The sequence below is a fragment of the Alteromonas sp. CI.11.F.A3 genome (genome assembly GCF_032925565.1).
Classification (GTDB): Bacteria; Pseudomonadota; Gammaproteobacteria; order Enterobacterales; family Alteromonadaceae; genus Alteromonas.
On sequence record NZ_CP136708.1, the window covers coordinates 2,650,816 to 2,708,486 of the forward strand.

The 57,671-nt window shown below is 43.5% G+C and carries 51 protein-coding genes (2 of these 51 only partly in view); 29 read left to right on the plus strand and 22 right to left on the minus strand.

Translation table 11 applies throughout. The annotated features are described in order from the left end of the window. The 3 genes in view from R1T43_RS11440 to R1T43_RS11450 are tightly spaced (at most 2 nt apart) and all read left to right on the plus strand, a layout consistent with a single transcriptional unit that may run on beyond the window. Positions 1 to 83, plus strand: partial view of an NAD(P)H-dependent oxidoreductase gene (locus tag R1T43_RS11440; protein WP_317348975.1) — the 3' end only. The gene continues 640 nt to the left of window position 1, outside the view; the window shows 83 of its 723 coding nt (coding positions 641–723); its start codon lies off the left edge, out of view; its stop codon occupies positions 81 to 83. After that, positions 73 to 492, plus strand: a complete 420-nt coding sequence (locus R1T43_RS11445) for a DUF2069 domain-containing protein (protein WP_057792045.1) — start codon at positions 73 to 75, stop codon at positions 490 to 492. The genes R1T43_RS11440 and R1T43_RS11445 overlap by 11 nt, the downstream gene beginning before the upstream one ends. Positions 493 to 494: 2 nt before the next feature. After that, the gene (locus tag R1T43_RS11450; RefSeq protein WP_317348978.1) at positions 495 to 2,393 is read left to right on the plus strand and encodes a hypothetical protein; all 1,899 of its coding nucleotides are present in this window, start codon (positions 495 to 497) and stop codon (positions 2,391 to 2,393) included. An 8-nt stretch (positions 2,394 to 2,401) separates the two neighbouring features. Here R1T43_RS11450 and hda read toward each other — a convergent pair whose 3' ends face one another. Further along, positions 2,402 to 3,136: a DnaA regulatory inactivator Hda gene (gene hda, locus R1T43_RS11455; protein WP_317355786.1), complete on the minus strand. Its 735-nt coding sequence runs from the start codon at positions 3,134 to 3,136 to the stop codon at positions 2,402 to 2,404. Between the two features lie 10 nt (positions 3,137 to 3,146). Next, a complete protein-coding gene (locus R1T43_RS11460; RefSeq protein ID WP_317348979.1) occupies positions 3,147 to 4,460 on the minus strand; it encodes a DUF2066 domain-containing protein in 1,314 nt (437 codons plus the stop codon). Between the two features lie 277 nt (positions 4,461 to 4,737). Here R1T43_RS11460 and purM point away from each other — a divergent pair, with 277 nt between their 5' ends. The 5 genes from purM to R1T43_RS11485 all read left to right on the plus strand — a co-directional run bounded on the left by purM (position 4,738) and on the right by R1T43_RS11485 (position 10,566). After that, a complete protein-coding gene (gene purM, locus R1T43_RS11465) occupies positions 4,738 to 5,778 on the plus strand; it encodes a phosphoribosylformylglycinamidine cyclo-ligase (protein WP_211070857.1) in 1,041 nt (346 codons plus the stop codon). Further along, entirely contained in the window at positions 5,775 to 6,425 is a 651-nt protein-coding gene (gene purN, locus R1T43_RS11470; protein WP_211070856.1) for a phosphoribosylglycinamide formyltransferase, read from the plus strand. The genes purM and purN overlap by 4 nt, the downstream gene beginning before the upstream one ends. Further along, positions 6,385 to 7,128, plus strand: a complete 744-nt coding sequence (locus R1T43_RS11475) for a DUF3108 domain-containing protein (protein ID WP_317348981.1) — start codon at positions 6,385 to 6,387, stop codon at positions 7,126 to 7,128. Before purN ends, R1T43_RS11475 begins: the two co-directional genes overlap by 41 nt. Positions 7,129 to 7,433: 305 nt before the next feature. Then, positions 7,434 to 9,896: an acyl-CoA dehydrogenase FadE gene (fadE, locus tag R1T43_RS11480; RefSeq protein ID WP_211070855.1), complete on the plus strand. Its 2,463-nt coding sequence runs from the start codon at positions 7,434 to 7,436 to the stop codon at positions 9,894 to 9,896. A gap of 118 nt (positions 9,897 to 10,014) precedes the next feature. Further along, positions 10,015 to 10,566, plus strand: coding sequence for a CAP domain-containing protein (locus R1T43_RS11485; protein ID WP_317348984.1), 552 nt, complete (start codon positions 10,015 to 10,017; stop codon positions 10,564 to 10,566). Positions 10,567 to 10,683: 117 nt separating this feature from the next. On the opposite strand, the gene R1T43_RS11490 is transcribed toward R1T43_RS11485, so the two are convergent. After that, positions 10,684 to 11,319: a response regulator transcription factor gene (locus R1T43_RS11490; protein WP_061997362.1), complete on the minus strand. Its 636-nt coding sequence runs from the start codon at positions 11,317 to 11,319 to the stop codon at positions 10,684 to 10,686. 176 nt (positions 11,320 to 11,495) lie between these two features. On the opposite strand from R1T43_RS11490, the gene cmoA reads away from it, so the two are divergent. The 8 genes from cmoA to R1T43_RS11530 all read left to right on the plus strand — a co-directional run bounded on the left by cmoA (position 11,496) and on the right by R1T43_RS11530 (position 20,892). Continuing rightward, positions 11,496 to 12,224 (plus strand): carboxy-S-adenosyl-L-methionine synthase CmoA, encoded by a 729-nt coding sequence (gene cmoA / locus R1T43_RS11495; protein ID WP_317348987.1) that lies wholly within the window; start codon positions 11,496 to 11,498, stop codon positions 12,222 to 12,224. A 132-nt stretch (positions 12,225 to 12,356) separates the two neighbouring features. Then, positions 12,357 to 13,340 carry a tRNA 5-methoxyuridine(34)/uridine 5-oxyacetic acid(34) synthase CmoB gene (gene cmoB, locus R1T43_RS11500; protein ID WP_317348988.1) on the plus strand — a complete coding sequence of 328 codons (984 nt, stop codon included), beginning with the start codon at positions 12,357 to 12,359 and terminating at the stop codon, positions 13,338 to 13,340. Positions 13,341 to 13,435: 95 nt separating this feature from the next. Next, entirely contained in the window at positions 13,436 to 14,317 is an 882-nt protein-coding gene (locus R1T43_RS11505) for a kinase (RefSeq protein ID WP_317348990.1), read from the plus strand. Then, positions 14,317 to 15,126, plus strand: coding sequence for an HAD-IIB family hydrolase (locus R1T43_RS11510; protein WP_317348993.1), 810 nt, complete (start codon positions 14,317 to 14,319; stop codon positions 15,124 to 15,126). Before R1T43_RS11505 ends, R1T43_RS11510 begins: the two co-directional genes overlap by 1 nt. 12 nt (positions 15,127 to 15,138) lie before the next feature. Further along, complete coding sequence (locus R1T43_RS11515; protein ID WP_013784255.1) at positions 15,139 to 16,362, plus strand: glycosyl transferase; 1,224 nt, start codon at positions 15,139 to 15,141, stop codon at positions 16,360 to 16,362. A gap of 6 nt (positions 16,363 to 16,368) precedes the next feature. Next, complete coding sequence (locus R1T43_RS11520) at positions 16,369 to 18,123, plus strand: sugar phosphorylase (protein ID WP_126873529.1); 1,755 nt, start codon at positions 16,369 to 16,371, stop codon at positions 18,121 to 18,123. A 166-nt stretch (positions 18,124 to 18,289) separates the two neighbouring features. Then, on the plus strand, positions 18,290 to 19,525 hold the full coding sequence (glp, locus tag R1T43_RS11525; protein ID WP_317348999.1) for a gephyrin-like molybdotransferase Glp: 1,236 nt from the start codon (positions 18,290 to 18,292) through the stop codon (positions 19,523 to 19,525). Between the two features lie 2 nt (positions 19,526 to 19,527). Continuing rightward, entirely contained in the window at positions 19,528 to 20,892 is a 1,365-nt protein-coding gene (locus R1T43_RS11530) for an MATE family efflux transporter (protein WP_317349000.1), read from the plus strand. 24 nt (positions 20,893 to 20,916) lie between these two features. Here R1T43_RS11530 and R1T43_RS11535 read toward each other — a convergent pair whose 3' ends face one another. The 3 genes from R1T43_RS11535 to R1T43_RS11545 all read right to left on the minus strand — a co-directional run bounded on the left by R1T43_RS11535 (position 20,917) and on the right by R1T43_RS11545 (position 23,679). Beyond that, the gene (locus tag R1T43_RS11535) at positions 20,917 to 21,558 is read right to left on the minus strand and encodes a nucleotidyltransferase family protein (RefSeq protein WP_317349003.1); all 642 of its coding nucleotides are present in this window, start codon (positions 21,556 to 21,558) and stop codon (positions 20,917 to 20,919) included. Positions 21,559 to 21,661: 103 nt separating this feature from the next. Continuing rightward, the gene (locus R1T43_RS11540) at positions 21,662 to 22,843 is read right to left on the minus strand and encodes a hypothetical protein (RefSeq protein WP_317349005.1); all 1,182 of its coding nucleotides are present in this window, start codon (positions 22,841 to 22,843) and stop codon (positions 21,662 to 21,664) included. Then, positions 22,843 to 23,679: an AAA family ATPase gene (locus R1T43_RS11545; RefSeq protein ID WP_211070845.1), complete on the minus strand. Its 837-nt coding sequence runs from the start codon at positions 23,677 to 23,679 to the stop codon at positions 22,843 to 22,845. The genes R1T43_RS11540 and R1T43_RS11545 overlap by 1 nt, the downstream gene beginning before the upstream one ends. A gap of 201 nt (positions 23,680 to 23,880) precedes the next feature. Between R1T43_RS11545 and cysK the strand changes: the two genes are divergently transcribed. Together cysK and R1T43_RS11555 are read left to right on the plus strand one after the other, a co-directional pair. Then, the gene (gene cysK, locus R1T43_RS11550) at positions 23,881 to 24,846 is read left to right on the plus strand and encodes a cysteine synthase A (RefSeq protein ID WP_013784262.1); all 966 of its coding nucleotides are present in this window, start codon (positions 23,881 to 23,883) and stop codon (positions 24,844 to 24,846) included. 309 nt (positions 24,847 to 25,155) lie between these two features. Next, positions 25,156 to 25,614: a hypothetical protein gene (locus R1T43_RS11555; protein WP_317349009.1), complete on the plus strand. Its 459-nt coding sequence runs from the start codon at positions 25,156 to 25,158 to the stop codon at positions 25,612 to 25,614. A gap of 134 nt (positions 25,615 to 25,748) precedes the next feature. On the opposite strand, the gene ggt is transcribed toward R1T43_RS11555, so the two are convergent. Together ggt and R1T43_RS11565 are read right to left on the minus strand one after the other, a co-directional pair. Beyond that, positions 25,749 to 27,506 carry a gamma-glutamyltransferase gene (gene ggt / locus R1T43_RS11560; RefSeq protein ID WP_317349010.1) on the minus strand — a complete coding sequence of 586 codons (1,758 nt, stop codon included), beginning with the start codon at positions 27,504 to 27,506 and terminating at the stop codon, positions 25,749 to 25,751. 15 nt (positions 27,507 to 27,521) lie between these two features. Continuing rightward, positions 27,522 to 28,286 (minus strand): enoyl-CoA hydratase, encoded by a 765-nt coding sequence (locus R1T43_RS11565; RefSeq protein ID WP_317349012.1) that lies wholly within the window; start codon positions 28,284 to 28,286, stop codon positions 27,522 to 27,524. Positions 28,287 to 28,428: 142 nt separating this feature from the next. Between R1T43_RS11565 and rrtA the strand changes: the two genes are divergently transcribed. Further along, positions 28,429 to 29,013, plus strand: coding sequence for a rhombosortase (gene rrtA / locus R1T43_RS11570; protein ID WP_317355789.1), 585 nt, complete (start codon positions 28,429 to 28,431; stop codon positions 29,011 to 29,013). Positions 29,014 to 29,102: 89 nt separating this feature from the next. Here rrtA and R1T43_RS11575 read toward each other — a convergent pair whose 3' ends face one another. The 4 genes from R1T43_RS11575 to R1T43_RS11590 all read right to left on the minus strand — a co-directional run bounded on the left by R1T43_RS11575 (position 29,103) and on the right by R1T43_RS11590 (position 34,794). Then, the gene (locus tag R1T43_RS11575) at positions 29,103 to 31,640 is read right to left on the minus strand and encodes a S9 family peptidase (protein WP_317349014.1); all 2,538 of its coding nucleotides are present in this window, start codon (positions 31,638 to 31,640) and stop codon (positions 29,103 to 29,105) included. Between the two features lie 251 nt (positions 31,641 to 31,891). Beyond that, complete coding sequence (locus R1T43_RS11580) at positions 31,892 to 32,500, minus strand: FMN-dependent NADH-azoreductase (RefSeq protein ID WP_211070840.1); 609 nt, start codon at positions 32,498 to 32,500, stop codon at positions 31,892 to 31,894. A 415-nt stretch (positions 32,501 to 32,915) separates the two neighbouring features. Further along, positions 32,916 to 34,169, minus strand: coding sequence for a cystathionine gamma-synthase family protein (locus R1T43_RS11585; RefSeq protein WP_317349019.1), 1,254 nt, complete (start codon positions 34,167 to 34,169; stop codon positions 32,916 to 32,918). A 19-nt stretch (positions 34,170 to 34,188) separates the two neighbouring features. Beyond that, a complete protein-coding gene (locus R1T43_RS11590; protein WP_317349021.1) occupies positions 34,189 to 34,794 on the minus strand; it encodes a 1-acyl-sn-glycerol-3-phosphate acyltransferase in 606 nt (201 codons plus the stop codon). A gap of 136 nt (positions 34,795 to 34,930) precedes the next feature. Here R1T43_RS11590 and R1T43_RS11595 point away from each other — a divergent pair, with 136 nt between their 5' ends. Together R1T43_RS11595 and R1T43_RS11600 are read left to right on the plus strand one after the other, a co-directional pair. After that, positions 34,931 to 35,695 carry an NRDE family protein gene (locus R1T43_RS11595; protein WP_317355791.1) on the plus strand — a complete coding sequence of 255 codons (765 nt, stop codon included), beginning with the start codon at positions 34,931 to 34,933 and terminating at the stop codon, positions 35,693 to 35,695. A gap of 207 nt (positions 35,696 to 35,902) precedes the next feature. After that, the gene (locus R1T43_RS11600; RefSeq protein WP_211070837.1) at positions 35,903 to 37,093 is read left to right on the plus strand and encodes an aromatic amino acid transaminase; all 1,191 of its coding nucleotides are present in this window, start codon (positions 35,903 to 35,905) and stop codon (positions 37,091 to 37,093) included. Positions 37,094 to 37,258: 165 nt separating this feature from the next. Here R1T43_RS11600 and R1T43_RS11605 read toward each other — a convergent pair whose 3' ends face one another. From R1T43_RS11605 to R1T43_RS11620, 4 genes are all read right to left on the minus strand, one after another. Further along, complete coding sequence (locus R1T43_RS11605; protein ID WP_013784278.1) at positions 37,259 to 37,708, minus strand: YaiI/YqxD family protein; 450 nt, start codon at positions 37,706 to 37,708, stop codon at positions 37,259 to 37,261. A 21-nt stretch (positions 37,709 to 37,729) separates the two neighbouring features. After that, positions 37,730 to 38,491 carry an SDR family oxidoreductase gene (locus tag R1T43_RS11610; RefSeq protein ID WP_317349025.1) on the minus strand — a complete coding sequence of 254 codons (762 nt, stop codon included), beginning with the start codon at positions 38,489 to 38,491 and terminating at the stop codon, positions 37,730 to 37,732. Positions 38,492 to 38,567: 76 nt separating this feature from the next. Further along, the gene (locus R1T43_RS11615) at positions 38,568 to 39,332 is read right to left on the minus strand and encodes a glucose 1-dehydrogenase (RefSeq protein WP_317349028.1); all 765 of its coding nucleotides are present in this window, start codon (positions 39,330 to 39,332) and stop codon (positions 38,568 to 38,570) included. 75 nt (positions 39,333 to 39,407) lie between these two features. Beyond that, entirely contained in the window at positions 39,408 to 41,210 is a 1,803-nt protein-coding gene (locus tag R1T43_RS11620; protein ID WP_317349029.1) for an acyl-CoA dehydrogenase, read from the minus strand. Positions 41,211 to 41,348: 138 nt separating this feature from the next. On the opposite strand from R1T43_RS11620, the gene R1T43_RS11625 reads away from it, so the two are divergent. Further along, the gene (locus R1T43_RS11625; RefSeq protein WP_317349031.1) at positions 41,349 to 42,338 is read left to right on the plus strand and encodes a GlxA family transcriptional regulator; all 990 of its coding nucleotides are present in this window, start codon (positions 41,349 to 41,351) and stop codon (positions 42,336 to 42,338) included. Between the two features lie 122 nt (positions 42,339 to 42,460). Next, positions 42,461 to 44,710 (plus strand): TonB-dependent receptor, encoded by a 2,250-nt coding sequence (locus tag R1T43_RS11630; protein ID WP_317349034.1) that lies wholly within the window; start codon positions 42,461 to 42,463, stop codon positions 44,708 to 44,710. Between the two features lie 320 nt (positions 44,711 to 45,030). Here R1T43_RS11630 and R1T43_RS11635 read toward each other — a convergent pair whose 3' ends face one another. From R1T43_RS11635 to R1T43_RS11645, 3 genes are all read right to left on the minus strand, one after another. Further along, complete coding sequence (locus tag R1T43_RS11635; RefSeq protein ID WP_211070832.1) at positions 45,031 to 45,456, minus strand: hypothetical protein; 426 nt, start codon at positions 45,454 to 45,456, stop codon at positions 45,031 to 45,033. Positions 45,457 to 45,602: 146 nt separating this feature from the next. Then, positions 45,603 to 48,752 carry an efflux RND transporter permease subunit gene (locus R1T43_RS11640; protein ID WP_317349038.1) on the minus strand — a complete coding sequence of 1,050 codons (3,150 nt, stop codon included), beginning with the start codon at positions 48,750 to 48,752 and terminating at the stop codon, positions 45,603 to 45,605. After that, complete coding sequence (locus R1T43_RS11645; RefSeq protein ID WP_317349040.1) at positions 48,752 to 50,008, minus strand: efflux RND transporter periplasmic adaptor subunit; 1,257 nt, start codon at positions 50,006 to 50,008, stop codon at positions 48,752 to 48,754. Before R1T43_RS11645 ends, R1T43_RS11640 begins: the two co-directional genes overlap by 1 nt. 361 nt (positions 50,009 to 50,369) lie before the next feature. Here R1T43_RS11645 and R1T43_RS11650 point away from each other — a divergent pair, with 361 nt between their 5' ends. Continuing rightward, positions 50,370 to 50,678 carry an isoamylase early set domain-containing protein gene (locus tag R1T43_RS11650; protein WP_317349041.1) on the plus strand — a complete coding sequence of 103 codons (309 nt, stop codon included), beginning with the start codon at positions 50,370 to 50,372 and terminating at the stop codon, positions 50,676 to 50,678. A 95-nt stretch (positions 50,679 to 50,773) separates the two neighbouring features. On the opposite strand, the gene R1T43_RS11655 is transcribed toward R1T43_RS11650, so the two are convergent. Both R1T43_RS11655 and R1T43_RS11660 read right to left on the minus strand, forming a co-directional pair. Further along, complete coding sequence (locus R1T43_RS11655; protein ID WP_013784288.1) at positions 50,774 to 51,700, minus strand: electron transfer flavoprotein subunit alpha/FixB family protein; 927 nt, start codon at positions 51,698 to 51,700, stop codon at positions 50,774 to 50,776. Further along, on the minus strand, positions 51,697 to 52,449 hold the full coding sequence (locus tag R1T43_RS11660) for an electron transfer flavoprotein subunit beta/FixA family protein (protein WP_061997369.1): 753 nt from the start codon (positions 52,447 to 52,449) through the stop codon (positions 51,697 to 51,699). Before R1T43_RS11660 ends, R1T43_RS11655 begins: the two co-directional genes overlap by 4 nt. Before the next feature lie 365 nt (positions 52,450 to 52,814). Here R1T43_RS11660 and R1T43_RS11665 point away from each other — a divergent pair, with 365 nt between their 5' ends. From R1T43_RS11665 to fldA, 5 genes are all read left to right on the plus strand, one after another. After that, positions 52,815 to 54,464, plus strand: coding sequence for an electron transfer flavoprotein-ubiquinone oxidoreductase (locus tag R1T43_RS11665; protein ID WP_211070827.1), 1,650 nt, complete (start codon positions 52,815 to 52,817; stop codon positions 54,462 to 54,464). Between the two features lie 114 nt (positions 54,465 to 54,578). After that, positions 54,579 to 54,980, plus strand: a complete 402-nt coding sequence (locus R1T43_RS11670) for an H-NS family nucleoid-associated regulatory protein (RefSeq protein ID WP_062086422.1) — start codon at positions 54,579 to 54,581, stop codon at positions 54,978 to 54,980. 119 nt (positions 54,981 to 55,099) lie between these two features. After that, positions 55,100 to 55,882 (plus strand): alpha/beta fold hydrolase, encoded by a 783-nt coding sequence (locus R1T43_RS11675; protein WP_317349047.1) that lies wholly within the window; start codon positions 55,100 to 55,102, stop codon positions 55,880 to 55,882. Positions 55,883 to 55,992: 110 nt separating this feature from the next. Beyond that, positions 55,993 to 56,211 carry a DUF2788 domain-containing protein gene (locus R1T43_RS11680; protein ID WP_057792124.1) on the plus strand — a complete coding sequence of 73 codons (219 nt, stop codon included), beginning with the start codon at positions 55,993 to 55,995 and terminating at the stop codon, positions 56,209 to 56,211. 29 nt (positions 56,212 to 56,240) lie between these two features. Further along, positions 56,241 to 56,765, plus strand: a complete 525-nt coding sequence (fldA, locus tag R1T43_RS11685) for a flavodoxin FldA (RefSeq protein WP_013784294.1) — start codon at positions 56,241 to 56,243, stop codon at positions 56,763 to 56,765. 105 nt (positions 56,766 to 56,870) lie between these two features. Here the strand turns inward: fldA and R1T43_RS11690 are convergent, their stop codons facing one another. Further along, a protein-coding gene (locus tag R1T43_RS11690) for a methyl-accepting chemotaxis protein (protein WP_317349051.1) crosses the window boundary here: on the minus strand, positions 56,871 to 57,671 show its 3' end. Its footprint extends 1,206 nt past the window's final position; only the last 801 of its 2,007 coding nucleotides appear in the window; its start codon lies off the right edge, out of view; the stop codon is at positions 56,871 to 56,873.

Consider the following 57,671-nt stretch of genomic DNA (forward strand, 5'->3'; position numbering starts at 1 on the left):
GTATTGCTCAAGGTAAACGTCTGGCAAAATTAGCCAATGCTTTGTGGCATGCGAATAACCCGGAGACAACACATGGCGCCTAACACTCGCTTTTATCGTTATTTGGCACTTGGGTGCCATACCCTCTTAATAGCGTGGATTATTGCGTGGCAGTTTTTTCTTAATAAAACGCTAACGTACTCGCCAATCTTTATTACGTTGGTTTATTTAGTGCCGTTACTTTTACCTTACAAGGGAATTATACAAGGCAAGCCGTATACTCACGCTTGGGCAAATTTCGTGGTACTGTTTTATTTAATGCACGGTTGTACGGTGGCTTATGCAGTCCCTGAAGAGCGCTGGTATGCGGCAATTGAAATTCTGCTTTGTGTTGGAATGTTCGTTGGTTGCAGTGCGTTTGCTCGTAAACGTGGACGTGAACTAGGCCTTGGATTAAAGAAACTTAAACAAGTTATGCAAGAAGAAAAGGCGCATTTCGAACAAGGGGAATAACGATGAAGTGGCTACTACCGATTTCACTGTTGGCATTATATGGATGCGGCGGTTCAACAGGAGATAGCAACGTCACTACACCTACCCCATCTTCGCCACCCAGCCTAACAATACAGGGCGCCAGCGAAATTATTGCTGGCGACTCTGCCGATTTTGCCGTTGTCGCCCCATCGGGCACATTTATTACTAACGTAAACTGGACGGTAAGTGCAACTAGCGTTAGCACACAAGCAACCAATATAACTCCTCTTGCATCGCATACCCAAGCCATAGGTTTCGATGCTATGGCGGCCGGCGATTACCTTGTTTCGGTTACTGCCACTTTTTCTAGTGCCGACACCTTAACTGACGAGCTGAGCCTTACCGTTATTGAAGACCAGCCTCCTGAAGCTATTTTACGCTTAGGTCACGAAGCCAGCGAAGGTGGCCGCGTTTCACTGCACGTAGATAACAACAGCTTGAAAACCGTTACCGACATTACGTGGGAACAGTTATCAGGGGCATCAATACCCGCTTTTACTTTTGATGACGGCGATTTTTCTTATAATCTTTATTTTCAAGCGCCACAAGTAAGCGCCGACAGCATTGCTGAAATTCAAGCTACGCTGACTTTCGATGATGGCTCGGTTGCAACCGATACGGCTCAAGTGTTGATAAAAAATATCAATATAGATTCAGATGCGTATTTCGTTGATGACTCAGGCAGTAATCCAGAAACCGTGACGTCGCACATGCTAGCGTATCGTCCGAATAGCCCATATGCTGCAGCGCTGGACGCTTGCGTTTACCACAACGAGCTAACTTCCAGCTGCACATTTGCGCAACTTCCTCTTATTGGGCAGCAAACAGAATCCCCTACTATTGATGATATTTTAGATAGAACCTATGTGTCACATCCATGGATGGGAGAGGCATTCGAGCAGTTTTTAGAAACATCTAACAGCAGTGAAGATTTGCTACAAATGCTAAGAGCAACCAGTGCGGTTGTTATTTCTTACGATATTCGCCCCTCATTTTATTGGGCAGTGACTGGTGCTATTTATCTTGATGCAAATAACTTTTGGCGCAGCCCTGAAGAAAGAGACACCATTAATACTCAACCCGATTACCGTAGCGGCTTTGGTAGTGATTTAGATTTTTCTATTTTTTGGCGATACGTAAAAGACGCAGCCTATTACTATCCACAAACTGGCTTGGCAGCGTCAGCAAGGGCAACCCGTACTCAACAAGGTGTCGATGCTGCACTAACATGGTTGATGTACCACGAACTCGCCCACGCGAATGATTTCTTCGACTATACAACCTGGTCATCCTTATCTAACAGTAATACCCCACTAAATTACGTTAATAACAACGCGCCTTTATCAACTGGCCTTGAAAACACCTTGCCGCTTACCTCATCCGAACTACATTCGCTGGCGCAGGTACGTTATGGGGGTGATGATGCAAACAGTACACAGCGTGCTTATTCAGCGGCTCAAGTGGCCAATTGGTTCGCTAGCGACGGTGCAGTTACCTTTTATTCCTATTACACTGAAAGAGAAGATTTCGCTAATTTGGTCGAGCGCTTCATGATGCTTTATCGAATGGGCGCCAGTGCGGATGTGGCCATATTTTCAGGTGATGCAGTAGACGATGGCTCTTACGATGTCACTTGGGGGCAACGGGATCGTATTAACGATAGTAACCTGCAATTACGGGTAGATTATGCGGTTAGCCGCGTACTTCCTGAGCTCGACATTCCGGCTATTCAAGCTGCCATGCCAACGCCAACCTTATTTCCTGCCGGTAGCACTTGGTTTAATACGGTAGATTTAGACAATGAAGATAGTGTGCAGCTTACAGGCGATGAAAAGAAAGCGATTATAGAGGCGCAAGAGAAGCTTGAAGCGCGTTTATAGTTAGAAAATTAAAGCCCGAGTTCCCGCTTAACCATAGCCACAGAAAGCTTTTTTTGTTCCTGCAATGAACGGGTATCAAGCCTGGCTAATAAGCTTAACAAGCTTCGTAAATCTCTATCGCTATGGTGCAACAAAAACTGCAATGCCTGTTCTGACAACCTTAATCCTCGTTGGTCAGCACGCAATCGCACCACTTCCTTACGCGACTCATCATTAAGCGCCGTTAAATGATAAATAACGCCCCATGCAAGCCTAGAGCTTAAATCTGGTAATTGAAATGCTGGGTGTGAAGGCCCGTGTTGACTACTCCCCACAAAGAGTGCGTGAGGGTTTTCTATCACCCGATTGAAAAGGTCGAATAAGGCTTCTTCCCAGCGTGGATGACCAGCAATGGCATGTATATTATCTAAACAGATAACCGAGAGATTTTCTAACCCATCAAAAATATCGAAAGACCACTGGGCATGATGATTCAAATTTAAATAAAGGTGATTAACGTTTTGCTGTGCCAGTTGATGACACAAAGCATACAGTAAATGGCTTTTACCCAAGCCCTGACCACCTAACAATGTAACTAATGGCAGATGTAATGCAGAAAGCGAAGCTAAAGACGGTGCATCCTGCCATGCAGGCATAGCACTTGGAATACCCTTAAGCAACGCCACCACTTCTTGGTTTCCCGTATCAACAAAACTGTCGAACGTTTCATCTGTGGGTAGCGTTACAGGGAGAGTTAGCTGCATAGCAAAAGGGTCATTCATTCCAGTAAAAGGTATATCCTTCTACCACTTGACCAAAGGCATCGGTGACAGGCCGAAGTTTAGATTCAAGCCTTACAGTATTGAGTAAATCCTCTGGCGTACCAAGCAAGGTTAAATTATAAGTGGCTACGGAACCGGTTTGCCCGGTTAGCATGGCCTCTTCTATAACGCTTAAGCTGTTTAAATACGCATTGGCGTTAGCGTATTTTTTTAATGAGTCTAAATTAGCAACCGACACAGATATTTGCACTCGCTCTGCGTCTACGGCACCAGGGATCACAGCATATTGTGAGGACAAGTAATTGGCATAAGCATCAACCAACTGGTGCGTGAGTGACGTAGGTTCGTCGGCAAAAATAGAACCATAGCTTACCTTGCCATTACCCACAAATACCCAATCAAGTGCATATTCACCCTCTTGTGCTTTTTGCGCATATTGGGTGAATTCGTCCATCGTGAAAGGCGGCATTTCTTGCGCTTCATTCACCATTGAGGCTATGAGTTCCTCGCCGGTAACGCTGCCGCTTCCTACTTCCTGCCCATTTGGGTCTATCCCAACTTCACTTAAATCAAGTTCACCGCTGAGTGGCTGCGCTTCGGTTGAACCTTCACCGACATCTTGGTTAGAACCAGATGATGCAGGCAAACCTTCAGGAATAGACGGCATTTCCCCAGGAGTATTTTTATACAAACGAGCGCCAATAATATTATCAACACCATAACGCTGTGATGATGCCGTTAAAGACTGAACGAACCTACCCCACACATCGTAAATTGAGATGCTGGCAGAGTCGGTTAAATCCATTAGTGGCAGGCTTACCGGTACACCTCGTGTTTTCGCAGTGTTAACCAACATTTCCCCTACGGGTGTCGGTGAACTTTCATCTAAAATAATGCGTTCGTTGTCGTCGGTTTCTGTGGCCAACCACACAATGGTTTCTGGTCTACGCTCGCCCCACAAAGGTAGGCCTTCACGTTTCATCAGTTCGGTTAGCTTAGTTTTGTCAAACTCTGCAACATAAAAGGTTTCGTTGCCTGAATAGGAAAAACGGTACGAGCGAAGGTAAGCTTCCGGCTTTCTAAGTGCTGCCCTTACCCCAGGGTTCTGCAGCACCGCGGTATTACCTGACACCTTTACCATTACTTGGGTTAAGGCTTCTTTTACGGCGTTGGCTTGTGTTTTTTGACTCTGATCACTAACAGGTATCTGTGCTTCATTAACCACCACGTGCTGCGTAGCCTGAGCACTCATTGTGCACACCGCTATTGCCAAACCTACACCGCGAATTAATTGTTGCTGAAACATACGCCTAATTTTCCTGTTCCGATAAGAAATCAATTTCTTCACTACTCCACTACAACGCCAAAAGATCGTTGCCCGCTATTCTCTGTCATATTTGTGTTTATTTCATCAATAAATACAAAAAACGAAGTTTGAAGCGGCTAAAAAATGTATTTCATACTCAAATTACACTTTTTTCACATGATCTGACTCTTATACGCCTTAGTCAATTGGACTTGTGGTGACTTACTGGTAGAATCCGCGTTTTTCTACCTCTTACTCTTAGTTCTAGGGCGCAAACGTGAGCGAAAATAAAACCTCTCTTAGTTATAAAGATGCTGGTGTCGATATTGATGCGGGAAACCAACTTGTCGACCGTATTAAATCCGTTACTAAAAGGACTCACCGTCCGGAAGTAAAAGGAAACCTTGGTGGGTTTGGCGCATTATGTTCGCTTCCAACGAAATACAAGAACCCTTTATTGGTTTCTGGAACCGATGGCGTGGGCACGAAACTTCGTGTTGCTATGGATGCAAACCGTCATGATGGCGTGGGTATCGACTTAGTGGCAATGTGCGTTAACGACCTTATCGTGCAAGGTGCAGAGCCGCTGTTTTTCTTAGATTATTACGCTACTGGCAAACTAGATGTTGATGTTGCGGCATCGGTAGTGACCGGTATTGGTAATGGTTGTGAGCAAGCGGGTTGTGCGCTAATTGGTGGTGAAACCGCTGAAATGCCGGGAATGTACCACGGCGGCGATTACGATATTGCAGGTTTCTGCGTAGGTGTGGTTGAAGCTGAAAAAGTTATCGACGGCACTAAAGTAAAGCCTGGCCAGAAACTTATCGCGCTAGGATCATCAGGTCCTCACTCTAACGGTTACTCACTGGTTCGTAAGATTTTAGAAGTGAGCAACGCCGACGTAAATCAAGATTTAGACGGCAAGCCGCTTATCGAGCATTTACTTGAGCCTACCCGCATTTATGTGAAATCAGTCTTAGCATTGCTTGAAAAAGTTGAAGTTAGTGCTATTTCGCACATTACTGGTGGTGGTTTCTGGGAAAACATCCCTCGGGTATTACCAGATGATGCAAAAGTGGTTATTGACGAGAAGAGTTGGCAGTGGCCTTCAGTATTTAGCTGGCTGCAAGAGAACGGTAACGTTACTCGTCATGAAATGTACCGTACGTTCAACTGTGGTGTTGGCTTAGTTATCGTTATTGATGAAGCCGACGTAGAGACCACTATTGCAACGTTGAAAGAACACGGTGAAAACGCATGGTTAATTGGTGATATTCAAGCCAAAGACGGTGAGCAGCAAGTTGAGATAAACGCGTGAGCACTCCATCAACCAAACTTTGCGTTTTAATTTCAGGTAACGGCAGTAACCTACAAGCCATTATTGATAACATCAGCGCTGAAAAGCTCGATGCTGAAATTTGTGGTGTTATTAGTAACCGCCCAAATGCGTACGGTTTAACCCGTGCGCAAGAGGCCGGCATTACGGCAATAAGCCTAGACCACATGCAGCACGACAGTCGCGAAAGCTACGACAAGGCATTGCAAGCTGAAATTGAATCATTAAACCCAGACTATATTGTACTTGCTGGCTTCATGCGTATCCTAACGCCTGAGTTTGTAAATACTTTTTCTGGAAAATTAGTGAACATTCATCCATCTTTGTTGCCCAAATACAAAGGGTTGAATACGCATCAGCAAGCCATCGATAACGGCGACGAAGAACACGGCGTAAGCGTGCACTTTGTGACACCTGAATTAGATGGCGGCCCAGTCATTATTCAAAGCCGCGTGCCGGTTTTCGAAGATGACACCGCGGTAGACTTAGCAGATCGTGTTCAAGAACAGGAGCGTCGCATATACCCATTAGTGCTTTCTTGGTTCAGTGCGGGGCGACTTAAGATGGTAAATAATAAGGCTATCCTAGATGAGCAAGAACTCCCAGAATCGGGTTATGCAAACGAGTAAACGCCGCTTTGTAGCAGCAATATTAATGGCTTTTGTGGGCGCTGGCGCCCACGCGGCCGATGCAACAGAAAATAAACTTCAACCCTACGAGGCAGTTTATACTGCTTACAAGTGGGGCGACGATGTGGGCGAAGCTCGCATTAAGCTTGAAGCGCTAAGTAATACACAATATTCCCTCACCTACTCTTCCAAAGTTTCTAAATTCTTTTTATCTGACAAACGCTACGAGCACTCTATTTTTAAAGTAGAAGATAGCAGCGTTTTACCTATCGAATATCATTATACTCGCACAGGTACAGGGCCAGATAAGAAGCTCGCCGTTAATTTCAATACCGGTAACGGCGGCAAAATAGCGGTAGAGGATGGCGACGAGTTTGTTTGGAACGGTCAGTTCGACAACCAAATTTACCGTGTAGACCTGGCAAATCAATTAGCATCTGGCGAGACGAACCTGACTTACGACTTTGTTAACTATCGCGGTGAGTTACGTACCTACGGTGTAGAAGTAGTGGGTAATGAAAAATTATCATTACCCTATGGTGATTTCGATACGGTGAAAGTGAAACTTATTCGTGATTCTAAAACTCGCGAAACCTTCGCGTGGTTTGCTCCATCATTAAACTATACCCTAGTGCGATTGCAGCAATTTAAAGATGGTGAAGAGCAAGGCGACATTAAGTTGAAGTCTTACACCAGCGAGTAACTTTAAGTTACACCTTCAATAGGCGGGGATCTGCCCGCCTATTTCCATTTTTCTTTTCTATTTTCATTATTTGACCGTTTCACCCAACCTAGCTGCTAGCCCATAGCTATAGCGTGCTAGCGCAAACTATAAGCGTTAGTTTTAATGCAAAATTCATGTAAAAATCTTGATCTTTGGGCCATTAAATAATAGGTTTAACCCATGCTGGTCTGACCTCAATTTGATAACTGCGCAGAATCTTGCGTCATGAACCAAAATAAGAGGAACGATTAGCGTTACATTTAACGCCTTCTCAGGAGCGAAGTATGGCAGATTTTATTTGGTTTTTACTGGTAGTGTTAGCTTTGGCTGTTGCCAGCTATCAACGTACCAGCTTAGTAACAGCAGTGTGTATTGCTGGTGGAGTCATGATTTTAGGGACTCTGTTCGGCGATATTGGTTTACTTGGTTGGATTGTATTCCTAGCACTTACGCTGCCGTTTACCCTTTCTAATATTCGTCAGCAACACATCACTAAGAAACTATTAGCGTTTTACCGAAAGGTAATGCCAGAAATGTCTAGCACCGAACAAGAAGCAATCGATGCAGGTACAGTATGGTGGGACGGTGATATTTTCAGTGGTAAGCCTGATTGGGAAAAACTTCACCGTATTCCAAAAGGCCGCTTAACGGCTGAGGAACAAGCGTTCCTAGACGGGCCGGTTGAAGAAGTATGTTCAATGGTAGATGAATGGCAAATTAACCATAAAGATGCCGATTTATCACCTGAAATTTGGGCATTCCTTAAAGAACATAAGTTCTTTGCCATGATCATCAAAAAAGAATACGGCGGCTTAGCGTTCTCAGCGTTCGCACAGTCTCGCGTTCTTCAAAAGCTTGCTGGTGTTAGCGCAGTACTTTCAAGTACGGTTGGTGTTCCTAACTCGTTAGGCCCAGGCGAACTACTTCAGCACTATGGAACAAAAGAACAACAAGACCATTACTTACCGCGCCTAGCGGCAGGCCAAGAAGTGCCTTGTTTTGCATTAACTGGCCCTGAAGCAGGTTCAGATGCTGGCGCGATTCCTGATGTCGGTGTGGTATGTAAAGGCGAATGGAACGGTGAAGAAGTGCTAGGTATGCGCCTAACTTTCGACAAGCGTTATATTACCCTTGCGCCAGTAGCTACGGTAATTGGTCTAGCGTTTAAACTTCAAGATCCAGACGGTTTATTAAGTGACAATAAAGAGCCAGGTATTACTTGTGCACTTATTCCTCGCGATACAAAGGGCCTAGAAATTGGTCGTCGTCACTTCCCGCTGAATACCCCTTTCCAAAATGGACCTATTCGCGGTAACGAGATTTTCGTTCCAATCGATTACATCATCGGTGGTCCAGCGATGGCAGGTAGAGGCTGGCGTATGCTGGTTGAGTGTTTGTCAGTAGGCCGTTGTATTACCCTGCCGTCTTCTGCTGCAGGTGGTGCTAAGTCTGTTTCATTGGCAACTGGTGCTTACGCACGTATTCGCCGTCAGTTCCGTATGCCTGTTGGCCATATGGAAGGCGTAGAAGAAATGCTAGCCCGTATTGGTGGTAATGCATACTTGATGGATGGCGTAACACGCTTTTCAACAGTAGGTGTTGATTTAGGTGAGAAGCCGTCTGTGATATCGGCAATCTGTAAATATCACCTTACCGAAAAGATGCGTCAAATCATTAATGATTCGATGGACGTTCATGGCGGTAAGGGCGTAATGCTTGGGCCAAATAACTATTTGGGCCGTGGTTACCAAGGTGTTCCAGTGTCAATTACTGTTGAAGGCGCGAACATTCTTACTCGTAACATGATGATATTCGGTCAAGGCGCAATGCGTTGTCACCCTTTCGTGTTGAAAGAAATTCAAGCGGCGTCAATTGAAGATAAGAAAGAAAGCATTAGCGCATTTGATAAAGCCGTATTTGGGCATATTGGTTTTGCCATTTCAAATACAGTTCGTAGTGTTTGGTTCTCACTAACTAGCGGCGTATTTAGCAGTGCACCTTTCACTGACGAAACCGCTCACTACTACAAGCTGTTGCAAGGCTACAGTGCAAACCTAGCGTTACTTACCGATGTTTCTATGGGTGTGTTAGGCGGCGACTTAAAACGTCGTGAGCGTTTATCTGCACGCTTAGGCGATATCTTAAGTGGCTTGTACCTAGGTAGTACTACATTGAAGCGTTTTGACGAAGATGGTCGCTTAAAAGAAGACTTACCGCTACTTCATTGGGCAATGCAAAACACGTTGCATGACATTGAAACAGCCATTGATGACTTCTTAGCAAACTTCCCTAACAAAGCCATTGGTGTTGTACTTCGTGGCCTTGTTATTCCGTTTGGTCGTCGTGTTGGTAAGCCTTCTGATAAAACCGAGCATGCTATTGCACAAATGCTACAGACCCCTTGTAGCGCACGTAGTCGTTTAGGTTATGGTCAGTACCTTTCTCGTGAAGAAGGTAACTTGTTCGGTGACTTAGAACAGACGCTTGATGATGTATTAGCAGCCGAGCCAATCTTCGAACGCATTTGCAAACATAAGAAAGCGAAACTGCCTTTCACACGTTTAGCGGCGTTAGCAGATGAAGCGCTTAGTGAAGACATCATTAACGAAGAAGAAGCTGATTTACTTCGCCGTACAGAAGCAGGAAGACTAAGAACCATTAACGTGGACGATTTCGACCACGAAGAATTAGTGGCTAAAGTAAACTCTTCTAGCGAAATGAAGAAACGAGGAGGCAAAGCTGCTTAGCTTAATCCTCCCTAAAAAGGGCCGCTTCGGCGGCCTTTTTTTATGCATCAAACCCACTGCTATTTTATGGTTAGCTTTTCTACTGACTGCACCTGCTCATGCTGAATCGCAGAACCCGATGGTTTCATTACCTTCTGACACTTTTCAGTGTGGTAATTCAGAACAAGCCCAAAAACTTGCCCGGCTTATTGTGAATGATAAAAACCAAGCACGCCCCCAAATTCACTGTAACCCCACCTTAGTTGCCATTGCTGAACAAAAGGCAAAAGACATGGCAGAAGAAGGCTTAGTGTCGCATTTCTTAAATGGCAGCCCTAACACCCGTTTGCGGAACGCAGGGCTAACACTGCCTTCCTATTACGGCGATGCTATGAGTAATCAGGTTGAGGCATTGGCTGGCGGCTATCAAACCGCAAAAAAGGTGTGGCACGCATTAAAAAGCTCGTTCTCTCACAAACAGCATTTGCTGGGTGAAATTCCTTTTTATGCTGAACAAAATGAAATTGGCGTCGCCTTTTTTAAAGATTATAAAACGCCACACATAGAATACTGGGCGATTTATGTCACTAAACTAAGTAGTGATAAACAACAGAAACCATATGGTGAAGTACCCGATAAGGGGCTCGGCATTGTTACCGAAAATGGTGAAATTACCCCAATGCAACAGTGAGCTATCACTTTTAAAAATTGCGGCAATGGCAGCAGAAACAAAAAAGCCGGTGTTATTTAAAACACCGGCTTTTTTTAATTTGTAGAACTTGTTTATAACCCTAGCTATGCCGAAGCTTTAGCTAAGTTGAAGCTTATCCATTAACAACACCGCTTGCGTACGGGTGTTGATTTCAAGTTTACGTAGAATTGCGCTGATGTGCGCCTTAATCGTCGCTTCTGTTACATTCATTTCGTGAGCAATTTGCTTGTTCATTAAGCCTGCACGTAGGAATGACAATACTTGAATTTGTTTAGGCGTAAGCTCTCTGAATCGTTGAAGCAACAACTTCAATTCATCGTCTACTTTCTCAAGCTCTTCTTCCATACCTTCAGGAAGCCATTTTTTACCCGCAATGATATCAACAATGGCTTGTGCCATTTCACGTGTTGCTGACACCTTAGGGATAAAGCCTTGAGCACCTAAGCTCATTACTTGTGCAACCACTTCTACCGTGTCGCTACCAGACACTACGCCGATAGGAATATTAGGATATTGTTCACGCAAGGTAATGATGCCATTAAAGTATTCACCGCCTGGCATATTTAAATCAAGTAAGACCAACTCTATGCCATCGTATTCATTTAAAATGGCTAGCGCAGCATCAAGGCTTCCAGCTTCAAGAATCTGCGCGTTTTCAAAATAAGGGCCTAGCGCTCCGCTGAGTGCTTCACGAAACAATGGATGATCATCTGCTACAAGAATTCTTGTCATTAGCGTTGTTGCTTCCTTTAGTTCTTATATCTCTAGGTTAATACTTTCGATTTAATTCTAAAAGCCCTATTCGTTAAAAATCACCGCTTTATTTGATTTTTTTAATGTTTTCCATTGGCATTTCTGTTTGTGAGGGTAAAATTGCCGACCAAATTCCCGCTAGCTGAGTACATTTTGTGCAAAAACACGACAGACTTTATGCAAACCCTCTTAAAAAGGTAGCAGATTTTACCTTCGATGAGTCAGTAGTTGACGTTTTTCCCGATATGATCCAACGCTCGGTGCCAGGTTATGAAACTATTGTTCATACTATTGGCGAATTGGCCAAAACAAAAGTACAACCAAATACGAGGGTGTATGACCTTGGTTGTTCACTGGGTGCAGCAAGTTTTTCAATTGCACGGGCCACTCAAGATGTGCCGTGTGAAATAATTGGTATAGACAGTTCGGATGCCATGGTTGACCGTTGTAGAAGAATGGTTCAAGCCTTCAATCTACCAAACCCAATTACCATTGTTCAGCAAAATGCCCAAGATACCCAAATAGAAAACGCTTCTATGGTCGTCATGAATTTCACATTACAATTCATTCCGCCTGCCGATAGAGAAGCACTATTAAAACAAATTTACGATGGTTTGAACGAAGGTGGCGTGTTAATTCTTTCAGAAAAAATTAAACACCCCACCATGGCTGGCAACGAACTATTGATAGACCTGCACCACCAATTTAAGCGTGACAATGGTTATAGTGAATTAGAAGTAAGCCAAAAACGGGCCGCCATTGAGAACGTAATGCTCACCGATACCTTCAGCGAACACGAAACCCGATTAAAATCCGTTGGCTTTAAAGATGTGGTGATGTGGTTTAAGTGCTTTAACTTTACGTCGCTAGTTGCAATAAAGTAGTTGGCAGTGCGGTTAAGTGGGTATTAATACCCTACGAACACTTATAATTAGCATCCCGTGATTTAGCATTAAGAATAGTGTGAGTCACAGTTTAAAACACTGTGACTCACAATGAAGAACACCGAGAAGAATATGACGAAACCAGAATCAGCGTGGTTTAACGACTGCTATAAATCTATTTTAGATACGCCATTAGCCCATTGGCTACAAACACTGCCCGCGCAAATGGATGAATGGCAAAAGAGTCAAAAACACGGTGAATTCGACAAATGGTGTCGCCTACTTGCAAAAATCCCAACGACGACACCGTCGTCCACGACGCTTGTTGATGAAGTTCGAGTGGGTACAGCGGATGATATAGACCAATATACCCAAAAGAAAATCTTAGGCTTACTGCAACAGTTTATGCCGTGGCGCAAAGGCCCTTTCCATATACACGACATTCACGTTAATACCGAATGGCGTTCAGATTGGAAATGGGACAGGGTTGCCCCGCATATATCGCCGCTTAAAGATAGAACCGTATTAGATGTGGGTTGCGGTAGCGGCTACCACATGTGGCGCATGCTAGGGAATGATGCGTCTCGCGTGGTAGGTATTGACCCCACCCAGCTTTTTCTCATTCAATTTCAGGCTATCAAACACTTTATACCTGACAATCGCATTCACTTCTTACCACTAGGTATTGAGCAGATGCAGCCGTTGAACGCGTTTGATACCGTTTTTTCTATGGGCGTCCTGTATCATCGCAAAGATCCTATTCAGTTTCTTACCCAGCTGAAACATCAACTGCGAAAAGGTGGAGAGCTAGTATTAGAAACCTTGGTGGTAGATGGCGATGCGCAAACCGTATTAATGGCGGGCGAACGCTATGCACAAATGCGCAACGTGTGGTTTTTGCCCAGCACAGATGCATTAACAGTATGGCTAGAGCGACTTGGGTTTGAAAACATTCGCGTCGTTGATAAAAACTTCACCACACTGGATGAACAACGTGCTACTGAGTGGATTGAAGGCCAGTCATTGAAAGATTTTCTCGACCCTGAAGATATTACTCGCACCATTGAGGGGTATCCTGCACCACAACGAGCCGTGATTGTCGCGAATCGTAAATAAGTTCAGCCCTATGTAATGCAACCGTGATGTTGGCATAAATGTTGTAACCTATATTCCCCATGATGTACGTATTCTGCATTTAATAGGGTTGCAACATGGACATACATGGGTTTTTAAAGACACATCAGCTACCAAGTACGTATGCGGACACTGCACAAAAATGGTTCATTCCATTATGCGAACGGTTAGTTAAGCACCAAGAGAGTGCGGAGAATTCAAGCAAAGCCCCATTGGTGGTCGGAATTAACGGCTGCCAAGGTTCGGGAAAATCTACGCTTACTGATTTTATTAGTGCGTATTTAACCAGCATTTACGCCAAAAAAGTGGTTTGCCTTTCTATTGACGACTTTTATTTAGATAAGTCGCAGCGAAATGCGCTGTCGATAAAAGTTCACCCGCTTCTTGCAACCAGAGGTGTCCCAGGTACACACAATATGCCTTTAGCGCTTGATACGTTTAAGCAGCTTAAAGGCAGTGGTCAAGTTGCCCTTCCCCGTTTCAACAAAGCCATAGACGACCCCTTCCCTGTTAATCAGTGGCCCGTTATTTCTGCGCCACCAGATATCATTATTTTGGAAGGATGGTGTGTTGGTGTGACGCCACAAAATGCTACCGATTTAAAGCAACCCATAAATAGTTTAGAAGAAAACCAAGATCCACTTGGTATTTGGCGTTCGTTTGTTAATACTGAATTATCAAATGACTACCAAAGCTTGTTTGATCAAATCGATTATCGGGTTATGTTAAAAGCCCCCTCGTTTGAATGTGTTTATCGCTGGCGGTTAGAGCAAGAACATAAACTTGCTGTAGCAACCCAGGGTGCTTCTACAGGGGTAATGTCCGATGAACAAGTCGCGCAGTTTATTCAGAATTACCAACGACTCACCGAGCATGCACTTAAAACATTGCCAATAAATTGTGACACTGTGTATTCGCTAGATGAAACAAGAACTATAACAGGCGAGGAAGTAAAATAATGACAAGAACGCTCGTTTTCACCGATATGGACGGCACGCTGTTAGACCACCATACTTACTCCTTTGAGGCGGCGAAACCTGCTTTAACAGCGTTAGAGTCACGAGATATACCCGTTATTCCAACCACCAGTAAAACCTTTGCCGAGCTACAGCCTTTACGAGAAAAAATTGGTCTTACTGGACCATTTATCATTGAAAACGGTGCAGCGATATTTATTCCACATGGCTTTTTCAAAAAGAAACCTAGTGGGACCGTATGGGTAGATGGCTATTGGTGTAAATCTTTTATATCTAATAAAAACTACTGGATTAAACTGCTGGATAAAATCAAAGCGGATTTTGAAAGTGAGTTCAAACAGTTTTCGCAAATGAGTTTAGAAGAAATTCAAAGCAGTACTGGCTTAGATGAAGCGTCTGCTGCACTAGCAGCTAAACGTCAATTTGGCGAACCTGTACTTTGGACAGGTTCTGATGAAAACAAACAAAAATTTATCGCGGCAGTGAAAGAGCGTGGCGCTTATCCTCTAGAAGGCGGGCGATTTATCCATGTATCTGGCAATTGCGACAAAGGCCAAGCGCTTAAATGGCTAGCGGCTGAATACCAAAGACAACATGAATGTCATGTTAAAACCGTCGCCCTTGGCGATGGAAAAAACGATATTGCTATGCTTGAAGCAGCACATATCGCAATACGAATTTTATCTCCGGTAAATCCTCCGCCTTCCGTTAAAAAAGACGAGGTTTATACCAGCACGTTGCATGGCCCAGAAGGCTGGAACGAAATGCTAACTCAATTGCTATCCCTATAATCAGGAGGACACATGGCTGATTTTTATCAAAACGGTGTGGTTACAACTTTACATAATCTTTCTCGTAGACCAACAGAGGAACTAGAAGCCGAATTACTCCGCTTTTCGCAGAAACGCCCCATGGCGCTAATTTTGCCGTCTCTTTTTTCAGAACTAGAAGGTGATGCCTTACCTCATATTGTTGATGAATTAACAGGCGTACCCTATTTATCTGAAATCGTCATTGGCTTGGATAGAGCCGATATGGCGCAGTACAAACATGCGCTTAAGTTCTTCGACAAACTTCCTCAGCATCATCGCGTACTGTGGAACGACGGCCCTCGCTTGAAAGCCCTTGATGAAGAACTACAATCAAAAGGTCTTGCCCCTAAAGAATTAGGTAAAGGCCGTAATGTTTGGTATTGCATGGGCTATGTATTGGCATCCAATCGTGCAGAGTCTGTTGCTCTGCATGATTGCGATATTGTGACTTACAACAAAGACTTGTTGGCGAAGCTTATTTACCCAGTCGCGAACCCTAACTTTAACTATGAGTTCTGTAAGGGTTATTACGCCCGTGTAGCGAACGGTAAAATTAATGGCCGAGTATCTCGCTTATTAGTAACGCCATTATTACGTGCACTTAAGCGCATTATGGGTGATAACGAGTACCTTGAGTTTATGGACAGCTTCCGCTATCCATTAGCCGGTGAGTTTTCGTTCCGCCGCGACGTGCTAAACGATATTCGCATTCCAAGTGACTGGGGCCTAGAAATTGGCGTGTTGTCTGAAATGCATCGCAACTATTCACACAATCGTCTTTGCCAAGCCGACATTTGTGATATTTATGATCACAAACACCAAGATTTGTCGCTTAATGATGAACATGGTGGCTTATCTAAAATGTCTATCGACATTACTAAAGCCATCTTTAGAAAACTTGCTACTCAAGGTTATACCTTTAGTAACGAGATGTTCCGCTCTATCAAAGCGACCTATTTTAGAATTGCGCTAGACTTCATTGAGACCTATCACAACGATGCAGTAATGAACGGTCTTACTCTTGATATTCACAGTGAAGAAAAAGCCGTTGAAATGTTTGCCAGTAACATTATGAAAGCTGGTCAGAACTTCTTAGAAAACCCAATGGAAACCCCTTTCATTCCAAGTTGGAACCGAGTAACCAGCGCTGTGCCAGATATTCTCGAGCGCTTGCTGGAGGCCGTTGAAGCTGACACCGCAGAATTTATGGAGTAATAGACAATGACATGGCAAGTACTCCATGACAAAGTGAAGCACCATCTAGAATATATCTATGCGGACGTGCCCCTTGAGCATTCATTAGAAAGCTTAACCATGTCTTTAATGGAGACTATGGGCATTAAGCCTGATGAAGATGTTTCGCTTCCTCAATCCCATTCTAATTATTGGGACGAGGAAGACATCATCATGATCACCTATGGCGATAGCGTTATTGATGGCGACGAGCGACCGCTCGTTACCCTTAATCGCTTTTTAAATCGTTATAGTAAGAACACCATCAATAATGTGCATATATTGCCTTTCTTTCCATACAGCTCAGACGATGGCTTTTCGGTTATCGACTATTCGAGTGTGAATGAAGCCTTGGGCAGTTGGGATGATATTGAAGCTATCGCCAAAGACTATGGATTAATGACCGATTTGGTTATTAACCATTGTTCAGCACGAAGCGTGTGGTTCGATAATTTCATTAAAGGTGAAGGCCCAGGTTCAGATTTCTTTTTTACCGGGGATCCAGCGGACGATTTATCTATCGTTACTCGTCCAAGGGTTTCTCCACTATTGCGTGAAACAGAAACTAAAGATGGTACTAAACACGTCTGGTGTACTTTCAGTCACGACCAAGTCGATTTTGATTTCAGGAACCCTAAGGTACTTCTTACTTTCATTGATATCATTCGTTTGTATATCGATAAGGGCGCAAAAATATTCCGTTTAGACGCTGTGGCGTTTTTGTGGAAAATTGTTGGGACTAACTGTATTAACCTTCCTCAGACTCATGAGGTCATTCGGTTAATTCGTACGCTGATTGAACATGTCGACCCTTCTATTATTATCATTACAGAAACCAATATTCCTAACCGGGAAAATTTGACCTATTTCGGTAATGCCAATGAAGCCCATGCTATTTATAACTTTTCATTACCGCCATTATTGGTAAACACCTTAGTGACCGGTAATTGTAAGTACTTAAAAAGTTGGATGATGAGCATGCCACCTGCGCAAAATGGTACGGCATACTTTAACTTCATTGCATCCCACGATGGGATTGGCCTTCGCCCTGCCGAAGGGTTGTTAGATGATGAAGAAATTTCAGAACTTGTGCATACCATGCAAAACTTTGGTGGCAAGATTTCGTGGCGCGCGTCTGATCATGGGCAACAAAAGCCTTATGAAATAAACATTACGTTATTTGATGCGTTACAGGGAACGACAAAAGGCCCTGATAAATGGCAAATAGACAGATTCATCTGTGCACATGCCATTATGCTGGGAATGGAAGGTATTCCAGGCATTTATATTCATAGTTTATTGGGTACGTCTAACGACTATGAAAAAGTCGCAAATACAGGCCAAAATCGCTCGATTAACCGCAGACGTTGGGATTTCAAAGAGCTTGAAGCTCTGCTTGATTCGCCCTACTCTCAGCACCATAAAGTGTTGACGCGATTGTCTCAATTAATTCGAATTCGTAAAGCGCAGCCTGCATTCCACCCGAATGCCACACAGTTTACATTGCAGCTTAATGAAAGTATTTTCGGTTACTGGCGCCAAAGCTTAGACAGAAAGCAAAGTATCTTCTGTATTAGTAATGTGTCAGATGAAGAGCAAACTATTTTACTATCAGATATCAACTTAATTGGTACTGATAACTGGATAGATCTTGTGACTCGCCAACAAATTGCTTTGTCGGATGCCTTTTTGCAATTGAAACCCTATCAAACGCTTTGGATAAGCAACCAAGACTTTGAGTAACCGAGTCTTTGAGTAACATTAGTTTCTTGAGCTTTCCATTCACCTCTTCCAAACGGCGCATTTAGCGCCGTTTTTGTTATAATGTCCTTATCGTCATTGCCTAATACATTGGTTTATTGACTGATTTAGGTGATAATCCCCACCCTCAAATTAGGGAGTGGTTTTCATGTCTTCAAAATGGTTATCGTTAGAACACGCATTAGAAAAAGCGATTGATGCAACTAGCACCTTAGGTGAATCTGAAACCATTGCGTTGAGCCGCGCCCTAGGAAGAATTACTGCCTCTGAAGTACACGCTACACTCTCTGTGCCCCCGTGGGATAACTCTGCAATGGATGGCTTCGCTATCAATGCAGCTAGTAGTCAACCAGATACGCTTATGCCTATTCAGGGCACGATTACCGCTGGTATGGCCGCAGACGAACCATTAAAACCCGGTCACGCAATTAAGATAATGACGGGCGCGCCAGTACCTCCAGGTGCGGATGCTGTAGTCATGGTAGAAAATACGTCTACTGAAGGCAATCAAGTAAGTATTAATAAGCAACACGCTTGTGGTGAAAATATTCGCAACAAAGAAGCGGATATTAAAATTGGACAGTCACTGGTAAATCAAGGCGTTCGATTACAGCCACAGCACCTTATGTTGTTGTCTTCACAAGGCCTAACTACGGTAGAAGTAGTGAAACAAGTTAAGGTGGGCGTGGTCGCCACAGGCTCTGAACTGGCTCAGCCCGGCGAGCCTTGTTTACCCACTCAAATCTATGAATCGAACCGAATTGGTGTTAGCGCCTTGCTCTCAGAGTTAGGGGTAGAAATCATTGATTTCGGCATTGTAAAAGATGACGAACAATCACTCACCAGCCTGTTTAAAGAAGCAAGCGAGCGAGTAGATGTGATGGTAAGTAGTGGCGGCGTGTCTGTTGGCGATGCCGATTACGTGAAAGATGTGATAGACGCTTTGGGCAGCATCGATTTTTGGAAAGTCGCCATAAAGCCAGGCAAACCTTTCGCTCTAGGCCATATTGGTAACACCTTATTTTGTGGTTTGCCTGGCAATCCTGTTTCTGCCTTTGTAACCGCTAAACTTCTTGTTACGCCGTTAATTAGAAAAATGCAGGGTGAACGCCACGTTCGTAAGCCGCTAACTGTTAATGCCACAGTAACTTGTGACATTAAACGTCGTGCTGGCCGACGAGATTTTCAGCGCGCTACCATGACCTACGATGAAAACTTCAATCTTCTCGTCACGCCGTTTCGCACACAAAGCTCTGGTGTAATGACATCTATCACCGCAGCAAATTGTTTAATGATGATTCACGAAGACATCAGTCATGTTGAAAAAGGCACCACTTTGCCTGTTATCCCTTTTGATTTACTTTCACCTGAATCGGATTTGTAACCTTGAAGAACAAACGTTATCTACTTGAAGGTAGAGATATAATAAAGCTGGCTTGGCCATTACTAATTGCGCAAATCACCCAAATGCTGATGGGCGTAAGCGATACGATTATGGCGGGGCGTTATAGTGCCACTGATATGGCTGCAGTGGCTCTGGGTTTTAGTATTACCGTTCCCTTATTATGCTTTATACAAGGTATTGCACTTGCCTTACCACCGATTATTTCAAGGCTTCAAGGTACAAAAGACATAACCGGCATTGCTAATGCCAGCCAACAAGCAGGCTACTTAGTGTGTTTCGTTGGTTTAGCGGTGGCCGCCCTTATTCCCTTTGCCAGCAACATCGTATCGCTATTCCCTATGGCAGATGAGCTTCATACTATTACCGTAGATTATGTCGTTTATGTGCTGTGTGCCATGCCAGGTTTTGCACTTTATCAGTGGCTACGAAACTACTGTGAAGGGTTAGGAAAAACTAAGCCCACCATGTTAATTACTGTTATTGGTTTAATGGCTAATATTATAGGTAACTACCTGTTTATTTACGGCGTGGGCCCTATTCCCGCTTTTGGTGGCGCAGGTTGTGGTGTCGCAACAGCCATTGTGATTTATACCATGCTAATTGCTACTTTCATTTACGTACGATTTAGCCCAGCACTCAAAAAATACCAACTGTTTGATACGTACTACAAGCCGTCTGTAGTGGCCATAAAGCGTACCTTTAAGCTTGGCCTTCCTATCGCCATGACATTGCTGTTTGAAGTGACCTTGTTTGCGGTAGTGGCATTGCTGCTAGCGCCTTTCGGTTCAACCACCGTTGCCGCACACCAAGTAGCCCTTAATTTCTCAGCACTCATGTTTATGATACCCATGAGTATTGGTATGGCAGCGTCGATTCGAATTGGTTATCGCATTGGTCAAAACAATAGACGGCAGGCTAAAATTGCGGCCCAGTGCTCAATTTTAATTGGGCTTGTTACGGCGGCGTGTACTGCAACCTTCACGCTGAGTGCCAAAGCGTTCATTATTGGACTTTATACCAGCGATGATGCGGTGTACCAAATGGCTAATGCGCTACTTATTTATGCAGCTATTTTCCAGCTTTCAGACGCTATTCAAGTTATATCGGCGAATGCCCTTCGTGGTTATAAAGATACGACTGCCATGTTTATCATTACGTTTGTGTCTTATTGGTTAATTGGACTGCCCACCGGCGTAATATTGGGTCGAACTAATTGGATAACGGCAGAGCCTATGTCTGCTGGCGGCTTTTGGATTGGATTTATTGTGGGGTTAAGTGCAGCTGCCATTATGCTAGGCGCAAGACTTTATTATATTCAGCGACCAAGCTACCGCTACGCCACCTAATTTAAGAGATGCTATGCCTATCGGTTACACGTTTGTGTTCCGATAGGCTTCCCAATCACTAGGCGCATCAATATCAAATGCAGACTCGGGATGATTCACCCCAATGGCCTGCCCTTTATTTTTCCAATCTTCTATCACTTTCTTTGCGCCTTTATCACCGCTTAACGCAAGCATGCTATCGAATGCCGCTTTGGGGAAAATAGCAGGCACTGTTGCTTTTATTTCACCTCGACGATTCTGCCACTGACTGTAAATGATGTGATTGGGGTTTGATGGTATTTCGCTGAGCAATGCTTGCAGTGTGGCGGTGGTGACACTGGCTAAGTCTGCTAAGTGCACCAACACGTGGGTGTACTGGTTGTCGTTTGCTTGCATAGCATTGCTAACTCCACTGCGAATACTAGAAGCGATGCCTTCATGCCATGACGGGTTGTAACACACCTTAATCCTATTGCTTTCTGGCACTGCATTTATCGTAATTAAATCAGCAATATCGCTGTGCCAACGGCCAGTAACCACATAAGTAGCATCAAGGTGAAGTGCTTGTAACTGCCCTAATGAGTATTGGATTAACGGCAATCCATGATAATGCGGGGAAAGTAACTTGTTACTGCCGTAACGCTTACTTTCCCCACCCGCCAGCAGTATGCTTGCAATCTTAATCATGCTTACTCGTGTTAATTTAGGGTTGTTGCCGTATTTGCCGCATTCACTGTATTAACCGTATTCATCAGTACTCGTTATACATGCTTTCGAAACGAAACATGCTCTAACGTGAACGGCTAAGCGCATTAATGGCTTGGGTTAGCCCTTCAAGGGTGAGCCCGTACATTCTGTCTTCAACAATCTCTTTAATAATTGAAATAGACGAATAATAAGGCCAATAGTTCTCAGCTTGTGGGTTTAACCATACCGCTTTATTAAAGTGGTTCAGTATACGGCCTAGCCACGCACTACCTGGCTCTTCGTTCCAATGTTCTACACTTCCACCAGGATAGGTAATCTCATAAGGCCCCATGGTGGCATCGCCAACAAAGATGACTTTATAGTCTTTACCGTAACGGTGAATTATATCGTGAACCGATACCCGCTCTTTTTCACGGCGCAGGTTATCTTTCCATACTTCTTCATACACGCAGTTATGAAAATAGAAGTACTCAAGGTATTTAAACTCACTCTGCACTGCGGAGAAGAGCTCTTGGGTAGTTTTGACGTGAGGATCCATAGAGCCGCCCACATCAAAAAACATTAACACCTTTACCGCGTTATGACGCTCGGGTGACATGTGAATATCTAACATGCCCCCTTTTTTGGCCGTTTCACCAATAGTGGTGGCCACATCAAGTTCTTCACTGGCACCGGTTCTGGCGAACTTACGTAATTTACGCAAAGCCACTTTAATATTTCTTGTGCCTAGCTCAACATCGGCAGATAAGTTTTTAAACTCGCGCTTATCCCATACCTTTACCGCAGAGTTACGACGGTTGCCTTTTTGACCAATACGAATACCTTCAGGGTTGTCGCCATACGCGCCAAAGGGAGACGTTCCCCCCGTACCAACCCACTTGTTGCCACCTTGATGTCGCTTTTCTTGCTCTTCAAGGCGCTTTTTAAGGGTATCCATTAAGGCTTCTAGACCGCCAGACTGTCGCAGTGCTTCACGCTCTTCTGCACTTAAGGTTTTCTCGATTTGCTTACGTAACCATTCTTCGGGGATTTCTTTACCGAATAAATCGATAGATTCCACCCCTTCAAAATAATCGGCAAATGCCCGGTCGAATTTATCGTATTGAGATTCGTCCTTCACCATAATGGTTCGAGACAAACTATAGAAGCCTTCTAAATCTGCATAAACAATATGCTTTTCCAAGGCGTGGAGTAAATCAAGTAGCTCTCGCAAGCTTACCTTTACTTGATATTTTCGCAGCGTGAAAAAGAATTGAATAAGCATTAGCGGCGCGCCATAAATACCAATTTTTCGAACAAGTGAATATCTTGCTCGTTTTTAAGTAATGCACCATAAAGTGGTGGAATTGCGGCTTTACCGTCTTTAGATTGCAAAGCTTCAGGTGGAATGTCTTCAGCCACCAGCAGTTTCAACCAGTCGATAAGTTCTGATGTAGACGGTTTTTTCTTAAGCCCAGGTACGTCTCTAATCTCAAAGAAAGCTTTTAATGCTTCATCAAGCAGCTTTTTCTTTAAGTCAGGGAAATGCACATCTACGATTTGCTGCATTTCTTCAGGGGTAGGAAATTTAATATAATGGAAGAAACAACGACGTAGGAAGGCGTCTGGCAGCTCTTTTTCATTATTTGATGTGATAATTACGATGGGGCGTACTTTGGCCACTACGCGCTCTTGAGTCTCATAAACAAAGAATTCCATCTTATCGAGCTCAAGCAATAAGTCGTTTGGAAACTCAATATCCGCTTTATCTATTTCATCAATTAATAGAATAGGACGATTGCCCGCCTCAAATGCCTGCCACAATTTTCCTTTAACAATATAATTGCCAATGTCGTGGACACGATCGTCGCCTAGCTGTGAATCACGAAGACGAGATACGGCATCGTATTCGTACAAGCCTTGTTGTGCTTTTGTAGTAGATTTGATGTGCCACTGAATTAATTCGGTACCAAGACTCTCTGCTAATTCCTCTGCCAACATGGTTTTACCGGTGCCCGGCTCACCTTTGATAAGCAGTGGACGCTCTAGCGTAATGGCGGCATTCACGGCAAGTTGCAAATCTTTTGTAGCGATATAATTCGACGTTCCACTAAAAGCCATTCTGGTTTTACCTCTTTCGTTCTGATTCGTCATGTAAAATAACAATAACATATAGCGAAAAAGCACTTTGCATTTTCACGTTTGGGACCAATGATATAGGGGTATGACGAAATCCCCTAATTCAGGCTATGAATTATTAACTATTATAAAGGTCGTACAGATCACGACTGCTGGGATTTCCTAACTAGGTAAGGATTAATAATGCAAGTATTTGACGACAACTCTCTTTCTATTGGCCGCACGCCTCTAGTTAAATTAAACCGCGTTACTTCTGGTAATGTTTACGCAAAGGTAGAGTCTCGTAACCCTAGCTTTAGCGTTAAATGTCGTATTGGCGCCAATATGATTTGGGACGCAGAAAAACGTGGCGTGCTTACCCAAGGTAAAGAAATTGTAGAGCCTACCAGTGGTAACACAGGTATTGCCCTTGCGTTTGTTGCAGCATCACGTGGTTACAAACTAACGCTTACCATGCCTAGCAGCATGAGCTTAGAGCGCAGAAAGCTATTAAAAGCCCTTGGTGCAAGCTTAGTATTAACGGAAGCGCCAAAAGGCATGAAGGGTGCGGTTGCCGCAGCACAAGAAATTGTGGCATCTGATCCTGAAAAGTACGTGTTACTTCAGCAGTTCGATAACCCAGCTAACCCTGCTATTCACGAAAAGACCACAGGTCCTGAAATTTGGAATGACACCGACGGTAAAGTAGATGCATTCGTAGCAGGCGTAGGTACAGGCGGAACCATTACTGGTGTTAGCCGTTACCTTAAAAACACCCAAGGTAAAGCTATTACCTCTATTGCGGTAGAGCCTACTGACTCGCCGGTTATTACCCAAGCCATGAATGGTGAAGAACTAACACCTGGGCCACACAAAATTCAAGGTATTGGTGCAGGCTTCATTCCAGGTAACTTGGACTTAAGCTTGATTGACGAAGTTGAGCAAGTAACCAACGATGAATGTATGGAGATGGCTCACCGCTTGATGACCGAAGAAGGTATTCTTGCCGGTATTTCTTCTGGTGCAGCAGTAGTGGCAGCAAAACGCTTTGCTGAGCGTCCAGAGAATAAAGACAAGATTGTAGTTGTACTACTAGCCAGTGGTACCGAGCGTTACCTAAGTAGCCCATTATTTGCGGGCGCATTTGGCGACCAAGAAGAAACACAATAATTAGCTTTACCACCCCCGTTACGCGGGTACGAGTAAAATAACAAAACGAGGCTTCGGCCTCGTTTTTTGTTTTAAGATACCCTATAAAGGCATAGCGTTAGTCATCGTTATACTTTTGTTTTTAGCAAAAAAGAACTCAAAACCTTTCATCTCAACTATCTTTATCTAAAGGCTGTAATTTAAGAGATTCGTTGAAGAAATTAGTGAATGTTATTCGAAAGATTAAGACTTATTGGCTTGCGTCTCATCGGATGAGTCACGATAATATGTGCGATCATTTTCCTTTATCTTATTTTGGGGTTTTCATTAATGCGTTCTTTTCGTTTTGGTTTGTATGCCGTTTTGCTTAGCGTGCTTTGTTTAGCAGGATGTGAAGAAAAAGAAGAAGGAATGGGTCGCTACGGTATGCTAGCCGACAGTACACCAGAGTATTCGGCAGTGACATTTCTAAAAAGCGTTTATGAAGATGATAATCTTGATGTTGCAATTAGCCTGTCGTCCGATCGATTGGCTAGAATTCTGACCAATTACCACAGCAACAGAAACGTACAGCGTCATCTATTAAATTTAAAATACGACACTGTGATTATTACCCCGCAAAGCGGTAACAGTGTTGGACGCTCTGAGTTCTCAGAGAAGGCAACGGTTACCGTGTTTTTAAGTGGGATGTACGATGACAATAAAATTGAAGACTTGCGCAGTTTAGATCTCATTAAAGAAGATGGTATGTGGAAAGTATCTCAAATTCACCCAGACCATTTTATGTAATAAAAAAGGCTGTTCGAATGTATGATTCGAACAGCCTTTTAGTATTTAGCTACAGTGCTAATATAGTGCTAACGCGTAGCATGAATTTAGCAGCTTGATTTAGTAGCTTGATTTAGTAGCTTAGACTAACTAGCTTAACGCCCTACCGCAACGCCTTCACGTCTTGGATCGGCACCGCCAATAATCTTACCCGACTTAATTTGAATACCGTGTAAACCACTGTTTAGGTCGACAACCTTTACATTATGCCCTAACGCTTTTAACGGCGCTTCAAGCTCAGCAATAGGCGTTCCCTTTTCAAGGGCGGTGTAATCATTTCGGTTGGTGATTTTAGGCAAATTAATAGCCTGTTGTATGTCTAATCCAAAATCCAACACACCTACTAACGTTTGAGCCACGTAACTTACAATACGAGAGCCACCAGGAGAGCCTACTACCACTTCTAAGTCACCTTCCTTGTCAAATACCATTGTAGGGCTCATCGCGCTTCGAGGGCGCTTACCTGGCTCAACACGGTTAGGTACAGGGAAACGATTCTGTGTAGGTGAGAATGAGAAGTCGGTCAATTGGTTATTTAGCAAGAAACCTCCAACCATCAAGCCCGAACCAAACATAAATTCGATACTTGTGGTCATCGACACCGCATTGCCCTCTTTATCGACAATAGAGAAGTGCGATGTATTTGGCTGCTCCATGTTGCTGCCAAGACTAATATTGGCATCGCCGTATGGGTTACCCGCACGCACACGTCGCCACTTCTTATCTGGTGCAATACCTTCAGCGCGGCGGTGTAAATAAGCAGTGTTAATCATGGCGGCAAACGGTAGGTTGGTAAAATCACTATCCGCTATGTATTTTTCTCTGTCAGCGTAAGCCAATGCACTTGATTGCGTGAAAACGTTGGCGAACTCTACAGAATCAGGCGTGAAGGAAGAAAAATCCTGCCCTTCTAACATTTTCAGAATTTGGTAAACGTTAATACCACCCGAACTTGGCGGTGCCATGCCACAAATCTGTTTTTCACGATACAAGCCACAAACCGGTTCACGTCGAATAGGTTCGTAGGCGGCCAAGTCTTCTGTCGTCATTTGACCTGGGTTGATTGACGCAGAATTCACCGTTTTAACAATTTTTTCTGCTAACTCGCCTTTATAAAGATAGTCAGTGCCGTTGTCCGCAAGGCCTTTTAAGGTTTTAGCCAGTTGCTTGTTTTTGCGTATCGCGCCCTCTTTCAAAGGAAGCCCTGCAGGATAGAAGTACGTAGAGCTGGTAGGGAACGTTTTTAACCCTGGATGATAATCAAGGGCAATCAGCTTGGCGAGTCTTGGCGACACGCGAAACCCTTCGGTCGCGGTTTTAATGGTATCGTCAAACAGTGTGTTCCACGGCAAGTTACCAAATTCACTTTGTGCTGTTTCTAGCGCTTTAATAGCGCCAGGTACACCTACCGATTTTCCGCCTACTACAGCATCAAGCCAACGCATCGGCTTGTTACCTTCCATAAACCAATGAGCATTTACGGCCGCAGGCGCGGTTTCTCTGCCATCAAAGGTGTGTAGCACTTTGTTTTTATTGTCCCAATACAATATAAACGCACCACCACCAATACCAGAGGACTGTGGTTCAACAAGCGATAACATTGATTGCACTGCAACGGCAGCATCAATGGCGCTTCCACCTTTCGCCAAAATGTTTTTACCTGCCCACGAAGCGTAAGGGTTGGCTGCGACTACCATGTAATCTTTAGCAGCAAAGGCTTGTTTCTCTACATATCCCGTGGCGGCCTCTGGCTCCCCAACTTCTCTTACTTGCTGTGCATTTGCAGACACCAACAGGCAGCTTGAAACTGCAATGGCTAAAAACGATGAACTAAACCATGAACCACGTTTCAAAATATGACTTCCTCTTTATTTAAATTTCTCCGAATTGATCGGACGTTTTGACAAAAACGCATCAAACGCTTCTCGCGCTGCCTCTGAATCCATTGCTTGACCAAACACGTCGAACTCAATATCCATATAGTGATGGGTAGATTCCACATCATTCTTTAACAGTGATTTGGTTTGCATCAATGCAAATGAGGGCTTTGCCACCAGCTTTTTGCATACTGATGCCACTTTCTCGCTTAATTCATCGGCAGAGTAGCTACCGGTAATTAACCCAAACTGACAGGCATCTTCTGTGCCAAAAGGTTCGCCTAGCATCAACCACTCGCTGGCTTTTATGTGACCTGCCATTTTAGGAAGAAGATAACTCGACGCAAATTCAGGAACAAGACCTAAGTTGATGAATGGTAGAACAAATCGGGTGTTTGTCTCTGCGTAGATGAAATCACAGTGTAAAAGCATGGTAGTGCCTATACCTACAGCCACGCCATGGACTTGCGCTACCACCGGCACTTTACAGTTAATTAGCCCACGCATGAATGCGGCTGACTCGTTAACATCATCTCCTTCTTTGCGCCCTGCAAAATCACTGATATCGTTACCTGAAGTGAAACAATCACCTTCACCACGAAACAGCACTGTCTTAATGCTATCGTCATTTTCAATACTGAATAATGCATCAGCCATGCTCTGATACATTTCTCGAGTTAAGGCGTTTTTCTTCTCTGGGCGATTGATGGTGATCGTTAAGATCCCGTTTTTCTTTTCAATTAAAATTAGAGACATGTGTCACCTCATTTCGTATTTATGATTGTTATATAGGCGGAAGCCGACGAAAAAAGCATTTTTACCGATAACGCTTTCCACCCTACTGGCAATTTTATGTATCATACCCAGCACACACGGATTACTAAAATAAATAACAATGATGATGTCACTACCGGTCTCACCTAAGTATAGCGTAGGCCCACTTATTTTAGCGCTCTGCGCTATCGTCGCTTTTTTCTTTGAACCACTTTCTGGTGAGTGGTTAGCCTACGATCGTTTCGCCATTCAAGGGCTTGAAACATGGCGCTTATTGTCTGGCAATATTGTGCATACCAATGGTTATCATCTGCTACTTAATTTATCTGGGCTTACTCTACTATGGGCGCTACACGGCGAACACTACCGAATTGGTCGTTTCTTAAAAGTGTTTGTATGGTGCAGCTTAGGCACCAGTGCCGGCCTTTATCTGTTTTCTGAAGATCTGATTTGGTATGCGGGGCTATCTGGTGCGCTGCACGGTATTTTTGTATGGGGCGCGCTAATGGATATTATGAATAAGATGCGCTCTGGTTGGATTTTACTAGGCGGTGTTGCGCTAAAAGTGGTTTATGAACAAATATCGGGCAGTAGTGCGCAGGTGGCTGCACTGATTGACGCCAAAGTCGCCATTGATTCGCACTTATTCGGTGCGGTAAGTGGATTGATCATCTTTACACTTATGTGGTTAACCGCTAAGAAACGATGAATATTCAGTTGCTCGTGTTTATTCCTGGTTAAAACAAAAACGCCCCTGTATAGGGGCGTTTTTTTATCTCAATAACCAGCCTTAACTAACTACAAGTTCTCTTCGAATAATTTATAGATTCGGCGGTATTCGTCTAACCAAGAACTTGGTTGCACAAAGCCATGTGGCTCTACTGGGTAAATAGCCGTTTCAAAGTTCTCTTTTTCTAACTCAATTAAGCGCTGAACTAATCGAACCGTATCATGGAAGAACACATTGTCATCAACCATGGGGGCGTTAATTAACAGTGGCTTCTCTAGTCCTTCTGCAAAATAGATAGGTGAACTGCGCTCATAAGCAATAGGATCAACATCTGGGGTGTTCAGGATGTTAGACGTATACCCAATGTTATAATGCGCCCAATCCGTTACTGGGCGAAGCGCTGCACCAGCCGCAAAAAGATCCGGTGCGTTAAACATAGACATGAAAGTTAAGAAGCCACCATAAGAGCCCCCGTATGTGCCTATTCGGTTACGATCCACATTGGCGTTTTCTACTAACCAATTAACCCCATCGCGTAAATCTTGTACTTCAGGTGTACCCATGTTCCGGTAGATAGCAGTACGCCAGTCTCGCCCGTAACCTGCCGAGGCACGGTAGTCCATATCAAGTACCACATACCCTTGTTGCACTAGCATGCTATTGAACATGTATTCTCTGAAATACAAAGACCACCCTAAGTGGGCATTCTGCAAATAACCTGCACCGTGATTAAAGACTACGGCTTTTAGCGGCTTGTCTGCTTGATAATTTTTCGGTAAGTAAACACGGGCATAAATAGGCGCATCGGTGTGACTAGATGGAATGGCCACCACGTTAGGCACTGCCCAAGGCATAGCGGTAAACGCGTCGCTAACCGTATCGGTAATTTTAGTTGCTGCTTGCGTGCTATCTACCGCTTTAACATAAAGCTCAGGCGGGCGAGATACTTTACCGTGGCTCAACACTAATGTGGTGTTATCTGGGCTAAGTTCATACTCTGTTAAACCGTTAAGATTAGTTAGCGCTTCAACTTCGCCGCCGGTAGCCTTCACACGATAAACTTCAAATATACCAGGGTGTTTACTGTTCGCGGTAAAGTACATCCACATGTCATCATTAGACAACGTTGGGCTATCGGTAATGAACGTCCCCTGTGTTAATGCTTTAGGGGCTTGACCCAACGCTTGCGTATAAAGGTGCGCATAGCCTGAGTGTTCGGACTGATAGTACAAGGTTTCGCTGTTATTAAACCAACCAAAGCTGTTAAAGCGATAGTTTACCCATGCATCATCATGTAAGCGATGTTGGTTCACTAAACGTTGGTTATCGAGGTCTACCGTGGCAATCCAGCGATCCTTGTTGTCCCACGCTTCTACCATTACCGCAACTTGCTCACCGTCTTTATGCCAGCTTATAGATGGCTTTTGCCAGTTCCAGCTAGACAGCAAAGTAATAGGTCTTGGTAAGCGGTTCACATCATAACGCTCACCTTTAGCTTCTGCATTTTCAGCCTTCACTTCGGCTAATACATCGTCGTTATAGCCGGGTAAGCTAAAGTAATTTAATAGAGACTTTTCACCGTTTGCTAAGTCTAAAAGCCAAAGCTGATGATTTATGGGTTCTGCGTCAGCTACCTTTCTACGTACAGGCTTACTGGCGATCCGGCTATCTTCCTGAATGTAGTGCGGCATAATGTCACTATCATTTCGGGAAGGCGTATCTGGCGTAGTCGCCACAATCGCGAAATTCCCTTTCGGAGATACACTCACGCCCACCAGCTTATGGGTTTTATCAAAATAAAATGCATCAGGTGCAATGCTAGTGTTATTTGCCGCTAGGGTGTCTTGTGCTTTCGCCTTGGCTTCACGATTTTTACGCTTTTTAGCAATGTATTTAATTAATGATTGCTGCTGCTCGGCAATATAATCTTTTGGCGCAGCTACGGGTTCTGGTGCATCACTGAATGACCAACTCACCAATTCTTCCCTGCTACCGTTAGTCAGGTTTATGGCAATGGCGCTATTGCCACTTAACGCCATTAAACGCCCATCAGTCATAAAAGATAGTGACGAGAGAAAACTGCCACCACGGGTAAGTTGTACCACTTCATCGTTGGTAAATTGCACATAAACGCTGTCTTTAAATCGATAAGCAATGACACCGTCTTCACGTTCTACCCGCTCATCGTATTTATATTGATGTAATTGAGATAAAGGTGCTTTTACACTTTTATCTGCCGCATCAAGACTCGCGATATAAACATCTTTTAGCTTGCTGTTAGGTTGTTCTCTTTCGTAAACAATGTGGCTACCATCAATTGACCACCCCATATTAGTCGGCGCTCGGCCTAACCATTGAGGGTCTGCCATAATTTGTTTTAAGGTAATCTCACCGTTTTCTGAATACTGTACAGGGCCCTGCTCAATGTCGGGAGTGTAGGAAGCAATGGGCTCATTACGGATACTTTTAGGTGCCCTAGATGAAAGGGTGTCACTTTGGGCGGCGCTTCTTTTAGCGTTTAATTCAGTAGTTGAATCTGTATTGGCGCATCCGCTAAGCAGGAGCGCAATACTAGAAGCTAAAACAAGTGAGGAAAATTTCTGCATAATAACGACTTTATTTTTTAGTTATGCCCGCATTATACCCAGAGAATCGAGTGATTGACTATTAGGCTGTAAACCCTAGGTGAAAATTACTCAATTCGACAAATCTCTGATTTAAACACCACTAATAAAAATCTCTGAATGAAAGCCGCGCATAAAAAAGCCCCGCATAATATGCGGGGCAATCAAGCACACTCAACTTGGAACACACTTTAGCTCAAACGCACTCATTGCGTTTTGCTAACTGCATAGATTTAGTCAGCGTTTTTTTGGGTTAGTTCAATTATTTTAGCCTTCGCATTAGCGATACTTTCATTAGCACTGTCTTCACCCATGCTAAGTCCTTCTGCATAAACAAATTTCACATCAGTAATACCGATGAAATTTAAAAAATGAGTTAAGTATGGTGTTTGTGTATCGTAGTCGCCGCCTTCGTAAACGCCGCCTCGACTAGCAAACACCTTCGCCTGCTTGCCTTCAAGCAAGCCTACCGGCCCAGTTTCCGTGTATTTAAAGGTAATACCCGCCCGTGCAATACGGTCGAAATAGGCTTTAAGTGATGAAGGAATACCAAAGTTGTACATAGGAACGGCCAGTACAATTTCGTCTGCCGCTTGAAGTTGTGCTACAAGATCATCGGAAATCGCGGCTAAACTCTTTTGTGATGAAGTGCGCTCGCTAGCGTCTGTCATCCACGCTTGCATTTCTTCACCCGTTAAATGTGCCAACGCAAGTTCTGCTACATCAACTTTTGTTACCGATGTTTCGTCGCCCTCAAGTGACTGAAGGTAATAGTCAGCAAGCTCGGTTGATTTACTGTTTTCGCCATTAAGGCTTGAATACACAACAAGAATAGACGTCATTACATTTCTCCTATTAATTTAGTGTGTAAATAATAAGAGACTTTAAATCGAATATATATTAGGAAAATACCCGCTTATCGTTCGAATTTAATTGATGAATGGCCCGTATTATAGAATGCACTAACGTAAAAGCTCAAACGTAAAAATCACTAGCAAGAATTCAAAACGGTAAATTAAACAGAGCACGACTGGCAGAATTTAAAGGGTGAGAAAGGGAAAGAAGGGGCAAGAAGCTGATCCTCTCACTGCTAACCCAGAATCAATCGAGTTTGCCACAACACAACTAAGAGAATTAATGCGATGAAAAGGACCAAGCTACTTCTTGCAAAATTGATAGTAACACCACTTTTTGTTCGTTACTGCTCCGATGACGAACAAAAAGTGAAATTAACGTTAAATCAATGAAACCGACAATTTATTCTGCTGCGTATTTGCGGTCAAAGGCATTCGTGAAATCATTAATAAGATCGTCGGTATCTTCAATACCTACCGATATTCTTATCATGGTATCTGAAACGCCCATGGCTTCACGCTCTTCTGCTGTATTTTCAAAGTAAATCGTTGGAGCAACAGGCAATGCCAGCGTACGGTTATCACCTAAGTGCGTAGCGCAAATTACCAACTCTAGGGCATTTAAGAATTGAACTGGGTCAATATCATCAATAAGGGTAAAGCTAAGAATAGCCCCATAGCCTCTTTTTAACTGCTCTCGCGCCATAAAGTGCTGCGGGTGACTTGCCAGCCCAGGGTAAAATACGTGTTTTACTTTGGGGTGGTTGTCTAAAAACATCGCAAGTTTCTGTGAATTCTCACACGCTCTACTAAGGCGCAAACTTAACGTTTCCATACCTAACGCGATAGCGGTTGCAGACTGAGGGGCCAGTGTGGCGCCTAAATCTCGTAACCCTTTTTTCTTAATTTGGGTTAAACCCCATTGGGCTTCATCGGCAACTTGGTAAGCGCTTTTAATGTTTCCAAAGCCTTTCCAATTGAACAGGCCGGTATCAATAACAGCACCGCCCAACACATTACCGTGACCAGAAATGTATTTAGTCAGTGAGCAAAATATTAGCGAGGCTTTTAATTCTTTAGCATAAAAAAGCGGTGGCGGTGTCATGGTGTTATCTACCATAAACAAGATATTACGCTCTTCGCAATACTGACCGATAGCACGTAGGTCGGCAACTTGGGTGACCGGGTTAGCTACCGTTTCAGTATAGACCCCTTTCGTATTCGGCAAATACGCTTCTTTAACGTTTTGGATATCCGTTACATCAGCAAAGGTAATCTGTACGCCATAATCGGCAAGTGTATCGAAGAAGCTTCGCGTATTCCCAAACAGATATTGGCTAACGATAAGATGATCGCCCGCTTTTAAAAGCGAAAACAAGGTACTGCTAATGGCAGACATACCTGTTGAGAAGCACAACGCCCCTAAGCCGCCCTCAAGGTCGTTAAGCATATTTTGCAATGCGGCAACCGACGGAGATGATGAGCGCGAATAGACGTGAGCTGCACGTTTGCCCTGAAAAGCATCAATGATACCTTGGGCATCAGAAAATTCGAAAAGTACAGAATTAGAAGTGCTGGTATGCACGCCGCCATGCTCTGGAGTATTGAGCAAACGATCTGCGTGAACCTGCCGGGTTGTAAATCCCTGTTTTGACACGGGTGAACGCTCCGTTACGTTAGCTGGTTATACAGTTTTTTGGATAATGGGCGCAAACGTTAGCATAAAACGCATAAATAGTTTGCATTTGTTCTTCAATATCGTCGATTTGGTCAATAATTGGGCCAAGTACAACGGTTTTCGTGGCGTAATCAAGCCCTAGCAGCTGAATGGGAATATTGGCCTCTTTAGCAATATACATAAAACCGGTTTTCCAAGGGAATACGCCTTTTCGTGTTCCTTCGGGAGCCAGGGCCAATACTACTTCTTCGCTTTGTTGTATCTGACGTACAATATTATTCACCACCCCATGTGCTTTACTCCGCTCAATGGGTATGCCGCCAAGCTTCCTAACGATATAACCTAAAGGGGGCGTGAAAATGGTGTGCTTGCCAAAAAAGTTAATGTTAATGCGAAGTGCAAATACCACCAGTATGCCAATAAAAAAATCCCAGTTTGAGGTGTGTGGCGCTACCGCTAATATCACTTTTTTATCGTTAATGAGTTCGCCTTCCACTCGCCAGCCTCGTTTAGTTAAAATAAAACTGCCGCAGGCGCTTAGCCAATGCGGCCATTTGCGTGGTAACTTATTGCCCACTAATTGATGATGAATCGTTTTTTTCATTCTTGTTATTCTCTTACTACTTACTACGTTTTAGCGGGTAAGCATAAAAAAGTTAGCGGCAATCCACCACCTTTACGTGAGATTGAATGCGGTTACAGTGTTCATTATTCACAACAGTCAGCGAGTAAATGTGTATATGTGCATATTGTTTATTGCAGTAGACCAAAGTCAGGAATTCCCTTTAGTTATTGCAGCAAATAGAGATGAATTTCACGCTAGACCCACTGCTGCGTCTGGGTTTTGGGAAAATTACTCACATGTGCTTGCAGGCCGTGATTTGCAAGCAAATGGCACATGGACGGGCGTTACGCGTAACGGGAAAGTGGCCGCATTAACCAATATTAGAGCCCCAGAAACGATTAAAACTGATGCTATTTCTCGCGGCGGGTTAGTAGCAGATTGGCTTGTCGATGAGGCAATGAAACAGCCCACCTACCTAGAAGCATTACGTGCAAACCGGCACCAGTATAACGGTTACAATCTGGTTTATGGCGATGTAAAATCACTCGCGGTATACAACAACTTCGAAGACACCCACGCTAGGTTAACCCAGGGTGTTTATGGATTATCCAATGCGAACTTAACGACACCTTGGCCAAAAGTCACCAAGGGAATAGCGTCGTTAACCGATTACGTGAGCCAAAATAACCAGCTTGATACTGAGGCACTTTTCGCGATTTTAAAAGACGAAGACAAAGCATCTGATCATGCACTGCCCAATACAGGCATTGGGTATGAATGGGAAAAACGTTTGTCGTCTATTTTTATCCAATCACCAGAATATGGTACTCGTACTTCTACCCTGCTTCTTGTCGATAGCCACCAGCGAATACATTGGTATGAACGTACCTTTAATGCGCGCGGTGACGTGGTAGGTAACCAACATTTTACCATTGGTTAAGTAGTATTCTGCCCGCCACTACACACTTGGGTGCAAGTGAAAGCGCGTATGAAGCGTATTAACTGACACGGATTTTGTGATGTGTATTTCGTTTTACACCACAAATACCGATTTAATGACATATTTTCTACTATAAAGGGTCGTTTTTTCTACCATCGGTGGCATAATGCGTGCCTGCTATTTTTTGCATTGCAACGAGGAAATATCGTGTTTGAAGTATTACCCCATCTCGCCCCAGACCCAATACTTGGTTTGTCAGCTGCTTATCGTGAAGATTTAAATTCTCATAAAATCGACTTAGGTGTCGGTGTTTATAAAGATGAGCAAGGTAATACCCCTATTCTTACTAGCGTAGCGAAAGCGCAACAACTGTTGTTAGAACGCGAAACCAGCAAAACTTATATTACCCCGCAAGGTAATCAGGGTTACATCGACAATATGCTTACTTTGCTTTTAGGCAAGAGCAGCCCTGTATTGCTTGCTGACCGTGTTGCCGCGGTTCAAGCACCAGGCGGGTGTGGTGCGCTTCGCATTCTTTCAGAATTACTGGTTCGTTGTAACGAGAACGCTAAAGTATGGGTAAGCGACCCAACATGGGCTAACCACATTCCATTAATTGGATCGGCTGGTCTTAAAATTGAAACCTACCCGTACTTCGATAAAGCGTCAGCTAGCATTCGCTTCGATGCCATGATGGATACCCTTCGCGGTGTTGAAAAAGGCGATATCGTGTTACTTCACGGTTGCTGCCACAACCCAACGGGTGCAGATTTAACGAATGCACAGTGGGACGAAGTACTCGCGGTTGCTAAAGAGCGTGAGTTCCTACCTTTCATTGACGTTGCTTACTTAGGTTTCGGTGAAGGCTTAGATGAAGATGCATATGGCCTTCGTCTATTGGTAGAAAACCTACCAGAAGTAATTGTTGCAGCGTCTTGCTCTAAAAACTTCGGTTTATACCGTGAGCGTGTTGGTCTTGCTGCCATCATTACTGCTGATACTAACACTCGCAAGATTGCTCAAGGCCAAATTCAATCTATTGCTCGTGGTATTTATTCTATGCCACCTAGCTACGGCGGTGCCTTGGTTGATATTATCTTGTCTGACGAATCGCTTAACCAAGAATGGGTAAATGAAGTAGACGAAATGCGTAACCGCATGAAGTCTCTACGTGCCATGCTGGTTAAGAATCTACACGACAATGGTTCGCCCAAAGATTTCAGCTTCGTAAACGATCAGAAAGGCATGTTCTCGTTCTTATGTATTACTCCAGAGCAAGTACGTGAAGTGCGTGAAAAGCACAGTGTTTACTTCGTTGACTCTAGCCGCGTGAACATTGCGGGTATTAACTCAGAGAACGTTGAAACACTAGCGAAAGCCTTAGTTTCAGTATTATAAGAACTCGGTATTATAAGAGTCAGTACTGTAAGCTTTACCTCATAAATGCAAAAGGGCTGCGTAAAAACGCAGCCCTTTTTGTTTGTATAAAATGTTTGCCTATCTCCTAAGAAACACCGTGTTTAACTCGGCTCACTTAGTTCGTCCCGCTTGAAATTATAAAGGCTAGCGCGTGCCTGCGGTAATCATTCTATCTAACGCATTGGCGAAGTTCTGTTTATCACGCTGAGAGAACGCTTTAGGCCCACCCGTATGTTCACCGCTTGAACGCATGGTATCCATAAAATCTCGCATGGTAAGCGCGGCGCGGATGGACGACTTGTCGTACTCATCGCCTCGGGTATTCATAGCTTTGGCATTCTTAGCCAAAATATCAGCTGCCAATGGAATATCTCCGGTTATCACCAAATCACCGGCTTCTATCTTTTCAACAATGTAATCATCTGCTGCATCAAAACCAGAGGGCACGATAGTAAGGGTAATGTGTTTATCTGGTGGTACAGACATAGAATGATTAGCAACTAAAGACAAAGGCAGGCCGGTACGTCGAGCTGCCTTAAAAAGAATGTCTTTAATCACACTGGGACACGCATCTGCGTCAACCCATATATGCATGGTAAAATCTCGTTAGCGTTTTTACGCTAGCATACCACCATCAACTACAACTGTCGTGCCTGTGGTGTAGCTAGATGCATCAGACACTAAGTACAATACTGTACCTGCCATTTCGTCAGGATCAGCAACACGACCTAGTGGGATCACTTTAAGCGCATGCTTCAAAATTTGATCGTTTGAAGTCAATGCAGAAGCAAACTTGGTATCGGTTAATCCAGGTAATAACGCATTAACACGGATATTTAGACTACCACATTCTTTCGCGAACGATTTTGTCATGCTAATAACTGCAGCTTTCGTAATAGAGTAAATACCCTGCATATCGCCAGGTGTTACCCCGTTAACTGACGCCGTATTTAGAATGACACCGCCGCCCTGCTCTTTCATCATTTTGCCCGCTTCAATAGACATAAAGAAGTAACCACGAATGTTCACATCTACTGTCTTATCGTAAGCGCCTAAATCGGTATCTAGGATATGCCCAAAGTACGGGTTAGCTGCGGCATTGTTCACTAAAATATCTAGCTTACCGAAGTCGCTTTTAATCGCAGCAAATGCGTTCGTAATTTGCTCCATCTCGCCAACATGGCATGCAAGTGCTGTTGCTTTACCACCTGCATCGCGAATTGACGAGGCAACCGCTTCACAGCCATCAATTTTACGACTAGAAACGATAACGTGTGCGCCATATTGCGCTAACAAGCGAGCGATTGATTCACCAATACCGCGGCTAGCACCTGTTACTAACGCAACCTTGCCAGTTAAATCGAATAAGTTTTTCATAATAGTTTTCCCTTTTTAAATCTGTCACGCTTTTTTTCAAACGCAATAATTTTATCCAACGAAAGAAATTGAGTGATTAGGCCAGCATGCCGCCATCAAGTACTACCGATTGCCCTGTCATGAATGAAGACTCGTCACTACACAACCATGCTATCGCATTCGCTATTTCTTCAGGTTTACCTAGACGCTTCATGGGGTTTGCACCCACCATAGCTTTTTGGCCGCGCTCGTCTAATTTAGACAACACGCCCTGCACCATCGGCGTATCAACAAAGCTTGGACACACCGCATTGATGCGAATATTGGCTCGAGCATATTCCACCGCTGCCGATTTAGTTAGGCCAATAACACCGTGTTTAGATGCACTATAAGCACTGATCATAGGCGCTGAGCGTAAGCCAGCCACCGACGCAATGTTGATGATATGACCACCACCATTGACCGTCATATGTTTAAGCGCATTTTTCATGCAATACCACACGCCCGCAAGATTCACCTGAATGTTCTTCATGAACATGGCATCGTCTACTTCAGTAAGGGGTGCTGGAAAATGGTCTATACCTGCGTTATTGATGATTACATCGAGCTTAGCTTGCTGTGAAAACGCCGCTTCAAACATGGCATTCACTTCTGCAGGCTCGGTCACATCCACCTTTACTGCATAGGCATTACCGCCCGTTTCTTTGAGCTCATGCACTAAAGCTTCAGCAGCATCTATATTCAAATCGGCAACACCGACCAATGCCCCGCGCTCACACAAGGTTTTGGCCGAAGCCGCGCCAATACCTGAACCGCCACCGGTAATAAGGATATGTTTCCCTTCTACGTTTGATGCCACCATTGTTATTGCCCTACCTTAATGTTTGATGCTATTTGCCGTTGTTGATTTGTCATTGTTATGTCCTTTAAGCCGTTATTAAAAATAACTGGCTTTCACATTTTCACAGGTTGGTTCTTGTGACGTAATGACTTCTATATCGCGTTTTACTAACGGTAATTCCCAATTAAGGAAGTATTCAGCGGCTGCCATTTTTCCTTCATAGAAATCGCTGTCTTGACCACTTGCGCCGTTAACCAATGCTTGCTCGGCAACATTCGCCTGGCGTAACCATATCCAACTCACTACGCAAGCAGAGAATATATTCAAAAAGCAGCTTGCGTTGGTCAGTAACACGGCTTGTTTGTCTGAGCGTAAGTCACCAGCCGCTTGCTGAATGAGCCCGCCAAGTTGGTCAAGATAAGGTTTAAGTTTCGCCGCTAACAGTTGAGCTCGCGGTGTGGTAGCCGCTTTCATGTCGTGAGAAACACGGGCCAGTAATACTTGAAGCCCTTTTCCTTCGCTTTGCCATAATTTACGGCCTAGCAAATCCAATGCTTGAATACCGTTTGTTCCTTCATGAATAGGGTTCAAACGGTTATCACGCCAGCACTGTTCTACGGGGTATTCACGGGTATAGCCTGCGCCACCTAGAATTTGAATGGCTAAGTCGTTAGCTTTAGGGCCAAATTCAGAAGGCCACGCTTTAAATACTGGGGTAAGTAGCTCGAGTAACTGGGAAATTTCGGTACGTTTCGCGGTGTCTTCTTCCGTTTCTAACGCATCAATTAAGGTACTGCCGTATAAACATAGTGCCATGCCGCCTTCACAGTACGACTTTTGCGCTAGCAACATGCGACGCACGTCACCATGGTTAATAATTGGCGTAGCCTCATCTTCTGGGGCTAATTTTGGCGCTGCACGGCCTTGGGTTCTGTCTTTTGCATACTCAAGAGAATAGCGATAGCCGCGATAACCAATCATAGCAGCACCGTAACCTACACCAATACGCGCCTCGTTCATCATCATAAACATATAACGCAAGCCTTGGTGCGGCTCACCCACTAGGTAACCATGACAATCACAGTTCTCACCAAACGTAAGCGCGGTAGAAGTGGTTCCGCGATAACCCATTTTATGTATTAGGCCAGCTAGCGTAACGTCGTTACGTGGGCCTGGGTTACCGTTTTCATCTAAACGGTATTTAGGAACAACAAATAACGAAATACCTTTTACGCCCGCAGGGCCGCCAGGTATTTTCGCTAATACCAAATGAACAATGTTGTCTGATAATTCATGTTCGCCGGCAGAAATATAAAGCTTACTGCCCTTCACGCGATATGTACCATCTTCATTAAGGGTCGCCGAAGTGCGAATATCTGCTAGTCCAGAACCGGCATGAGGCTCCGTTAATGCCATAGTGCCGGTAAAGTCACCTGTGAGCATTTTAGGCAAAAAGGCTTGCTTGGTTTCTTCGTTGGCAAAATGCTTCACCACATTTGCGGCGGCAGCAGTAAGAAAAGGATACGCAGTGGTGGAAGGGTTCGCGGCTAAGAAATAACCCGCACATGCATTCATAATGGTAACGGGTAACTGCATTCCGCCATCTTCGTAATCGAAGTGACCTGCAATAAAGCCCGACTCACGATAAGTATCAAAGGCTTTTTTAACCTCACCTATCATGGTGACTTTTTTGCCATCGAAAGTTGGCTCATCTTTATCGGCAATAGCGTTATGAGGTAGAAACAGCTCTTCAGCCATTTTCTCTGCCATATCAATAACGGCATTAAACGTTTCAACGTTATGTTCCTCAAAACGGGCCTTTTCACACAAAGACTGTGTATTTAATACTTCGTAAAGTTGGAATTGCATTTCCCGACGGGGAATAAGTTGATCAGCCATAATAAAGTCCATGAGCAAATTGTTAATGCATTGTGTCATATTCGTTATCATGCCATTATTGTCATTTATGACACAATCATGGTCATTTACGCCAACAATCACTGTTAGTTATCGTATCTAATAAACTGTATTATTTTTATGAATAAACCACCTTTTGTCGTTACCGTTTTAGGATTTGACCAAGCACTGGCTTCTGCCATTACTGGGGCACTCGATGTATTCGCATTTGCTGGGATTAGCTGGCAACGGATTCATAACCAACCCACCACCCCTAAATTTAAAGTGCAGTTGGCCAGTTTTCATGGCAAACCTTTTCACTGTACTAACCAGTTACTACTGACCCCTAACATTGCTATTGAAGATGTCACTGACACCCATATTTTGCTGATCCCTACTATTGGCGGCGATATAGATACCGTTTTACAAGAAAACGCTAATCAACTTGTGCACATTAAACGGCTACAAAAACAGGGCGCGGATATTGCCGGTAACTGCACGGGGACTTTTTTATTAGCAGAATCAGGGTTACTTAATGACAAAATTGCTACTACTCATTGGGGCTATGCCGATAAGTTCCGCTCTCACTACCCCAATGTAAATCTACAGTCTGAAAAGATGGTAACTGAACAAGATGCTATTTTTTGTGCAGGTGGCGGCATGGCGTGGATAGATTTAGCAATTTTGCTTATAGAACGGTATTGCGGTCATCAAGTAGCAAGTGATACTGCTAAATCTCACGTACTCGACTTTTCTAGGCCAAATCAAACCGTGTATGCCAGTAGTCGTCAGCATAAATTTCACCAAGATAAAGATGTGTTAGCAGTGCAAAATTACTTGGAAGTACATTTTACAAAACGTCTCACGCTGAAACTTGTTGCCCACGAACATAATATGACTGAGCGCACATTAATAAGGCGTTTCAAGCAAGCCTGTGCAATAACGCCTATCCAATATTTACAAGGTTTACGGTTAGAACAAGCACGAAAAATTTTAGAAACGTCTATGTCTCCTCTTGAATCAATTGTGAATAGTGTGGGTTACGAAGACCTCAGTTCTTTCACTCGGCTTTTCAAAAAAAATACGGGTTTATCACCTTCACAATACCGCGCCAAGTTCATAAGAAAATAATTATTTACAACAAAGATAAGTTTTTGTTACCTAGTTTGTGTAAAATGCCACGCCGCGTACAGACCGCTTTTTCTGTACCAAAAAACACTATAAAAGTATAATTTAAAACTCTTGGTGGACACATGAGAACACATAAACTTGCCTCACTGGCGCTTGCAGTTAGTGCAGCGTTCAGTACTTCTATCGTTGCTCAAGAAGCAGAAACAATACAAAAGAAAGAAACTGCGCTTGAACAAATTACCGTAACCGCTCAAAAACGCACCCAGTCAATACAGGAAGTGCCTATTTCTGTAGCGACCCTAAGTGGTGAGAAATTTGAAAGCTTGTTTTCAGGTGGTGAAGATATTCTAGCATTGGCCGTTCGCGTGCCTGGTCTTTATGCTGAATCGTCAAATGGTCGCGTAGCACCCCGTTTTTATATTCGTGGCCTAGGTAACACTGACTTTGACTTGGCTGCCTCACAACCTGTTTCTATTATCATGGATGAAGTGGTAATGGAAAATGTGGTACTGAAAAGCTTCCCACTTTTTGATGTTCAACAAGTTGAAGTATTACGTGGCCCACAAGGAACCTTGTTTGGACGTAACACGACAGCCGGTATCATTAAGTTCGATACAGTAAAACCTACACAAGATTTAGAAGGTTACGCTAAGGCCGGTTTTGGTTCTTACGGCACCATGAACTTTGAAGGTGCTATTAGTGGCGGTTTAACTGATGAGCTATCAGCCCGTTTATCATTGTTATCGCAAGAGCGTGATGATTACATCGACAATGCTTTTACCGGTGAAAACGATGCAATTGGCGGCTTTGATGAGAAAGCATACCGTTTACAGCTTCTTTGGGAGCCGTCAGATGATTTCTCAGCTTTATTAAATGTTCACGGCAGAGAATTAGATGGCACAGCTTCAATTTTCCGCGCTAACGTTTTTGATGTTGGTAGCAATAACTTAAACGCAAATTACGACCGCGATACCATTTATTATGATGGAGATATCGACGGTAACGGTGCAGACAATAACCCTCAAGAATATGACGGTTTCGGCGCTTCACTAAAACTTGAATACGACATGGATGATGTCACTTTCACATCAATCTCAGCAATGGAAACCGCTGACGGTTCAAGTCTTGGTGACATTGATGGTGGTTTCAACAATGCTGATGGCACATCAGGCCCTGGATTCATTCCATTCTCTGCCGTTACTCAAGACAATCTAGACGACCTTGAGCAATATACGCAGGAATTCCGTTTATCAAGCAACACCACTGACGCAATGAACTGGCAGTTAGGCACATTCTATTATGATGCGTCTTTCAACGTAACGAGTGTAGACGGTTTTTACGGTGCAACCACCGTTTTCCATGAAAACAGAACATGGGCAGTATTTGGCCAGACTTCTTACCAAGTTAACGAGAAGCTAAATATTACCGGTGGTCTTCGTTATACCCATGACGAAAAATCATTGATTGTTGGCGATCAAAACGTAGATGGCTTCGCCGTAGTTATTGGCGCAGCTAGCGTGCAAGACTACGAACCGATTAACGTTGACGATGGACAAACCAGTTTTGAACTTAGCGCTAATTACCGTATCACAGACGATATGTCTGCATACGCTCGCTACTCAAATGGTTTCCGTGCTCAAACTATTCAAGGTCGCGATGTAGCGTTTGAAAGCTCACCATCTGTGGCTGACGCTGAAACTATTAACTCTTATGAAGTTGGTTTTAAATCTGATTTGCTAGATGGAACACTTCGCCTTAACGGTGCAGCGTTCTACTACACAGTTGACGATATGCAATTGTCAGCCATTGGCGGTGGTAACAACTTTACTGCATTGGTTAATGCCGATGAAGGCGAAGCCTATGGTTTTGAAATTGACTCTCAATGGTTAGCAACAGATGAACTAACGTTCACAGCTGGCTACAGCTACAACCATACAGAAATTAAAGATGACACATTGACGATTGGCGGTTGTGGTTCGTGTACCATTACTGATCCCGTAGCAGATGATGGTAACTACATTGTTGACGGTAACCCGTTCCCACAAGCACCAGAGTCAATCTTTAACTTTACCGCACGCTACACTGTGCCTATGGGCGATAACGGCGAGTTCTTCGTATTTACCGATTGGGCATTCCAAGGTGAAACTAACATCTTCTTATATGAGTCTGTAGAGTTCCAAACAGACGACAACTTTGAAGGTGGCTTGCGTATAGGTTACGAAAACTTTGAGCATAACTACACAGTAGCCTTGTTCGGCCGTAACATTACCGATGAAGATAACGTTAAAGGCGCTATCGACTTTAACAACCTAACCGGTATCGTTAACGAGCCACGTATTCTTGGTGTTGAAGTTAAGTACTCTTTCTACTAAGCACTACCTTGATTTAGGTTGAAAGTGCAGATCAGGTCTGCACTTCTATTTTTAGCCTTATCAAGTACTGCATTTAAGAATGATAAACATAAAAAAGCGAAGGTGTCGTTTTAACGACCCTTCGCTTTTTTGTTCTTCTATTTTTAGCTTATGCCTTTGGCTTTTCTCTATTAACTTTTACCTTTAGTTTTGGCTTTCGCTTTATCTTTTATTTCGGCAGTTAGCACGTTTGGCCGTTACTAGTGACTTAGTGACACTTACCTTAAGTCATTTACGCCTTAACTCTACACTTTAGCTACACACTTTAGCTACACAAGTGATTAGGCCGCAAATTGCGCGCTCTGCGCCCATTCTCTGTCTTTTTGTTGCCTGTCCTGCTGTAGCATTCCTTGGGATGCCTTTTCATGTACGCCCTTTTCTTCCAAAAGAAGACGCTGCAACTTTCGGCAAACATTCACCATACGAGACATCTTGGTAAAATAAACCTGCTCTATTAATTCGCCTTTTTCATTAAACATGAAACTGGCTAATTTGCAGTTTTTGTAGGGCAGATAAAAGTGGTGGATTGTGAATCGACGAGATACAGGCGCGCCCATCACTTTTTGATACATACAAAAAGGCAACGAGTCAGCTCGTTTATCACCACCAAATAAATGCGTTAAGCGCTGGAACTTATCTTGCCCTGGCGAAGATAATATTCCGAACTTTTCAATAAGTTGATCAACTGCTTTAACACCTGTAGTCATCGCGTTCACCTATATACTGTTCATTTATACAGTATATAACTAATCGTACAAAATGCAAACAAAAACACCGCATTGGCGAACCAATGCGGTGTTTTTATAATCCGTTTCGCGAACTAGACGGGAATTTTTCTATTTATTAGCCGGTGTTACTGCTGCTCTATCGATGCAGAACCCACTGATTCAATATGCTTTCTACCTTTGAATACATTTTTAATATCGTTCAATATTAGGTACAAGGCTGGTACTAGTAGCAAGGTAATAACCGTTGCAAACAAAATGCCGAAAGCCAATGAAATGGCCATAGGAATAACAATTTGTGCCTGTAGGCTTCGCTCGAATACTATTGGCATTAACCCCATAAAAGTAGTTAACGACGTTAATATAATCGCGCGGAAACGCTGCGTACCTGCACTAATGGCAGCGCGCATTAATGAATGGCCTTCTTGGCGGGCACGGTTAACAAAGTCCACCATAATCAAGCTGTCATTAACCACTACACCTGATAACGCAATAATGCCGCAAATCGACAGTACACTTACCGCCATGCCTAATACTAAGTGCCCGATAATGGCACCCACCACACCGAAAGGTATAACTGACATGATGATAAACGGTTGGCTATAAGATTTAAGAGGGATCGCCAACAGCGCGTAAATCGCAAATAAGGCAAACAATAAGCCCTGCGCCAAACTCATCATTGCATCAGCTTGTTCTTTTGCGTTTCCTTGTAACTGGAAATCAACTTTAGGGTAGCGTGCTAACAAATCAGGCATGACAGAGTCGATAACCTCACCTGTAATTTCAGACGGATCCATTAATGCCTTATCTACCACAGCAGTTACCGTAACAGAGCGGCTGCCATCTACACGAATGATAGAATCAAAGCCTTCACCCACGGTAAAGCTAGCCACTTGCTGGAAAGGTATCTCTTGGCCGTTCGGCGCACGAATACGCATATTTTCTAAATGCTCAACTGAACTACGCTCTGCTCTTGGGTAACGCACCATGACTTTGATTTCTTCATCGTCACGTTGAATACGCTGTACTTCAGCACCGTAAAAGCCAAAACGTACTTGCTGCCCAAGTTGTTGTAGCGTAATACCTAATGCATCGGCTTGAGGTTTCAATGCTAATTGAATCTCTTCACTACCACCTGAGAAGGTATCGTTAATGTCAGTTACGCCATCGTAACCGGACAAGATGCTTTTTAGTTCATCACTTACGGCTCTTAACGACCTAATATCACCAGAACTAAATTCGAAGCTAAGATCAGCACCACCACCTGGGCCACCAGGGGCGCCAATACTAAACGTCTTAACGCCTGGTATTTCAGACATTTCGTCACGCCACAGCTGATGAATTTCATAATCGGCCATGGTACGAGTTTCACCTTTGGTCAGTTCGGCAAACACCTCCCCACCCAAGTCACCGTTATCAAACGCCATAGAGTGTTTGATTACACCTTCTCCGGTATCGTCACGCACCTTTTCATCCATTCGCATCATGCCTTCACGTAAAGCCGTAAGCACTTCGTCTCGTTGTTTTAACGAAGAGCCGGGCTCTAGCTCAAAACTTGCAAACATGAAGTCGCTAGGAATACTGGGGAAGAAAACAAATCGAACAATGCCGCCGCCAAATAAACCAATAGTAAGAATTAGCATGGCCAAGAAAACGGATACCGTGGTGTAGCGATTGCGTATTGTCTTTTCTAGAAATGGGGCGTAAACATTGTGTATAAAACGCTTAATACCTTCACTGAAAAAGTCTCTGAACTTTTGCAGTTTGTTAGCCTTTGCTGGGTCGTAAGGCTTTAGCTTCATGTGCACTAAATGTGCAGGCAAAATAAGCTTCGACTCGATGAGTGAAAACACCAAGCAAATGATCACCACTAGCCCAATGGTTTTCCAAATGACACCAAAGGGACCAGATACCATTAGCATAGGAGAGAATGCCGCTATGGTAGTAAGCACCCCAAAGGTGGCTGGCATAGCCACTTTCTTAACACCTGCAATGACATTTTCGGTGCTGTGCCCTTTTTGATCAATTTCGGAATAGGCCGATTCCCCCATTATGATGGCATCGTCCACCACTATTCCAAGTACCAGAATAAAGGCAAATAAGCTCAGCATGTTGATAGACACACCAAGCATATCGATAGGCATAACCAATAACGTACCCAAAAAGCAAACAGGCAAGCCAACAATAACCCAGAACGCCAGCTTTATTCTTAAAAACAACGACAGTACTAAGAACACCAATAAACCACCAAAGAACATATTTTCTAGCATCATGTTTAATCTATCCGCTAGATAAAACGAACTATCTCCCCATGTGTCGGCGGAAATATGGGCTGGAAAGTCATTCTTTTTCTCGTCAATGTAGCCGTTTACTTGTTCTGATATCTCTAATGCATTTTGATCACCCACCGCTTGCACACGAAGGCTAACCGCTGGCTTTCCATCGAATAATGCATATTGGTTGTTCTCAATAAAACCATCATTTATATAAGCAACATCGCCTAACGTTACCCGTGTACCATCAGCATTGGTAACCAACACTATTTGAGAGAAATCCCAACCCGTGTAAGCCTGCCCTTTGGTTCTAAGCAGAATATCGCCATTTTCTGTTCGAATAGAACCACCAGGTAAATCGATACTCGACTGACTTAAACGACTTACGGCGTCGGCAAAGGTCAGGTTATATTTTTGTAAGTCGACCTCAGACAGTTCAACCGAAATTTCGTAATCCCTGGCACCAACAACTTGCACGCTCGAAATACCAGGAAGGTTTGCAACATCATCGCGAATGTCTTTTGCAAACTCTTTCAGTTCACGTTCACTGGCATCGCCAAACACAGATATCCAAATAACATCTTGCTGAATCTTTTGGCGATAGATAACTGGCTTTTCTGTATCGGCTGGAAAAAGAGGTATGGCATCAACTTGCACCTTCACTTCATCAAGTAAAGATTGGATATCGTAATCTTCTTCAACTTGAATGCTCACCGTACCCATCCCCTCTACCGCAGTAGAAGTGACTTGTTTAATGCCTTCTAAGTTCTTAATCGACTCTTCTATCTTGAGAATTACGCCCTCTTCTACTTCTTGAGGCGCAGCACCCAAGTACGGTACGCGAACGTTAATGATGTCTATTTCAAAACTAGGGAAAACTTGCTTTTGAATACTAAAGGCACCAAATAGCCCGCCAACAATTAACAACCACATCAACAGGTTTGCGGCAACATTGTTGCGCGCAAACCAAGCGATTAACCCTTTTTGCGTATCAATTTGACTCATTACTTACCCCCAGAAGAAGCAGGGCTGGTTTCAGTAGCATTGTCTTTAACGCCTACTGTTTCAGTGTCTGACTCTTTATCGTTCTCTGCTTCTGGTGGCATGGCAGGCTCATCACCTGGAAGTCTTACTTTCATGCCATTGTAAGGATTCGGAACCGCACTGGTTACTACTAACGCGCCACTGTTTAAGCCACTACCAATGAAGGCTTCTTCTGCCGTGGTACGCACTACGTCTACCGGTACAATTTCAATTTCACGATTGTCATTTACAATTAGCACTGTGTTATCGAGGCGTAATATCGAGCGCGGCAATACGGTTAAGTCTTGCTTTTGATGAGAAACGATTTTGGCTTGAACGAATTGGCCAAAGCGAAGTGGCGCATTGTCGCCACCATTAAATTGATAAGGGTCTTTAACTTCAACCACGGCGTAAAGCACGCGACTGCCTGAATCCAAAATGCCTTCAGAGCGAACTAACTTACCAGTCCAAGTTCTATTTTTACCGCCTACCGTGGCGTTTAATGTCACATCAGATTGATTGCTTGATTGGTTACCAATATCAACAAACATCAAGTCTTTATCGGTGATAGGTAAACGTACCTCAGCGGTGTCAGTTGAATAAACGGTGCTTACTGTGGCCCCTGCTGATACAAATTGACCTAAGTCGATGTTTCGCTCAACCACGATGCCATTGTACGGCGCTTTAATTTGGGTACGATCAAGATTACGTTTAGCACGCTCTAGTTTTGCCTCTGAGGCTTTAACATTGGCCTGCTCTTTTGCTAATTGAGGTTTACGCAAGCCAAGCTCTGGCGGCACTACACTGCTGACTGAACGCCATTCTTGCTCGGCTACTTTGCCTCTTGCTAGTTCTTCTTGAAGAGCAGCATGTGCTTGCGCTAGTTCGGCTTCGGCCAGCTTTACTTCAGTGCGGTAGTCATCTTGTTCAAGGGTGATTAACACATCCCCTTTTTGGAACATGCCCCCAACAATAAATTTATCGGACAAACTCACTACGCGGCCACTTACTTGTGCGCTAAGTGATGTTTTGTTGCGCGGCACTACATTGCCCTGAGAGTCAACCACAAAGCTAACAGGTTGGTATTCCATTGGTTTGGCATCAACAAGGAAGGCTTGCGTTTCAACGGGAATTTGCTCTGGCGGCTTACGTGAAGAAATCATAATTGCCGCAATAACAAACGCGACCAGAATGATGATAAGAGGTATACCGCTTTTGAGCCAAATGGAGTTTTTCATTATTTTCCCTGTAAAACGTAGTACTAATACATAACCTTTGAATCGAGACTCACCTATTTGCATAAGTGAAATGTGTCTGGCGAACAATGGGTTAAAGCTATACGTGATTTATTATTTTTTTATTGTTTCTAGTGTAATGTGTTTCGACGTGAAGCGCTTGTCTTCGTTTGTTAAAAATTGTGAATTATTCAACTAATTATTGCGCTACTCATCGTAATATAAAAAAAACCGCATCGAATTAAAATGTAAGATTGCTAAATGAGTAATAATCGTTGATTATTTAAACACCTGCACACTCGCAGGAAAAGTTGCACTTATCGATGCAACAACGAATTTGTTACGCTAAAAGGGATGACCTGTCATGAGCCTAAAAAAGCAATACCTGAAATCTAAACCCATTTGTAAAGTAACATTCCGCCTTTCCGCTGAAGAAGCAAAAAATGCCGATGAGGCTAGCTTAGTGGGTGACTTTACCGAATGGGACAAGCAACCTCTCTCGATGAAAAAACTAAAGAGTGGCGATTTTACGCTAACGATCAATTTAGAAACCGATCACGAGTACCAATTTCGCTATTTACTCGATGGTGATATGTGGGAAAACGATTGGGCCGCCGATGCTTATCTCCCCTCTACCATTGGAAGCGAAGATAATTCTGTGGTTCGTGTTTAACACTACCCTCGTCTGCGGTTTCTAACCGTTAATACGAGCATTAAAAAGGCTGCGTTTAAAGGCAGCCTTTTTTGATATTTATAAAAGCATTGTATTTATAGTGTGTTTTCTAGTTCAGGCAACACATCAAATAAATCGCCAACAAGACCGTAATCCGCTACCTGGAAAATAGGCGCTTCTTCGTCTTTGTTGATAGCAACAATGACTTTAGAGTCTTTCATACCGGCAAGATGCTGAATGGCACCCGAAATACCTACGGCAATATACAGCTGCGGTGCAACGATTTTACCCGTTTGGCCAACCTGCATGTCATTCGGTACGAAGCCCGCATCAACTGCGGCACGAGATGCACCAATAGCAGCACCAAGCTTGTCAGCAATACCTTCAAGTAACTTGAAGTTTTCGCCGTTTTGCATACCACGACCACCAGAGATAACCACTTCAGCGGCGGTCAACTCAGGGCGCTCAGACTCGGTAAGCTCTTCAGACACAAAGCTAGACTTTTCGCTTTCTTTAACCACATCGAGTGTCGTTACTTCAGCGCTTCCGCCTGTTGTTGCAGCATCAAAAGAAGCGGCACGTACAGTGATCACCTTTTTGCTATCAGACGATTGTACTGTCGCAATAGCGTTACCAGCGTAAATAGGTCTAATAAAGGTATCTTCGCTTTCAACACCAATGATGTCAGAAATTTGAGCAACATCTAAAAGTGCAGCAACACGAGGCATGAAGTTCTTGCCTGTGGTAGTAGCTGCGGCTAATAAATGGCTGTAATCATCAGCAAGTGATAACACAAGATCAGCGACGTTTTCGGCAAGCTGGTATTTGTAGACTGCGTTGTCGATAAGCAATACTTTGCTTACACCGTCAATTTGCGCAGCACTGTCAGCAACGGCCTGACAACCTTCACCCGCTACAAGCACGTGAATATCGCCACCCATTTTCGCTGCAGCATGAACCATTTTTGCAGTTTCTGACTTCAAGCTAGCATTGTCGTGCTCGGCATATACAAGAACTGTCATGAGATCACCTTTGCTTCATTCTTAAGTTTTTCGACCAACTCAGCAACATCCGCAACTTTCACTCCACCTTCACGTTGAGGTGGCGGCGTTACTTTGAGAACTTTAACGTTAGATTCAAGTGCCACACCGAAGTCGGCAGCTGATTTAACATCTAGCGGCTTACGTTTCGCTTTCATAATGTTTGGCAGCGAAGCATAGCGAGGTTCGTTCAAACGTAAATCGGTAGTCACAACAGCTGGCAACGTTAAGGCAACGGTTTGTAAACCGCCATCAACTTCACGGGTAACGTTAACGCTTGTTCCGTCTACCGCTACTTCTGATGCAAAGGTGCCTTGAGGCATACCGGTTAATGCAGCAAGCATTTGTCCGGTTTGGTTATTGTCTGAATCGATACTTTGTTTACCTAAAACCACCAATTGAGGTTGTTCTTCTTCAACAACTTTAGCAAGCAGCTTAGCCACTTGAAGAGAATCTAGGTTTTGGTCTGTATCAATTTGAATACCGCGGTCGGCGCCTAGTGCTAACGCAGTACGAATTTGTTCTTGGCAGCTTTTATCGCCAATAGAAACCACAACGATTTCAGTCGCTATTCCCTTTTCTTTTAGTCTTACTGCTTCTTCAACAGCAATTTCACAAAAAGGGTTAATGGCCATTTTAGCGTTAGTAAGGTCAACGCCAGAGTTATCGGCCTTCACTCTTACTTTAACGTTATAATCGATCGCGCGTTTGACCGGAACGAGTATTTTCATATTTACCTCAATTGTTGAGTTCGTCGGTGTATGTTGCTATTCCATGCTAATAAGCGGTTAAGGAAACAGCGTTACTTCACCACGCATTCTGAAACTTTAACAATGTGCTTTACGCTAACTTTGCGTTGTGGCGAAGACATTTTCAAAAGGCTAGACCCAAAATATCATTAACACCACGTTTACTTGCACAGTATTTATGCTGCTAGTTAACGTTAACGTAAACTCCCTGCAATGTACTTACTGTTGACGTAAACGTCAACCTAGATTACCTTTCAGGGCGACAATTAATTTACATGTTTTTGACACATCGCATTATTTGTTTCATCAATAGTGCACTATAAAAAACCGAACATAAGGAGCCACCCGTGGAACGAGAATCGATGGAGTTTGACGTAGTCATCGTCGGTGCCGGCCCAGCTGGACTATCAACCGCCTGCAAGCTTATGCAGCTTGCCAATGAAAACAACCAAGAACTCATGGTCTGTGTTGTCGAAAAAGGCTCTGAAGTGGGTGCACATATTCTCTCAGGTGCGGTATTTGAGCCTAGAGCAATGAACGAACTTTTTCCAGATTGGAAGGAAAAAGGCGCACCTTTGAACACCCCAGTGACCGAAGATCATATTTATTTATTGAATAGTGAATCATCATCAAAACGCCTACCAAACGCAATTACCCCTAAAACCATGCATAACGATGGTAACTATATTGTGTCGATGGGTAATGTCTGTCGCTGGTTAGCTGAACAAGCAGAGCAACTAGGTGTGGAAGTCTTTCCAGGCTTTGCGGCTTCAGAGGTCATTTATAATGACGACGGCAGTGTTGGCGGCGTTTTAACTGGCGATATGGGCGTTGGCGCTGATGGACAACCAAAAGATGGCTATATGCCGGGCATGGAACTTCGTGCGAAATACACGGTATTTGCAGAAGGTTGCCGTGGGCATTTAGGTAAAGACCTTATCGAGCACTTTTCGCTTGATAAAGACGCCTCGCCTCAACATTACGCAATAGGCTTTAAAGAAATTTGGGATATTGACCCTGCTAAGCATCAACCTGGATTAGTAGTGCACAGTGCTGGTTGGCCGCTAAACGACGCAACTGGCGGTAGCTACCTGTACCACGCAGAAGATAATCAGGTATTTGTCGGTCTTATTGTTGATTTGAACTACAGCAACCCATACTTGAGCCCGTTTGATGAATTCCAACAATTAAAGCACCACCCTGTATTTAAACAATATTTGGAAGGCGGGAAGCGTGTTTCTTACGGAGCCCGTGCTATTGCAAAAGGTGGCTTTAATTCTTTGCCTAAAATGACATTCCCGGGTGGCATATTAGTAGGTTGTGAAGCAGGGACACTTAACTTTGCTAAAATTAAAGGCAACCATACAGCCATGAAATCAGGCATGTTGGCTGCTGAATCTATTATTGAAGCATTAGCGAAAGATGCCGAGGCACCTGAAAGTGAATTAACTAGCTATACCGATAAATTTAAAAATTCGTGGGTATATGATGAATTATTCCGTTCACGTAATTTCGGACCGGCTATTCATAAATTAGGTAATTTCTGGGGTGGCGCATTTAATACCCTAGAGCAGAACTTCTTTAATGGTAATTTGTTTTTCACCATGAAAGACGAACATAAAGATTATGCTCAACTTGATTTGGCTGCTGATGCAAAAGAAATTGCCTATCCTAAACCGGATGGCGTTTTAAGTTTTGATAAACTTTCTTCGGTATTTTTATCAAATACCAATCATGAAGAAGAACAACCTTGTCATTTACAATTAAAAGATGCCTCTATTCCTTTAGAAGTGAACTTCCCTAAATACGCAGAACCTGCGCAGCGCTATTGTCCTGCCGGCGTTTACGAAATAATTGAAGAGGAAGGGTCTAAACGTTTTCAAATTAATGCGCAAAACTGCGTGCATTGTAAAACCTGCGATATTAAAGATCCTTCACAAAATATTCGTTGGGTTGTGCCTGAAGGAGCCGGTGGTCCAAATTACCCGAACATGTAATTTAAAGCCATTTATCTTAAAAAATTAAAAAGCGGACTCTCTCCGCTTTTTTTTTGTGCTAAATTTAATTATGATTCGCCCGAAAAATCCACTACGAAACGCTAAGGTTATTAAATGAACGAATTTTTAGATATTTTAACCCATGGAAGACGTTTACAAGGTGCTGTAAAGGAATTAAGCATTCAAGAGCTAGAAACTGTGCAAGAAAAACTTGCAAACATTATTGATAAAAGAAAAGAAAAAGCGCTTGAAGAAGAAAAAGTCGGTCAAGAAAAACGCGCCAAGCTTGAAGAAATTAAAAAACAAATGGAAGAAGCGGGTTTAAATTTTGAAGACTTACAATCATTAAATGAAGACACCCCTAAAAAGGTAGGTAAAAAGCGTCCAGTTAAATACAAATTAACGGATAGCGAAGGTGTTACCCACCCTTGGACAGGTATTGGTCGTATGCCTCGCGTATACAAAGAAGCACTTGAAAGCGGAAAGTCGTTGGAAGACTATTCAGTAAACGCGTAGTGCTAGTGCTATAAAGTGGGTTAGCAGTGAATTAGTTTACTGCTAACCACCCTATCTCTTGTCATTTTTAAATTTCCCCCCACTACTAGTCTTAATTACTATTTTTAATAGGGTATAAAGTGTCTTTGCATTTCAAATTATCTGAAGCCCAGAAAAATTCACCATGGCTAGTGTTAGTTCATGGTTTGTTTGGTAGTGCTGACAATTTAGCAGGTGTTAAACGCCATTTTGAAAGCACTTATAATATTATTAGTATAGATTTACCTGATCATGGGCAATCCCCTTGGACTGACGGGTTTTCGTTGGAAGCCGCAGTAACGGGAATTGTTGAAATACTCGATAACAACCAGGTTGATAAAGCTGCCTTTTTAGGGCATTCCTTAGGCGGTAAAGTGGTAATGCAATTTGCGTTATTAAACCCAGACCGTGTTAGCCATTTAATAGTGGCAGATATTGCCCCCGTCAAATATTCACATAGTCATCAAGCGGTGTTCGATGGCCTTAAAAATGTTCCTCTAGACGCAATAAGTGATAGAAAAGAGGCACAAACCGCCCTTTCTGAATACGTTAAAGAACCTGGTGTACAGCAGTTCTTGCTTAAAAGCCTATACCAAACTGATAACGATGAGTGGCAATGGCGTTTTAATGTTGATGGATTAATTGAAAGTTATTCACGAATACTTGATTGGCCTCAAAGTAATTTGACCTTTGAAGGGATAACCTTGTTTATTAAAGGAGCCGAGTCGGATTACATTAATAATTCTTATAGGAAGGAAATTGCAAAATACTTTCCTGGTGCCAAGGCACACATTATTGAGGGTACAGGGCACTGGCTACATGCTGAGAAACCAAGTGTTTTCAATGCAATTGTGGCTCGCACATTAGAAAAGACACCAAGTTAGCGCCATCTAAGATGCGAATGACTATTATTACTTTTTTTTGACCCTTTTTGACTCTGCTAGGCGTATATACTGTGATATAGTTGCGCCAGATTTTTTCCAATAAAGACACTATGCTTGCAGAAAACTTTGAGCTAATTGAAACCATCATGCTGTACGGCGGTTTATTTATACTATTTGTATTGATGAGCTTTGCGGTACACGATGTCCTATCGAAAAATAATGTGCCGTTAATTGGGCGTGTTGTGACCTATGGGGTATTAGGCTTAGGGGCCATTGGTTTCCTAGCAAAGGGAATCATTGAATGGTTCTGGCTAAGCACAGGTGTATAGTAACTAGTAACGAATAATAGAGGTTTGATATGGCAAGCGTTGGCCTGTTTTTCGGAAGTGACACCGGTAATACCGAACATGTTGCGAAAATGATCCAGAAGGAACTGGGTAAACAGCTAATTGATGTAAAAGACATTGCCAAGAGCAGCAAAGAAGATATAGCAGAGTTTGATTTGCTTATTTTCGGGATCCCTACTTGGTACTATGGTGAAGCGCAGTGTGACTGGGATGATTTCTTCCCAGAACTAGAAGACATTGATTTTACCGACAAGCTCGTGGCTATTTTTGGCTGTGGCGATCAGGAAGACTATGCAGAATACTTCCTTGATGCTATGGGTATGGTTCGCGATATCGTTGAAGGCCGTGGCGCCATCTTAGTAGGACAATGGCCTACCGAGAGTTACGATTTCGAAGCATCTAAAGGTATGGCAGACGACAACCACTTTGTGGGCTTAGGCATTGATGAAGACCGTCAGCCAGAGCTTACCGAGTCGCGTGTTAAGTCATGGTGTAAGCAAATTCACGACGAACTGTGTTTGTCTGAGTTAGCCTAGCTTTAATAGTTTTTTCAGCTTCATGCTGATGAGTAATAAAAACGCCGCTTATTTTAGCGGCGTTTTTGTTAGCGTTTTTAAATAACTCTTTAATACTTCACAGGACTAAAGCTGAAAACGTTCTACCGCTCTTCTAAGGCTGTCAGTTTGAGCATCTAGCATCATAGTCGACTCATTGGCTTGACGAGTACTTTGGGCACTAGAATCAGCCAATGTAACAATGGTATTCAAGCTTGACGCAACATCTGCAAGCAAAACATCTTGCTGCTGGGTATCTGAAACAATATGCTCATTTATTTGACTTAAACGAGCAATAATTTCTCGAATACTTTCAACCTGCTGCGACACCTGTTGGGTAATTTCTACCCCTTCCTGGGCTTGTTCTCTGCCCGCATTAATTGCTTTTACCGCTTTCTCGGCATCTTTTTGAAGATTGCCAATCATAGACTCAATTTCTTCTGTCGAGTTATGCGTACGGTTTGCCAAGGTGCGCACTTCATCGGCTACCACAGCGAAGCCTCTGCCTTGCTCTCCTGCCCTGGCAGCTTCAATTGCGGCGTTAAGTGCTAATAAGTTAGTTTGCTCTGCAATGGTTTTAATAACATCCAGAATGCTGCCTATGCTGCGTGAATGCCCATCTAAACGATTGATGATGTCAGCGGATGCTTCAGCCTGTCGGGCTTGACTGTCTACCTGACTGCGGTTTTGCGCCACTAACTCACTAATTTCTTCACTTTGCGCGGTGACCGTATGCAGCGCTTCCATGGCGTCATTGATTTGGCTTAAATTGCTACGGCTTGTATTTTGAACATCTTGGGTATTGGTGGAAATCACCGTTACCTGTTTACGTTGTTCATCCACACCTTGTAAGCTCTTTTCACCTAATGCGACACTTTCTTTAGTAAT

Bases quoted from the DNA above. Each gene is read 5' to 3' on its own strand.
- R1T43_RS11625 (WP_317349031.1), top strand. From the start codon at position 41,349: ATGAATAAACCACCTTTTGTCGTTACCGTTTTAGGATTTGACCAAGCA.
- R1T43_RS11520 (WP_126873529.1), top strand. From the start codon at position 16,369: ATGACATGGCAAGTACTCCATGACAAAGTGAAGCACCATCTAGAATAT.
- R1T43_RS11545 (WP_211070845.1), bottom strand. From the start codon at position 23,679: ATGGCTTTTAGTGGAACGTCGAATTATATCGCTACAAAAGATTTGCAA.
- hda (WP_317355786.1), bottom strand. From the start codon at position 3,136: ATGCAGCTAACTCTCCCTGTAACGCTACCCACAGATGAAACGTTCGAC.
- cysK (WP_013784262.1), top strand. From the start codon at position 23,881: ATGCAAGTATTTGACGACAACTCTCTTTCTATTGGCCGCACGCCTCTA.
- R1T43_RS11565 (WP_317349012.1), bottom strand. From the start codon at position 28,286: ATGTCTCTAATTTTAATTGAAAAGAAAAACGGGATCTTAACGATCACC.
- rrtA (WP_317355789.1), top strand. From the start codon at position 28,429: ATGATGTCACTACCGGTCTCACCTAAGTATAGCGTAGGCCCACTTATT.
- R1T43_RS11555 (WP_317349009.1), top strand. From the start codon at position 25,156: ATGCGTTCTTTTCGTTTTGGTTTGTATGCCGTTTTGCTTAGCGTGCTT.
- R1T43_RS11670 (WP_062086422.1), top strand. From the start codon at position 54,579: ATGAACGAATTTTTAGATATTTTAACCCATGGAAGACGTTTACAAGGT.
- fldA (WP_013784294.1), top strand. From the start codon at position 56,241: ATGGCAAGCGTTGGCCTGTTTTTCGGAAGTGACACCGGTAATACCGAA.
- R1T43_RS11645 (WP_317349040.1), bottom strand. From the start codon at position 50,008: ATGAAAAACTCCATTTGGCTCAAAAGCGGTATACCTCTTATCATCATT.
- R1T43_RS11485 (WP_317348984.1), top strand. From the start codon at position 10,015: ATGGTTTCATTACCTTCTGACACTTTTCAGTGTGGTAATTCAGAACAA.
- R1T43_RS11640 (WP_317349038.1), bottom strand. From the start codon at position 48,752: ATGAGTCAAATTGATACGCAAAAAGGGTTAATCGCTTGGTTTGCGCGC.
- cmoB (WP_317348988.1), top strand. From the start codon at position 12,357: ATGACGAAACCAGAATCAGCGTGGTTTAACGACTGCTATAAATCTATT.
- R1T43_RS11535 (WP_317349003.1), bottom strand. From the start codon at position 21,558: ATGATTAAGATTGCAAGCATACTGCTGGCGGGTGGGGAAAGTAAGCGT.
- R1T43_RS11680 (WP_057792124.1), top strand. From the start codon at position 55,993: ATGCTTGCAGAAAACTTTGAGCTAATTGAAACCATCATGCTGTACGGC.
- R1T43_RS11655 (WP_013784288.1), bottom strand. From the start codon at position 51,700: ATGACAGTTCTTGTATATGCCGAGCACGACAATGCTAGCTTGAAGTCA.
- R1T43_RS11490 (WP_061997362.1), bottom strand. From the start codon at position 11,319: ATGACAAGAATTCTTGTAGCAGATGATCATCCATTGTTTCGTGAAGCA.
- R1T43_RS11620 (WP_317349029.1), bottom strand. From the start codon at position 41,210: ATGGCTGATCAACTTATTCCCCGTCGGGAAATGCAATTCCAACTTTAC.
- R1T43_RS11650 (WP_317349041.1), top strand. From the start codon at position 50,370: ATGAGCCTAAAAAAGCAATACCTGAAATCTAAACCCATTTGTAAAGTA.
- fadE (WP_211070855.1), top strand. From the start codon at position 7,434: ATGGCAGATTTTATTTGGTTTTTACTGGTAGTGTTAGCTTTGGCTGTT.
- R1T43_RS11605 (WP_013784278.1), bottom strand. From the start codon at position 37,708: ATGCATATATGGGTTGACGCAGATGCGTGTCCCAGTGTGATTAAAGAC.
- R1T43_RS11460 (WP_317348979.1), bottom strand. From the start codon at position 4,460: ATGTTTCAGCAACAATTAATTCGCGGTGTAGGTTTGGCAATAGCGGTG.
- R1T43_RS11660 (WP_061997369.1), bottom strand. From the start codon at position 52,449: ATGAAAATACTCGTTCCGGTCAAACGCGCGATCGATTATAACGTTAAA.
- R1T43_RS11635 (WP_211070832.1), bottom strand. From the start codon at position 45,456: ATGACTACAGGTGTTAAAGCAGTTGATCAACTTATTGAAAAGTTCGGA.
- R1T43_RS11575 (WP_317349014.1), bottom strand. From the start codon at position 31,640: ATGCAGAAATTTTCCTCACTTGTTTTAGCTTCTAGTATTGCGCTCCTG.
- R1T43_RS11610 (WP_317349025.1), bottom strand. From the start codon at position 38,491: ATGAAAAACTTATTCGATTTAACTGGCAAGGTTGCGTTAGTAACAGGT.
- R1T43_RS11515 (WP_013784255.1), top strand. From the start codon at position 15,139: ATGGCTGATTTTTATCAAAACGGTGTGGTTACAACTTTACATAATCTT.
- R1T43_RS11445 (WP_057792045.1), top strand. From the start codon at position 73: ATGGCGCCTAACACTCGCTTTTATCGTTATTTGGCACTTGGGTGCCAT.
- glp (WP_317348999.1), top strand. From the start codon at position 18,290: ATGTCTTCAAAATGGTTATCGTTAGAACACGCATTAGAAAAAGCGATT.
- R1T43_RS11475 (WP_317348981.1), top strand. From the start codon at position 6,385: ATGAGCAAGAACTCCCAGAATCGGGTTATGCAAACGAGTAAACGCCGC.
- R1T43_RS11615 (WP_317349028.1), bottom strand. From the start codon at position 39,332: ATGGTGGCATCAAACGTAGAAGGGAAACATATCCTTATTACCGGTGGC.
- R1T43_RS11590 (WP_317349021.1), bottom strand. From the start codon at position 34,794: ATGAAAAAAACGATTCATCATCAATTAGTGGGCAATAAGTTACCACGC.
- R1T43_RS11630 (WP_317349034.1), top strand. From the start codon at position 42,461: ATGAGAACACATAAACTTGCCTCACTGGCGCTTGCAGTTAGTGCAGCG.
- R1T43_RS11540 (WP_317349005.1), bottom strand. From the start codon at position 22,843: ATGCTTATTCAATTCTTTTTCACGCTGCGAAAATATCAAGTAAAGGTA.
- R1T43_RS11595 (WP_317355791.1), top strand. From the start codon at position 34,931: ATGTGCATATTGTTTATTGCAGTAGACCAAAGTCAGGAATTCCCTTTA.
- R1T43_RS11450 (WP_317348978.1), top strand. From the start codon at position 495: ATGAAGTGGCTACTACCGATTTCACTGTTGGCATTATATGGATGCGGC.
- R1T43_RS11580 (WP_211070840.1), bottom strand. From the start codon at position 32,500: ATGACGTCTATTCTTGTTGTGTATTCAAGCCTTAATGGCGAAAACAGT.
- R1T43_RS11505 (WP_317348990.1), top strand. From the start codon at position 13,436: ATGGACATACATGGGTTTTTAAAGACACATCAGCTACCAAGTACGTAT.
- R1T43_RS11510 (WP_317348993.1), top strand. From the start codon at position 14,317: ATGACAAGAACGCTCGTTTTCACCGATATGGACGGCACGCTGTTAGAC.